This is a genomic window from Draconibacterium sp. IB214405 (assembly GCF_033963885.1).
GTDB lineage: Bacteria > Bacteroidota > Bacteroidia > Bacteroidales > Prolixibacteraceae > Draconibacterium.
The window spans coordinates 403,700-461,370 of the sequence record NZ_JAXBMA010000001.1 but is presented as its reverse complement, the minus strand read 5'-3'; the positions used below and the strand labels follow the sequence as shown (position 1 = coordinate 461,370).

50 protein-coding genes and 1 tRNA gene (2 of these 51 running past the window's edge) are annotated in these 57,671 nt (G+C 39.8%); 25 read left to right on the top strand and 26 right to left on the bottom strand.

Going from position 1 to position 57,671, the window contains the following annotated elements:
• The 3 genes from SLH46_RS01515 to SLH46_RS01505 all read left to right on the top strand — a co-directional run.
• Nucleotides 1–208 carry the end of a hypothetical protein gene (locus SLH46_RS01515; protein ID WP_320279371.1) on the top strand. 839 nt of this gene lie to the left of the window's left edge, so only the last 208 of its 1,047 coding nucleotides appear in the window; its start codon lies off the left edge, out of view; the stop codon is at nucleotides 206–208.
• A 595-nt stretch (nucleotides 209–803) separates the two neighbouring features.
• Entirely contained in the window at nucleotides 804–1,748 is a 945-nt protein-coding gene (locus tag SLH46_RS01510; protein WP_320279370.1) for an outer membrane beta-barrel protein, read from the top strand.
• 247 nt (nucleotides 1,749–1,995) lie between these two features.
• Nucleotides 1,996–2,433: a methyltransferase family protein gene (locus SLH46_RS01505; RefSeq protein WP_320279369.1), complete on the top strand. Its 438-nt coding sequence runs from the start codon at nucleotides 1,996–1,998 to the stop codon at nucleotides 2,431–2,433.
• Here SLH46_RS01505 and SLH46_RS01500 read toward each other — a convergent pair.
• Both SLH46_RS01500 and SLH46_RS01495 read right to left on the bottom strand, forming a co-directional pair.
• Nucleotides 2,424–3,533, bottom strand: a complete 1,110-nt coding sequence (locus tag SLH46_RS01500; RefSeq protein WP_320279368.1) for an ATP-binding protein — start codon at nucleotides 3,531–3,533, stop codon at nucleotides 2,424–2,426. The two genes, SLH46_RS01505 and SLH46_RS01500, sit on opposite strands and share 10 nt — an antisense overlap.
• A 563-nt stretch (nucleotides 3,534–4,096) precedes the next feature.
• Nucleotides 4,097–5,731 carry an amidohydrolase gene (locus SLH46_RS01495; protein WP_320279367.1) on the bottom strand — a complete coding sequence of 545 codons (1,635 nt, stop codon included), beginning with the start codon at nucleotides 5,729–5,731 and terminating at the stop codon, nucleotides 4,097–4,099.
• A 126-nt stretch (nucleotides 5,732–5,857) separates the two neighbouring features.
• Here SLH46_RS01495 and SLH46_RS01490 point away from each other — a divergent pair, with 126 nt between their 5' ends.
• From SLH46_RS01490 to SLH46_RS01470, 5 genes are all read left to right on the top strand, one after another.
• Nucleotides 5,858–6,193 carry a hypothetical protein gene (locus SLH46_RS01490; RefSeq protein WP_320279366.1) on the top strand — a complete coding sequence of 112 codons (336 nt, stop codon included), beginning with the start codon at nucleotides 5,858–5,860 and terminating at the stop codon, nucleotides 6,191–6,193.
• A gap of 133 nt (nucleotides 6,194–6,326) precedes the next feature.
• Nucleotides 6,327–7,703, top strand: coding sequence for an oxygen-independent coproporphyrinogen III oxidase (gene hemN / locus SLH46_RS01485; RefSeq protein ID WP_320279365.1), 1,377 nt, complete (start codon nucleotides 6,327–6,329; stop codon nucleotides 7,701–7,703).
• Nucleotides 7,704–7,708: 5 nt separating this feature from the next.
• Nucleotides 7,709–9,067, top strand: coding sequence for a protoporphyrinogen oxidase (gene hemG, locus SLH46_RS01480; RefSeq protein WP_320279364.1), 1,359 nt, complete (start codon nucleotides 7,709–7,711; stop codon nucleotides 9,065–9,067).
• A complete protein-coding gene (hemH, locus tag SLH46_RS01475; protein WP_320279363.1) occupies nucleotides 9,064–10,080 on the top strand; it encodes a ferrochelatase in 1,017 nt (338 codons plus the stop codon). Before hemG ends, hemH begins: the two co-directional genes overlap by 4 nt.
• Nucleotides 10,081–10,091: 11 nt before the next feature.
• On the top strand, nucleotides 10,092–10,370 hold the full coding sequence (locus SLH46_RS01470) for a hypothetical protein (RefSeq protein WP_320279362.1): 279 nt from the start codon (nucleotides 10,092–10,094) through the stop codon (nucleotides 10,368–10,370).
• Nucleotides 10,371–10,372: 2 nt separating this feature from the next.
• On the opposite strand, the gene SLH46_RS01465 is transcribed toward SLH46_RS01470, so the two are convergent.
• The 3 genes from SLH46_RS01465 to SLH46_RS01455 form a co-directional block, all read right to left on the bottom strand.
• Nucleotides 10,373–12,844: a glycoside hydrolase family 2 TIM barrel-domain containing protein gene (locus tag SLH46_RS01465; protein ID WP_320279361.1), complete on the bottom strand. Its 2,472-nt coding sequence runs from the start codon at nucleotides 12,842–12,844 to the stop codon at nucleotides 10,373–10,375.
• A 17-nt stretch (nucleotides 12,845–12,861) separates the two neighbouring features.
• A complete protein-coding gene (locus SLH46_RS01460) occupies nucleotides 12,862–14,226 on the bottom strand; it encodes an NAD-dependent succinate-semialdehyde dehydrogenase (protein WP_320279360.1) in 1,365 nt (454 codons plus the stop codon).
• Nucleotides 14,227–14,310: 84 nt separating this feature from the next.
• Entirely contained in the window at nucleotides 14,311–14,727 is a 417-nt protein-coding gene (locus SLH46_RS01455) for an OsmC family protein (RefSeq protein WP_320279359.1), read from the bottom strand.
• Between the two features lie 161 nt (nucleotides 14,728–14,888).
• On the opposite strand from SLH46_RS01455, the gene SLH46_RS01450 reads away from it, so the two are divergent.
• Both SLH46_RS01450 and SLH46_RS01445 read left to right on the top strand, forming a co-directional pair.
• Nucleotides 14,889–15,590: a Crp/Fnr family transcriptional regulator gene (locus SLH46_RS01450; RefSeq protein ID WP_320279358.1), complete on the top strand. Its 702-nt coding sequence runs from the start codon at nucleotides 14,889–14,891 to the stop codon at nucleotides 15,588–15,590.
• Nucleotides 15,591–15,680: 90 nt separating this feature from the next.
• Nucleotides 15,681–16,028 carry a hypothetical protein gene (locus SLH46_RS01445; protein ID WP_320279357.1) on the top strand — a complete coding sequence of 116 codons (348 nt, stop codon included), beginning with the start codon at nucleotides 15,681–15,683 and terminating at the stop codon, nucleotides 16,026–16,028.
• A gap of 108 nt (nucleotides 16,029–16,136) precedes the next feature.
• On the opposite strand, the gene SLH46_RS01440 is transcribed toward SLH46_RS01445, so the two are convergent.
• The 5 genes from SLH46_RS01440 to hemW all read right to left on the bottom strand — a co-directional run bounded on the left by SLH46_RS01440 (nucleotide 16,137) and on the right by hemW (nucleotide 21,947).
• Nucleotides 16,137–17,339 (bottom strand): murein hydrolase activator EnvC family protein, encoded by a 1,203-nt coding sequence (locus SLH46_RS01440; RefSeq protein ID WP_320279356.1) that lies wholly within the window; start codon nucleotides 17,337–17,339, stop codon nucleotides 16,137–16,139.
• A gap of 293 nt (nucleotides 17,340–17,632) precedes the next feature.
• Nucleotides 17,633–18,508 (bottom strand): DUF4292 domain-containing protein, encoded by an 876-nt coding sequence (locus tag SLH46_RS01435; RefSeq protein ID WP_320279355.1) that lies wholly within the window; start codon nucleotides 18,506–18,508, stop codon nucleotides 17,633–17,635.
• Between the two features lie 2 nt (nucleotides 18,509–18,510).
• Nucleotides 18,511–20,274, bottom strand: a complete 1,764-nt coding sequence (locus SLH46_RS01430) for a tetratricopeptide repeat protein (protein ID WP_320279354.1) — start codon at nucleotides 20,272–20,274, stop codon at nucleotides 18,511–18,513.
• Between the two features lies 1 nt (nucleotide 20,275).
• Nucleotides 20,276–20,710 carry a dUTP diphosphatase gene (gene dut, locus SLH46_RS01425; RefSeq protein WP_320279353.1) on the bottom strand — a complete coding sequence of 145 codons (435 nt, stop codon included), beginning with the start codon at nucleotides 20,708–20,710 and terminating at the stop codon, nucleotides 20,276–20,278.
• Nucleotides 20,711–20,819: 109 nt separating this feature from the next.
• Nucleotides 20,820–21,947 carry a radical SAM family heme chaperone HemW gene (gene hemW, locus SLH46_RS01420; protein ID WP_320279352.1) on the bottom strand — a complete coding sequence of 376 codons (1,128 nt, stop codon included), beginning with the start codon at nucleotides 21,945–21,947 and terminating at the stop codon, nucleotides 20,820–20,822.
• Between the two features lie 101 nt (nucleotides 21,948–22,048).
• On the opposite strand from hemW, the gene SLH46_RS01415 reads away from it, so the two are divergent.
• Nucleotides 22,049–22,426, top strand: a complete 378-nt coding sequence (locus SLH46_RS01415) for a VanZ family protein (protein ID WP_320279351.1) — start codon at nucleotides 22,049–22,051, stop codon at nucleotides 22,424–22,426.
• Between the two features lie 37 nt (nucleotides 22,427–22,463).
• On the opposite strand, the gene SLH46_RS01410 is transcribed toward SLH46_RS01415, so the two are convergent.
• The 4 genes from SLH46_RS01410 to SLH46_RS01395 all read right to left on the bottom strand — a co-directional run bounded on the left by SLH46_RS01410 (nucleotide 22,464) and on the right by SLH46_RS01395 (nucleotide 26,330).
• Nucleotides 22,464–22,907: an RrF2 family transcriptional regulator gene (locus tag SLH46_RS01410; RefSeq protein WP_320279350.1), complete on the bottom strand. Its 444-nt coding sequence runs from the start codon at nucleotides 22,905–22,907 to the stop codon at nucleotides 22,464–22,466.
• A 5-nt stretch (nucleotides 22,908–22,912) separates the two neighbouring features.
• Nucleotides 22,913–24,280, bottom strand: coding sequence for a lactate utilization protein B (locus SLH46_RS01405; RefSeq protein WP_320279349.1), 1,368 nt, complete (start codon nucleotides 24,278–24,280; stop codon nucleotides 22,913–22,915).
• A gap of 3 nt (nucleotides 24,281–24,283) precedes the next feature.
• Entirely contained in the window at nucleotides 24,284–24,733 is a 450-nt protein-coding gene (gene rpiB, locus SLH46_RS01400; RefSeq protein ID WP_320279348.1) for a ribose 5-phosphate isomerase B, read from the bottom strand.
• Nucleotides 24,734–24,845: 112 nt separating this feature from the next.
• Nucleotides 24,846–26,330 carry an oligosaccharide flippase family protein gene (locus SLH46_RS01395; protein ID WP_320279347.1) on the bottom strand — a complete coding sequence of 495 codons (1,485 nt, stop codon included), beginning with the start codon at nucleotides 26,328–26,330 and terminating at the stop codon, nucleotides 24,846–24,848.
• 102 nt (nucleotides 26,331–26,432) lie between these two features.
• On the opposite strand from SLH46_RS01395, the gene SLH46_RS01390 reads away from it, so the two are divergent.
• Complete coding sequence (locus SLH46_RS01390) at nucleotides 26,433–27,506, top strand: glutaminyl-peptide cyclotransferase (protein ID WP_320279346.1); 1,074 nt, start codon at nucleotides 26,433–26,435, stop codon at nucleotides 27,504–27,506.
• A 117-nt stretch (nucleotides 27,507–27,623) separates the two neighbouring features.
• Here the strand turns inward: SLH46_RS01390 and ruvB are convergent, their stop codons facing one another.
• Together ruvB and SLH46_RS01380 are read right to left on the bottom strand one after the other, a co-directional pair.
• A complete protein-coding gene (ruvB, locus tag SLH46_RS01385) occupies nucleotides 27,624–28,646 on the bottom strand; it encodes a Holliday junction branch migration DNA helicase RuvB (protein WP_320279345.1) in 1,023 nt (340 codons plus the stop codon).
• A 9-nt stretch (nucleotides 28,647–28,655) separates the two neighbouring features.
• Complete coding sequence (locus tag SLH46_RS01380) at nucleotides 28,656–29,030, bottom strand: response regulator (protein ID WP_320279344.1); 375 nt, start codon at nucleotides 29,028–29,030, stop codon at nucleotides 28,656–28,658.
• Nucleotides 29,031–29,468: 438 nt separating this feature from the next.
• On the opposite strand from SLH46_RS01380, the gene SLH46_RS01375 reads away from it, so the two are divergent.
• The 7 genes from SLH46_RS01375 (at nucleotide 29,469) to mnmA (ending at nucleotide 38,973) form a co-directional block, all read left to right on the top strand.
• Nucleotides 29,469–32,756: a DUF4175 family protein gene (locus SLH46_RS01375; protein ID WP_320279343.1), complete on the top strand. Its 3,288-nt coding sequence runs from the start codon at nucleotides 29,469–29,471 to the stop codon at nucleotides 32,754–32,756.
• Nucleotides 32,757–32,775: 19 nt separating this feature from the next.
• Entirely contained in the window at nucleotides 32,776–33,156 is a 381-nt protein-coding gene (locus tag SLH46_RS01370) for an ATP-binding protein (protein WP_320279342.1), read from the top strand.
• Nucleotides 33,153–33,590, top strand: coding sequence for an rRNA maturation RNase YbeY (gene ybeY / locus SLH46_RS01365; RefSeq protein WP_320279341.1), 438 nt, complete (start codon nucleotides 33,153–33,155; stop codon nucleotides 33,588–33,590). Before SLH46_RS01370 ends, ybeY begins: the two co-directional genes overlap by 4 nt.
• Nucleotides 33,587–35,467 (top strand): tRNA uridine-5-carboxymethylaminomethyl(34) synthesis enzyme MnmG, encoded by a 1,881-nt coding sequence (gene mnmG, locus SLH46_RS01360; RefSeq protein ID WP_320279340.1) that lies wholly within the window; start codon nucleotides 33,587–33,589, stop codon nucleotides 35,465–35,467. Before ybeY ends, mnmG begins: the two co-directional genes overlap by 4 nt.
• Nucleotides 35,468–35,494: 27 nt before the next feature.
• Nucleotides 35,495–36,016 carry an adenine phosphoribosyltransferase gene (locus tag SLH46_RS01355; RefSeq protein WP_320279339.1) on the top strand — a complete coding sequence of 174 codons (522 nt, stop codon included), beginning with the start codon at nucleotides 35,495–35,497 and terminating at the stop codon, nucleotides 36,014–36,016.
• Nucleotides 36,017–37,852: an excinuclease ABC subunit UvrC gene (uvrC, locus tag SLH46_RS01350; RefSeq protein ID WP_320279338.1), complete on the top strand. Its 1,836-nt coding sequence runs from the start codon at nucleotides 36,017–36,019 to the stop codon at nucleotides 37,850–37,852.
• Nucleotides 37,853–37,923: 71 nt separating this feature from the next.
• Nucleotides 37,924–38,973, top strand: a complete 1,050-nt coding sequence (gene mnmA / locus SLH46_RS01345) for a tRNA 2-thiouridine(34) synthase MnmA (protein WP_320279337.1) — start codon at nucleotides 37,924–37,926, stop codon at nucleotides 38,971–38,973.
• A gap of 139 nt (nucleotides 38,974–39,112) precedes the next feature.
• Here the strand turns inward: mnmA and rsgA are convergent, their stop codons facing one another.
• From rsgA to SLH46_RS01305, 8 genes are all read right to left on the bottom strand, one after another.
• A complete protein-coding gene (gene rsgA, locus SLH46_RS01340) occupies nucleotides 39,113–40,063 on the bottom strand; it encodes a ribosome small subunit-dependent GTPase A (protein WP_320279336.1) in 951 nt (316 codons plus the stop codon).
• A gap of 147 nt (nucleotides 40,064–40,210) precedes the next feature.
• Complete coding sequence (tdh, locus tag SLH46_RS01335; RefSeq protein ID WP_320279335.1) at nucleotides 40,211–41,239, bottom strand: L-threonine 3-dehydrogenase; 1,029 nt, start codon at nucleotides 41,237–41,239, stop codon at nucleotides 40,211–40,213.
• A gap of 91 nt (nucleotides 41,240–41,330) precedes the next feature.
• On the bottom strand, nucleotides 41,331–42,563 hold the full coding sequence (locus SLH46_RS01330; protein ID WP_320279334.1) for an ABC transporter permease: 1,233 nt from the start codon (nucleotides 42,561–42,563) through the stop codon (nucleotides 41,331–41,333).
• A gap of 38 nt (nucleotides 42,564–42,601) precedes the next feature.
• Nucleotides 42,602–42,946 (bottom strand): 30S ribosome-binding factor RbfA, encoded by a 345-nt coding sequence (rbfA, locus tag SLH46_RS01325; RefSeq protein ID WP_320279333.1) that lies wholly within the window; start codon nucleotides 42,944–42,946, stop codon nucleotides 42,602–42,604.
• 55 nt (nucleotides 42,947–43,001) lie between these two features.
• Nucleotides 43,002–44,522, bottom strand: a complete 1,521-nt coding sequence (locus tag SLH46_RS01320; RefSeq protein WP_320279332.1) for an STN and carboxypeptidase regulatory-like domain-containing protein — start codon at nucleotides 44,520–44,522, stop codon at nucleotides 43,002–43,004.
• Nucleotides 44,522–46,090 carry an aspartyl protease family protein gene (locus SLH46_RS01315; RefSeq protein WP_320279331.1) on the bottom strand — a complete coding sequence of 523 codons (1,569 nt, stop codon included), beginning with the start codon at nucleotides 46,088–46,090 and terminating at the stop codon, nucleotides 44,522–44,524. Before SLH46_RS01315 ends, SLH46_RS01320 begins: the two co-directional genes overlap by 1 nt.
• Before the next feature lie 12 nt (nucleotides 46,091–46,102).
• The gene (locus tag SLH46_RS01310) at nucleotides 46,103–47,146 is read right to left on the bottom strand and encodes a FecR family protein (RefSeq protein ID WP_320279330.1); all 1,044 of its coding nucleotides are present in this window, start codon (nucleotides 47,144–47,146) and stop codon (nucleotides 46,103–46,105) included.
• A 43-nt stretch (nucleotides 47,147–47,189) separates the two neighbouring features.
• On the bottom strand, nucleotides 47,190–47,771 hold the full coding sequence (locus tag SLH46_RS01305) for an RNA polymerase sigma-70 factor (protein ID WP_320279329.1): 582 nt from the start codon (nucleotides 47,769–47,771) through the stop codon (nucleotides 47,190–47,192).
• Nucleotides 47,772–47,915: 144 nt separating this feature from the next.
• Between SLH46_RS01305 and SLH46_RS01300 the strand changes: the two genes are divergently transcribed.
• Nucleotides 47,916–49,295 (top strand): MFS transporter, encoded by a 1,380-nt coding sequence (locus tag SLH46_RS01300; protein ID WP_320279328.1) that lies wholly within the window; start codon nucleotides 47,916–47,918, stop codon nucleotides 49,293–49,295.
• A 61-nt stretch (nucleotides 49,296–49,356) separates the two neighbouring features.
• Nucleotides 49,357–49,440 (top strand) — tRNA-Leu (locus SLH46_RS01295).
• 63 nt (nucleotides 49,441–49,503) lie between these two features.
• Here the strand turns inward: SLH46_RS01295 and SLH46_RS01290 are convergent.
• Nucleotides 49,504–50,343 (bottom strand): alpha/beta hydrolase, encoded by an 840-nt coding sequence (locus SLH46_RS01290; protein ID WP_320279327.1) that lies wholly within the window; start codon nucleotides 50,341–50,343, stop codon nucleotides 49,504–49,506.
• 219 nt (nucleotides 50,344–50,562) lie between these two features.
• Between SLH46_RS01290 and SLH46_RS01285 the strand changes: the two genes are divergently transcribed.
• Together SLH46_RS01285 and SLH46_RS01280 are read left to right on the top strand one after the other, a co-directional pair.
• Nucleotides 50,563–51,321: a hypothetical protein gene (locus SLH46_RS01285; protein WP_320279326.1), complete on the top strand. Its 759-nt coding sequence runs from the start codon at nucleotides 50,563–50,565 to the stop codon at nucleotides 51,319–51,321.
• 221 nt (nucleotides 51,322–51,542) lie between these two features.
• Nucleotides 51,543–52,907, top strand: coding sequence for an outer membrane protein assembly factor BamB family protein (locus SLH46_RS01280; RefSeq protein WP_320279325.1), 1,365 nt, complete (start codon nucleotides 51,543–51,545; stop codon nucleotides 52,905–52,907).
• On the opposite strand, the gene SLH46_RS01275 is transcribed toward SLH46_RS01280, so the two are convergent.
• On the bottom strand, nucleotides 52,908–55,058 hold the full coding sequence (locus SLH46_RS01275) for a carbohydrate binding family 9 domain-containing protein (protein ID WP_320279324.1): 2,151 nt from the start codon (nucleotides 55,056–55,058) through the stop codon (nucleotides 52,908–52,910).
• Between the two features lie 331 nt (nucleotides 55,059–55,389).
• On the opposite strand from SLH46_RS01275, the gene SLH46_RS01270 reads away from it, so the two are divergent.
• Complete coding sequence (locus tag SLH46_RS01270; RefSeq protein ID WP_320279323.1) at nucleotides 55,390–55,845, top strand: (2Fe-2S)-binding protein; 456 nt, start codon at nucleotides 55,390–55,392, stop codon at nucleotides 55,843–55,845.
• A 59-nt stretch (nucleotides 55,846–55,904) separates the two neighbouring features.
• Nucleotides 55,905–57,671: the 5' portion of a xanthine dehydrogenase family protein molybdopterin-binding subunit gene (locus SLH46_RS01265; protein ID WP_320279322.1), read on the top strand. It continues 453 nt past the right edge of the window; only the first 1,767 of its 2,220 coding nucleotides appear in the window; the start codon lies at nucleotides 55,905–55,907; its stop codon lies beyond the right edge, outside the window.

Below are 57,671 nucleotides of genomic sequence, written 5' to 3'. Positions count from 1 at the left end.
GTATGATGATGAAATACTTTTGGCCGACCGCGTGAAAGAAAAAATCAATTTACGTAAGATCACTCAGGCCGGTCTCGACTTAATTGCAAACATCTCCGACGATCGTTTCGAATACGAAACCAACACTCAGGGAAAAGTGGTTAATTACACCTACGAATCGCGTTTGCTGGCCTTTTCTATTCCCGGAAGAAGTGAGGCTGGTGAATAAATTGTCCTTTCGGACAGAAAATACTTTTTCCTCTAGCTGAAAAAGTATTCAAAAAAGCCACCGCTGACGATAAAAAGCTAAAAATAAATTCCTTTCACTAAAATCAAGAAACTCCTTCTTTTAGCTCTTCGTTCCTCAGAGCTAACGAGCGTCAAACAGACTTGATTTCTATACGTTCACTTCATTTATTTTCTGAACGCTTTTTCTCGAAGGCGGCCTAAAAGGCAAACCTTGTGCGGGCTCGTCAAAAATCCCTGCCTACCGGCAGGCAGGCGTCAGTCGGGCTAATTAGTTACATTGAAAAAACGAAAAGGTTATTTTTTGACAACGTCCGAGATGCCCTCGGAATAGTTCCTTTTGATCGAATGCAAAAGGAACTGCCCGTCTGGCATGAAGACAAAAGTGACATAAATGAACTCGACCTTTCCGTTAAAGAAGAAACTGTCTTTCGTCAATTATAGGTATCCAAATATTCTCATCAAAAGCGGACTGAATAAATTCAAAAGAAAATTTTCCGTGAAATTAAATTAAATTTTAGTGTAACTTTTAAATCCATCAGTCCGTCACAGCATCAGAAACATTTAAACGAAGAAAGATGAAACAATTATTGACACTAATTTTATGTTGCGCACTAACTACAAATCTATTCGCACAAAAAGATACCACCGAGGTTAACGTATTAAAAAAGAACGTAGTAACTGTTATTGAAGACGACGACAAAGTACAGGTTGTTGTTGGCGATGGCGTTGAAGTAATTACCGACGACTGGGGCGACACCACTCATGTACGTATTGGCCGACGTACTTTTAAAGTTATTGAAGGCAACAGCGGAACTTACGTAAGAGTTGAGAAAGATGTAAATCGCCAGAAATGGTCGGGTCGTTTTAACCCGCACTGGGCAGGTCTCGAAGTTGGAATCAACATAATGACCGGAAGCGATTATTCCATCTACGATGATAATCCTGAATTTGCGGATTACGATGGTGATTTTCTTGATCTGAATCCCGGAAAATCATTGTCATGGAACCTGAATTTTGCAGAGTTCGCTTTTAAAAACGAACGCAAAACCTTTGGAGTAGTAACCGGTTTGGGACTGAGTTTTAACGACTACACCTTTAACGATGCGGTAACCATTGAAAAATATAATGGCGACGGAATGATTGTTCCTGTACCGCTTTTTCCAGACAACGACGGAAACAACATCAAAAAATCGAAATTACATGTGAATTACCTCACAGCGCCTTTAATGCTCGAGGTTAAAACCCCACTTCGTATGGGCAGTTCGCGCCTTTATCTGGCTGGCGGTGTTATTGGTAGCTTATACCTGGGTTCACACACCAAATACAAGTACTATAAGGGAGACAAAGAAAAATCGAAAAGCGGTTATCATATCAACCAATGGAAATACGAACTCACCGGACGGATTGGTTTTGGCGATTTCTGCGTATTTGCCAACTACAGCATGACATCTTTATTTAAAGATGGCAGAGGCCCCGAAGCTTATCCACTTATGATCGGCGTTTCGTTCCCGAATATTTAGTATTCAGACAAAAGATAGATCTTATGTCCCCGGTAATTTTTACCGGGGATTTTTTTGCTTTACGAATTCGTTCTCTTACTTTTAATTTGTGGAAATTATAAGATTAATACCGCTCATTGGCTTTCTGCTTTTCTGCTTTCAGATTGGCTTTCAGGCTTTTGTTTTGCTACGACGAGGGACAAAACTGTCCAACAGAAAAAGGAGCTTCAAGACCACAGTTTCTTCTGCTTTTTTAATCGTCTTCTTTGTGATCTTTTTAAATGAACTCGTTTATAAAGCCGGACTCATACAATTTTCAATCCTTCCTGATGTGTTACAGCATTTGTTGGTTGGCAAGAAGGTACTCGCAATCTGTGGAATTGTGCTTCTTCTGCTTGCGAATCTGAGCATGCTTCTTAGCTTAAGCGCATTAAACCAATCGCTTCGTTTTGGATTAAATGAAGGCAATCTGGGTAAGCTGGTAATTTCCGGGATTTATGCCCGTTCACGGAATCCGTTTTTTTTGGCTATTAACTGTTTAATTGTTGGAATTGCCCTGGTATTTCCCACTCCCTTTTTTATTGCGATCAGTATTCTTGCGCTTGTTTCCATCCACCTTTTTATTTTAAAAGAGGAGCGTTTTATGCGTCAAAATTACGGGGAAGAATACAACAGCTACGCCAAAACGGTGAGACGCTATTTCTGAGTTGCAAACTCATAAAAAGGAACCACTTGAATGGTTTTATCATCACGAATAAAGGTGTCCGTTTGGCTTAAGGTAACTAGCGTCCCTTCATCAAAATCGAAGAATTCCATAGCTTCCAGCAAACCATTTATTTCTCGTTCCAGGTTATCCTGTTCAAGGGTAACACAAACCTGAACGGCAACTTTAGCCTGATCTTTCCCAAAACCAATAAAATCGCAGTACGCATCTTCTGAAAAGTAATAAAGCTCCGTGTATTTCGATTGCAAATACAAAAACACCAGGTTTTCAAGCAGTTGACCCGCCTTTTCGGCGATATTAAAAGTTGCCGCGCTGACAAAACCCGTATCGGCCACATACACTTTACGCGGATTTACCAGCTGTTTACGCAGCGAATAACTGAATTTCGGAACATAGTACATCAATAAACCGGACTCCAGATAGTTCAAATAATCCACTGCTGTAGTAGTGGTTTTTATGCCTAGTGTATTCTTTATCTGGTTTGCGGTGATCATTTCCCCAACGTGGCGCAATAAGTGCAAACTAAGCCTTTTAAACGCCCTTAAATCACGAATACCATTTGTTAATCCAATCTCGCGCACTACAATATCGTCAAATAACTGACCTAAAAATTCGTCACGGTTGGTTTCGGGAACAAAAAAACCGCCTTTTGCTATGTAATCCTTTACCGAATTTTCATCCCGTGCCAGCGAATGATATGTGCAAAATTCATCGTACGACAGCGGCGTAATCACTCTGCTGATATACCTTCCGGTTAAACTTCTGCCCTTTTCATTGTTCAGCACCGCTGCATTGGAAGTAGTGAAAATTACCTTAAAACCTTCATCCAGTTTCTGGCGAATATAATCCTGCCAACCGTCCATGGACGTTATACTTTCAAACAGCAATATTTTGGCCCCAGAAGATGCAATGATTTCATCGAGCTTAAAAAAATCGTTCTGGTCAAAACCATAAAATCCGGGATGCCTGAAATTAACATAGAACGCAGCATCTGAGTATCGGTTTTTAAGCTGAAAAAGGACAGATTTTTTCCCGGTTCGTTTTAAACCAGTAATAACAATTAACTCATTATTTTCATTCATTATTTGATTAACAAACTCTCTAGTTATATAAGAGTTAATTTGATCATCTGATATTATTTGTGAATCAATTAGTAATTTTAAATCTGATTTTAAAATCATTACATTCTATTTATTACAAATATAGTTCTTTTAATTTTATTAATATATATTCTTATTTATTTATAATAGATACTTTGATATTATCTCAAAAATGAAGCTAAAACTACTTCGCAGATTTACCAAGTGATGATTTTGAAATACGATTCATTTACTGTTTCCCTAAAGGGTATAAATTGATGACAATTTTTCCTTTAATGTAGGGTGTAGTAGAGAATGAATTTAGAGCTTAACTACTCTTAAACAAGAATTGCAACAGCGGATTAAAATGTGCGGATTAATAACATGATCTATAAGAAAAACGAAACATGTGAATACTTAAAAGCGGATGGTACTGCAGAGGAAACAAATAATAAATTCCAAACAGAAGCGAAATACTTTAAACAATAATTGACAATTCAAAGTCAACAAAAAAGGGATAAAAGCCAAACGGCTCCTACCCCTTTTCCTGAGTATTATTGTAATTTCTATAACTCAAATACTTTTTCCCCGGCACTCCAGGTACTTAATATTTTTGTATCCAAAACTTCATTTGGTTCGGCTGTCATTAAATCGGTATCAAGAATGATAAAATCAGCAATTTTACCGGCTTCCAGGCTACCCTTTTCATTTTCTTCGAACGAAGATTTTGCCGCCCAGCTTGTCATCGCACGCAGCGTTTGTTCGCGTGTTAATCCCTCGGCTTTGTGCCAGCCACCCTCCGGCCAACCTTTATGATCGGTACGGAATACGGCCGAATAAAAAGTATACAGCGGATAAATGTCTTCTACAGGGAAATCAGTTCCTGCAGGTACCCATCCCAACTGATTTAGCAAAGTCTGGTATGCATAAGCTCCCTGAATCCGTTCGGCTCCTACCCGGTCTTCAGCCCATGGCATATCGCTGGTACAGTGCGTTGGCTGAATAGAAGGCACAACAGAAAATTCGGCAAACTTTGCAAAATCGTCTGCATTTATAATCTGCGAATGTTCGATTCGCCAGCGACGATCGTTCTTCCCTTTCAGATATTTTCCGTAGGTATCAAGCATTAAACGGTTTCCGCCGTCGCCAATGGCATGCGTTGCCACCGCAAAATTATTGTCGTAAGCCAACTGGCAAATCATATCGTAATATTCCTGCGTTTCAATTTGCAAACCGCTATTTCCCGGATCATCCGAATAATCAGTCATCATCAAGGCTCCTCTTGATCCCAAAGCCCCATCGGCATAAATTTTAATGGTATTCACCAACAAACGATCAGTTTTATAAGCTTCTCCCTTTTTCACAAAATAATCGAAGTTTTCCTGAGTCGGATTTAGCATCGCATTCACACGCATTTTTAATTCGCCTGCATTTTGCATTTTATCCATTAACAGAATCGTTTCTTTATCGAGTCCGCAGTCGGTAACGGATGTTAAACCGGCAGCAAAACAATTTCTTTGTGCTTCAAGCAGGCCTTTTTCCAATTGCTCGGATGTAACCTCCGGAATAAATTTCACAACAAATCCCATGGCATTATCAATCAGAATTCCGCTAGGTTCTCCATTTTTCAGTAGCACGTCTCCTCCATTTACTTTCGATTTAGCCGTAACTCCTGCCAACTCCAAAGCTTTTGAGTTGCACCAACCTGCGTGTCCGTCAACACGAACCAGGTAAACAGGAATGTCGGGGAATAACTCATCTAAACGGTTTTTATCCGGAAAATCTTTTACGGCCCAGTCGTTCTGGTCCCAGCTTCTTCCTAAAATCCAATCTCCTCCAAACTTATCATGATGTTGTTTTAACAACCCATAAATCTCCTCAGGACTTTCTGTTCCGCGTAAATCGGCATATTGCAGCAGGTTTACCGCGTAGCCGTTAAAATGGCAATGTGCATCGTTAAAACCCGGATAGACATATTTTCCATCCGCATCAAGCACTTGTTCCGCATCGTATTTATCGAGTATATCTTTTGTAGATCCTATTGCCAAAATCTTTCCATCTTTTACAGCAAACGATTCTGCTTTCGAAAATTCATTATCAACAGTATAAACTGAATCTCCCGAAACAATCAGGTCAACTTTTTCTTTTTGTGTGCACGAAGTCATTACGAACAATACAATTAGTGTCTTAAATAATTTCATATTTTAATTATTGGTTAGACACAAATGTAGCTTTTTCGGGCATATTTTAAAACAGCTTTAACTATCGGCGTTTCCGTGGAGATATTATTATATTTGCCCGACTTACAGGTACTAACAAAGCAAAGAATGTTTACAGTCGGCATATTCACAACTCATTTCCCCTACGTGGTGTTTATTGTGTTTTATGCGTACTTTTTGCTTTTTGGTGTCGAGCAGGCGCACGATGGAAAAATACAGGTTGCCGAAAAATCGGTTCAGATTGAATACCATGTAAATCATGCACATGCCAATGCCGAAACTTCACAAACTTTCAACTATCAGTCGGCTTTAAATTATTCGTTTAATGAAAGTTGCGACGAAATCAACCGTATTAAAAAGTGGATCATTCGTGAGGCGCTTTACCATTCTCAGGATACTTTTTTAGAGACCCCATTTTCCCGGCCTCCTCCTTCGTACGTGTAACCCAGACAATTTCATTACTTTCGTTTGTTGAAGCAGTATCTGCCCGCCGTTATTAGTGAAATTTCAACCGAAAAAAAATCTTTTTACCACAAGGATGAACAATAAACCCACTTAGATTATTTAATTTACTACCATGAATATATCACAGAAATTAATAGAGAAATACAACACCCCGGTGCCACGATACACCAGTTATCCGCCGGCCAACTTTTTTTCGCCGGAGTTTACTCCTGAAGAATACGTTAAGGTGTTGGAACAATCCAATTCAGAAAATCCGCAGAATATATCCATTTATATCCACATTCCTTTCTGCCCGAAAATCTGCTACTTTTGCGGCTGTAACACGCACCTGACGCGCGATAAAAACAAAATGGAAGTTTATGTTGATGCGCTGAAAAAAGAGATCCGAATGGTGAAAAAGTTGCTCAACGATGACCGCAAGGTGTCGCAGGTGCACTGGGGAGGCGGTACACCAAACTCTTTGTCTATCGGACTGATCGAAGATATTATGAACCTGATTCATGAGCTATTCGATTTTATTCCAAATCCGGAAATTGCTATGGAATGTCACCCAGCAATGTTGGATAAAGATTACATCGATCGTTTGGTAGCGCTGAAATTTAACCGTTTTAGTCTGGGTATTCAGGATTTCGACACGAAGGTTCTGGAAAACGTAAACCGCGATCCGTCTATACTTCCCGAAGAAGATTTGGTTGCTATGATCCGCAGTCACGAGGGTACCAGTGTGAATTTCGACTTTATCTATGGGCTTCCTTTTCAGGATGAAGTATCGTTCGCAAAAACCATCGAACGCGCCATTAGTTTGTCGCCCGATCGTTTGGTTACTTTCTCATACGCACACGTGCCTTGGGTGAAAAAAGCTCAAAAAATATTGGATGCACGCGGTCTGCCATCGGCAACGAAGAAGCTGGCCATGTTCGAAGTTGGTTACCGTTTGTTAACTGAAAATGGTTACGACGCCATTGGTCTCGACCATTTTGCCCGCCCTGATGATGAGCTGAATCTGGCCTTTAAAAACAAAACCTTACACCGTAATTTCCAGGGATATTGCACCCGCGAAACCACCGGACAGGTTTATGCTTTTGGCTCTACAGGAATCAGTCAGCTGGAAAATGCTTACGCGCAAAATGCCAAAGACACAAACACTTACGTCGACCAGATCAACAAAGGAAAATTCACTATTGAAAAAGGTTATCAGTTGAATGCCACTGAAAAGATCATTCGCCACGTGATTAACGAAGTGATGTGCAACTATTATATTTCGTGGGAAGAAGCCGCACAAATGCTGCAAACTTCTACCGACGTAATAAAACAGAGCGTTCTTTACGATGAATCGTTCCTTACCGGTTTTGTTGAAGAAGGGCTTTTATCGCTGTCGAAAGACGAATTGCATGTAAGTGAACAAGGACGCTTTTTTGTACGAAACATCGCTGCCAGCCTTGACCCAAACATGCGGAATGCAACCTTAAAATTCTCAAAAGCACTATAAAAACCATGCAAAAAAACCAACTAAACATTGCCGTTATTGGGGCAGGACTAACCGGACTTACAACAGCTTATTACCTTAAAAAATTTGGTTTTAAGGTGCAGGTTTTTGAAAAAAGTGACCACGCCGGTGGTGTGATTCAAACGCACCGGAAAAATGGTTTTGTTTTTGAATCGGGGCCAAATACCGGCTCAATGGGACAGGAAGAAGCTGCCGAACTTTTTGAAGACCTGGCAAATGACTGTACCATTGAATATGCCAACAAAAGCGCCGAAGCCCGCTGGATTTGGATGGGCGGCAAGTGGCACGAAATGGAGATGGGCGGCTTAAAAGCCATCACCACTCCCCTTTTTACCTGGCACGATAAATTTCGTATTCTGGGCGAACCGTTTCGTAAACCGGGTACCGATCCTAATGAAACCATCGCCGATATGGTACGCCGCCGTATGGGAAAAAGCTTTTTAAGAAATGCCGTAGATCCTTTCCTTTCGGGCGTTTATGCCGGTGACCCGGAAAAACTGGTAACACGTTATGCTTTGCCAAAACTTTTCTGGTTGGAGCAAAATTATGGCAGTTTTATTGGTGGAAGTATCAAACAAAAGAAAGCGCGTAAAAAAGAACCACCTCGAAAAGCTAATCGTCAGGTATTTTCGGTTGAAAACGGACTGGACAACCTGATAAAAGCTTTGGTTAAAAATATTGGAGAAGAAAATATTAAGCTGGGATGCAAAAATCTGGAAGTTAAAAACGAGGGAGAACTGAAGTATTCGCTTAATGGCGAAAGTTTTACCCATGTAATTTCAGCGGCCGGATCGCATGCTCTGGAAAATCTATTTCCATTTTTCCCAAAAGAGAAACTTCAGCCGATCGAAAAAATGAATTACGCCAAAGTTACCCAGGTGGTGCTTGGGTTTAACAACTGGAAAGGGATTCCGATCAAATCGTTTGGAGGACTTGTTCCTTCGGCTGAAAAACGTGATGTATTGGGCATTCTGTTGCCGGGTTCTTTCCTGAAAAACCGGGCACCGGAAAACGGAGCTTTACTTTCTGTCTTCTTGGGAGGTATTAAAAAACCGGAATTATTCGATTATTCCGACGATGAAATAAAAGAAATTGCAGAGCGCGAAGTCCGCGAAATGATGGGGCTCGACACTTTTGAACCCGATCTATTGGAGATTTTCCGCTACAAACATGCCATTCCACAATACAGTTTCGAGAGCGAAGAAAAACTTCAGGCGATTACCGATCTGGAAACCGAATACAAAGGCCTGACACTGGCCGGAAACATGCGCGACGGAATTGGAATGGCCGACCGAATTAAACAAGGAAGAACAATTGCGAACCAATTTGCGACAGATTATTTATGAGTGCGAAAACAGCTGTTTTATTGATGAATGTTGGTAGCCCCGACAAACCGACCGTTCCTGCGGTTCGAAAATATTTGACTGAGTTTTTGAATGATGAACGTGTGATCGATTTGCCATATCTGCTTCGGAAATTTTTGGTAAATGTGATCATTATTCCTGCCAGGGCTAAAAACTCAACCAAGTTATACCGACAGTTGTGGACTAAAAAAGGATCGCCATTGATTTATATTTCAGATGAGTTGAAACATAAACTTCAGGATGAAATGGGCGACGATTACGAAGTTTTTATGGGAATGCGCTATGGAAATCCGGGCTACAAAGCAGCTTTAGCAGATATAAAAAAGAAAGGTTTTGATAAGATTATTTTACTGCCGTTGTTTCCGCATCATGCCATGTCGACCACTGAAACGTCGCTGGTTGCAGCCCAAAAAGAAATAAAAAAGCTGGGAATAAAATCAGAGGTGTTTGAGGTTGGTCAATTTTACCACGATCCTAAATTTATTGATGCTTTTGCCGAACGGATTCAACAATACAAGCTACAGGATTTCGACCACATTATATTTTCGTATCATGGTCTACCAAACCGCCATTTGGAAAAATGCCACCCGGGAATTAAAGTGGAAAATTGCAGCTGCCATAAAACAATGCCGGAACATGGAAACTTGTGTTACCGTGCTACGGTTTACGAAACTTCGCGTTTGCTGGCTGCTCAATTAAACCTGCAACCGGAGCAGTATTCAGTAGGTTTTCAGTCGCGATTATCAAAAAACTGGCTAACACCTTTTACCGATGAATTACTGGGAGAATTGCTCGAAAAAGGCAAAAAGAAAATACTGATAGCCGCACCTTCGTTTGTTACCGATTGCCTGGAAACCACATTGGAATTAGGCGTGGAATATGGCGAAGAATTCCTGGAAAAAGGCGGAGAAAAATTACAGTTGGTCGACAGTTTAAACACCGAAAAAAGCTGGGTAGAAACACTTGCTTGCCTGGTTCGCAAAAGCATTTCATAAAATCAAGAACAATGCACACTTACGAATGGCATCTATTTTATACCTGCCTGGCTACTTTTGTTGTTAACCTGCCCTTTGGCTACCTGCGCGGTGGTTTCCGCAAGCTATCGTTTTGGTGGTTTGTTGCCATTCATGCACCGGTACCATTGATCATTTTAATCCGTAAATTTTTCGACATACAACTCAGCTGGAGTCTCGCTCCCTTTCTTTTCGGAAGCTTTTTCCTGGGCCAGTTTGTTGGCCGGAAAATCTACGGATTAAAACCCTGGCGAAAAAAATCAACCAATTAAAATCACCTGACTTCAACGGTTGAATAACCACTTTCTAATCCTTCAGAAGCAGCAGTAATCGAAATTTCGGCACCATCCTCTCCCGGACGAACGATCAACTGACATTTGCCTCTAAACGTAGAAACATGTGGCTGCTGAAAGCTTTTCATATCCTTTGGATTTCCGTTGGCAACGGCTTGCAGGCTGCCATTTCCTTCAATCGTAAATTCAACAGGCAATTCGGCATTTGGAACTAAATTTCCATCCGAGTCTACCACTTCAATGTTGAAATAAGCCAGATCGTTTCCACCTGTTTTTACAGTCTCGGTTTCAGCAACAACTTTTAGTGCTGCAGGTTTTCCTGCTGTTTTTAAGGATTGGCGAACCATTTCATTTCCATCTTTTAATCCGATGGCAACCAGTTCACCGGCCTGGTAGGGAACATCAAAATAAGCAGCCAAAGCTTCTATTGGGCGCGACTCAGAAGGAATATCCATTTGTTGGGCTCCGCTGTTTTTCTGAGCCACATTTTTTGTACCGATCACTTCTCCGTTCAATTCCAACCTCACATCATCGCAACGTGTGTATATAGCCACCTGCAACGGTGTTCCTTCATTTCCTTCCCAGTTCCAGCTTTTCCACTCTTCGGGCCACCCCCACATACTTACAAGTTCTTTTCTGCCGTCGGGAATCGGCTCATGAACCAGCATTTCGAGCTCGCTGTTGCGCCAAACCACATCGCGGTAATACATCTGTGGTTTTTTGTAGCCAAGTATGCTTATATCGCCGCAATAGGCATTGTACCATGGCCAGTCCGGCAAAAAGCCAACATTTTCATTATCGAGGTTATTGTGTCCAATTCCGCTCTCACCCAAATAATCCATTCCGGTCCACACAAAATCACCGATTACATACGGAAACTTTTCTACCAAATCCCAGTTATCAAACGCTTCTTTTGGAAACGATTCCGTCCCTACGATAATTCGTTCAGGGTGTTTTTCATGGTCAGGTTCGTAGTTTTTCCATTGGTAGTTGTAGCCGTGAATATCCATTTGTGCAAAAGCCGGAATTGTGCGGTCCCAGTCCCATCCGGGATGATCCCAGAAGTGACAAATGGCCTGTGTTACCGGACGCGTATCATCCATGGACAATACTTTTTCGCGGAGAAATTTGAATATTTCCAAACCTGATGAATCGGCACGCTCGCTGATTTCGTTACCCACACTCCAAATTACAATCGACGGATGATTTCGGTCGCGCAGAACCATTGATTCCAGGTCACGCTCCCACCAGTCGTCAAAATACAGGTGATAATCCTGATCGTTTTTACCACGTTGCCAGTGATCGAATGATTCATCCATTACCAGAATTCCCAACTCGTCACAGGCATCAAGAAAATGTTGTGAAGGCGGATTATGGGCAGTTCTTATGGCATTAAATCCATTTTCCTTCATCACTTTTACTCGTCGATATTCGGCTGCTTTAAACGCTGCCGACCCCAACGGACCGTTATCGTGATGCAAACAACCACCTTTAAGTAAAACACTTTCGCCGTTCAACAAAAATCCCTTTTCGGGAGAAAAATCGATGGAACGGATTCCAAATTTTTCATCGTATTGATCAATAACAACATCGCCGTCAAGAAGCTGCAGTTTCGCGGTATATAAAGCCGGATTGTCAGGCGACCACAAAGATGGATAATCCAACTCGGTTTGTAAAACAGTTGGCGCCTGTTTTACATCAACAGGTAAATTCCATTTTGCCACAACCTGTCCGTCAGCGTTTTGCAACTCACCTTTTAATCTCAAGCCTTCAGCAGATTCAGCAGCAACTAGTTGTGTTTCAATTTTAACGGTGGCTTTTTCCTTCGAAACTTCTGGAGTGGTAACATAAACTCCCCATAAATCAATATGAACCGGATTCAATTTAAGTAAACTTACATTTCTGTAAATTCCTGACCCGCTGTACCATCGCGAATTTTTGCCTTCGTTTTTCACCTGAACAGCCAAAACATTTTCCTGTCCGGCCGGATTTAAATAACCGGTTAAATCGTATACAAAAGCAGTGTATCCGTACGGATGATTGCCAAGATGATGTCCGTTGATCCAGAAATCGGCATTCATATAAACGCCATCAAAAAGCACTTTTATGGTTTTGCCTTCATCCTGTTTATCGATAGTGAAATGTTTGCGGTACCAGGCAGTGCCACCAACAACATGACCGGTGGAAGCCGCACCTGCACTTTCTTCAGAAAAAGGCCCGATTTGTTTTATACCTTCCTTTTCAGGCAGGTCTTCAATACTGTAATCGTGTGGCAAATTAAGTGTTCTCCAATCAGAATCGTCGAAATTAATGTTCTGACCATCCTGAACATCGGCTCTGATAAATTTCCAGTCTTTATCAAATGATTCCTCACAATTAATGGTTGTTTCCTTTTGACTACAGGAAACCAATAAAAGCAGAGCGATTACTCCACCATACAAGATTTTTAGCATAAGTTTAGGTTTAAATTTTACCGTACAAATACGGTTTTTATATTCATAAATTCCTTGATTCCGTGCACAGAAAGCTCGCGGCCAAATCCGCTGGTTTTTATTCCACCAAATGGAAGTCGCGGATCAGATTTTACAAAATCATTTACAAAACAAGCGCCGGCTTCCAGCTCTATTTCGGCAATGTGTTCGCCCTTTTTCAGGTTATTTGTAAACACGGCAGCTCCCAATCCAAAATCGGTATCATTTGCCACACGAATGGCTTCTTGTTCATCTTCAACTTTTATTACCGACGCCACCGGGCCAAACAATTCTTCGTCGTAAGCCGGCATTCCCGGTTTGATATTTTCAAGAATGGTTGGCGGATAAAACGCACCTTTCCGATGTGGAACCTCGCCGCCTAAAATAACTTCTGCACCTTTCTTTACCGAATCAACAACCTGCTGGTGTAACTCATCGCGCAGATCTTCGCGTGCCATTGGCCCCATTGTGCTTTCTTCGTCGAACGGATCGCCAAAGTGTGCCGCATTCATCTCGTGTGTGAACAGCTCGAGAAAATGCGCATAAACCGGTTCTTCCACGATAAAACGTTTGGCTCCGATACAACTTTGCCCGGCATTTAAAAGGCGACCTGCAGCACATGTTTTTGCTGCAAGTTCCAGGTCGGCATCTTTTAAAATCAGGTATGGATCGCTACCGCCAAGTTCGAGCACACATTTTTTCAATTCGGCACCGGCAATCGCTGCAACACTTTTTCCGGCCGGTGTACTTCCGGTAAGACTCACGCCCTGTATTGCTTTATGTTTTATCACCTTTTCAACCATCGGGCTGCCAATCAACAGCGAACGAAATACGTTTTCAGGAAATCCGGCTTCACGGAAAATCTCTTCGATGGCCACCGCACAACCCGGAACATTACTGGCATGTTTTAGTACTGCGGTATTTCCGGCCATAAGTGTTGGTGCCGCGAAACGAAAGACCTGCCAGAAAGGGAAATTCCATGGCATAACCGCCAAAATGGTTCCAATCGGCTGGTAAGAAACATACGACTTACTGGCTTGAGTGGCTATGATTTCGTTTTCGAGAAAAGCTTCGGCATTGGCAGCGTAATACTCGCAAACCCAGGCGCATTTTTCAATCTCGGCAATTCCTTCGCTTTTAACTTTACCCATTTCCAGCGCCATCAGCAATGCCAGTTCCTTCTTCTTGCTTCGAAGAATACTGGCTACATTTTGCATCAACTGCCCACGATGATGAAAAGACGTACTCCGCCAGTGATGCCAGATTTTATCGACTGAATTAATGATTTTTTCAACGCCGTCTTCAGAGTGTTTTTGATAGGCTTTTACGATTTCGTTCGTTACCGGATTAATCGATTGTAGCATAGTGAGATTCTTTATGAACCATAAAATTATAAAAAAAGCAACCTTGTAAAAAGATTGCTTTCAACTATTTTATCGATCAAAAATTTATTCCACTATCCTGATCTCTGTTTTCATTTCCATTGCCTGGCGATACACGGCACTTACACCACAATATTTTTCTTCCGACAGTTTAACGGCTTTCTCCAGTTTTGCCATCGGAAGGTCTTTTCCTTTAAACTGATAAACAATGGTCATTTTATTGTAGTATTTTGGATGTTCTTCGGTGAGTTCGCCTTCAACAATAACGTTAAAAGCTTCCAATTCCACCTTCATTTTTTTCAAAATCATCACCACATCAATACCGGTACAACCGGCCAGTGCAGTCAGCATTAATTTCTTCGGACGTGGTCCTAAATCGCTTCCGCCAACTTCTTCCGTGGCATCAATTATTACCTCGTGTCCATCCATATCGGCTTTAAACGCCAGCTTGTCGGTCCAGGCCATATCTACAACATGCTTCATAACATCCTTGTTTTAAATTACTTTACTTTAAATTTGTACCCAAATATACAATATCTAACTATCTATATAAATAGTTTTTCGAATAATGCAGATAATTGTATTTTTAAGGCAAAAATAAAGATAGGTTATTCCAGTATTAAACGTATAATCAAAAACAGGAAATGAGAAGTGCAATTAAAAGGCCATCGGATGAAGAAACAAATTTGAGCGGTTTTCAACTGTTTAAAAAACTTACCGAGGAAGAGTTTACCCGCCTTAATTACGAAAAAACATGTTCTCTTTATAAAAAGGGAACCATCATCTATCGCGAGGGTAGCCGCTTAACCGGTTTCTTTTGCGTTACCCGGGGGATTGTAAAAATTTTTAAAACCGGTATCGATGGAAAAGAACAGATTATTCGTTTTGCTAAAAAGGGCGAGATCATTGCTTATCGTTCGTTGTTAAGCCAGGAACTGGCATGTACTACCGCCAAAGTAATCGACGACGCCGCTTTGTGCCATATTCCCTATCAAACATTATTGTACCTGATTCAGAGTAACTGGCAGTTTTCGCACCACATGCTGCAAATTGTTTGTCTTGAGTTGCGCGAAGCAAATGATTACATTACCGATATTGCACAAAAAACTGTTCGCGAGCGACTGGCCGAAGTGTTGTTACTTTTAAAAGAAAATTTTGAACTGGATAACCAAAACACGCTTCAAATTTCGTTAACACGCGAAGAACTTGCCAATATGGTAGGTACCGCAACCGAGTCGGTAATTCGTTTATTATCAGAGTTTAAAAACGACAAACTGATTGAGTTGCAAGGCAGGAAAATCAAGTTTTTAGATATCCCCACCCTAACAAGAGTCGCAAATTTATAAGTTTACTACATAACTTTTAAAACCGGCCTCGAGCCGGTTTTTTTATACCAATAATTCTGTATTTTCAACAAAAATTAATACTTCAACACTATGAAACTCTTTGGTATTCATTTAAACCGACGCACATTTATCCGCTGGAAAATTTATATCGACCGCGCACGGATGTATATTGGTTACATTAGTTTTGTTATGATCGCTTTTATGTTTTTAAACGATTTTAAAGACGAGACCATTCGCCATTTTTTGGACGAAAATAAACTGATTACCTACCCGGTAATGATGGTTGTGTTTATGCTTTTCTCGTTGATTCTCGGCCGTCTCGATACAAAACTTGGCCTGCGAAAAGAAGAAATGCGCAACGCCGCAACCGAAAACCCGGTTACAATGGAAATTCTGGAAAATATTAAAGAGATAAAGGAAAAGCTGAATAAAGAATGATGAATGTCGATTAACGATTTTAGATTTAATATTTGCTACAGATGACGAAGTTTGTTTGGACATACTTCGCAAATCAAAATTCGTTAATCATCATTCGAAATTCACTTTTTAGCGTCCAATCCAGTCTTCCGGATCCAACTTGGTGCTTTCTTTCCAAATCTGAAATTTAAGAATTGATTTGTTGCCTTCCTTTACATCGGTAAAAACCGTTCCTATGGTTTGTTTGGTTGTTACTTTATCGCCCTTTTTTACAACCACTTCACGCAGGTTTGAATACACACTCAAAAACGTTCCGTGACGGATAATAACGGCCGTATTTCCACCCGAAATACCAAACACCCGGCTTACTTCGCCATTAAAAACAGCACGTACCTGTGCGCCAATATCGGTGGCAATGTTAATACCGTTATTCTGCACCTGTACATTAGTTAAAACCGGATGACGGTGCACCCCAAAATGTTCGACAATCACTCCTCTTTCAACCGGCCAGGGCAAACGGCTTCTATTTTGTTCAAAATTATCGCCAATAAGTTTTTGTTCGGGTGTTAAGGCAAAACCCGAGCCACCGGCTGCCTGGTTTTTACGCGCTTCTTCCTCTATTATTTGGGTAATTTCGCGTTCCAACTGCTGTTCTACTTTACGTTGTTCTTGTAATTTTTTCTGCAAATTACTTCGTTGACTTTTTAACTTTTGCAGCTCAACATTTTGCTCCTGCTGTTCGCTGGCGAGCTGAATTGTTTCGGCCTCCGTTTTTTCGATTAGCTTTTGTTTTTCCAGTGTTTGTTGCTCCAATTTTTTAATGCTTTCCGCCAGTACTACCTGAACTTCATTAATTGTCGTTGCCTGGTTTTCGCGGTAGTTTTTATAGCGCCTGAAATACAAAAAACGGCGGTATGCCTGGTTAAAATTTTGAGCCGAAAGTAAAAACAAAGTCTCGTCCAACCCATTCAGATTTTTATAGGCAGAACGAATCATTTCGGCATATTCATCTTTTAGCTCCTGAACATCGTTTTTAAGCATTTCTACGGCCAAAACATTATTGGCTACACATTGCTCATAAATTTCAATTTCCTGGTTTATATTCGAAATTAGGGTGTTTCTGGAGCTGATCTTGGTGGTAATTAGCCGAAGCTTGCTTAATGATGATCGTTCATTTTTTTGTGCTTCGTTAAGTAAACGTGTGGTATATTCTATTTCCTTTTCGGCCTCCGCCTTTTTAGTTCTCAGGTCTTCAATGGATTGAGCATACGAAGAAAAACACAACACTGCCAAAGCAAAGGCAGGCAATAGTATTTTTATTCGTAAATTCATGTTTACGAATGTATTGATTTCGGATTTAACCTAAGTTCAACTTTAAAATATTTTCACAGAAAGTTATAGTTGCGTCAGATTTATATTTTAAATTTTGTAGGAATAACGGGTTATTTCAAAGAATTTAAAAAATGAAGATGGCGTGAGAAGAACTTTCCTTAAAGGCTTTGCTCTTTTTGCCATAAACTTCCTCCAATTTTCTCTAATTATCCCGATAGTTCTTCGAAAACCGGTGAAAGTTTCTGACTAAAATAGCTAAAGCTGTGAGCTATTTTAAAGCTGAAATCAGGTTATTAGTTTACACGAATCTCCTCGTATTTTTCCGGAATTTTTATGCTGAACGATGAGATTTTTTCGGTTGAAAATCCACTCATTTTAATCTTCATCGTAATTTCCTCTTCGGGCGAATCAAAATTCATTTCAATGCTACCCGGGTATTCTTTGTTTTCCACCTTGGTGTACTCGTCGAAAACCAGGTTCATATCACGGTTATTTGATTTATCGCTGATCAACAAGCGGTTCAACGCAAAATTTCGGGGGTTAAAAAACATTTTCTGTACAATCAGCGCCTGATCATCCAGTCGTTTTAACCGACGTTCGGCTTTATTTTCTTTCTCCTCGAGTTTACTGAGCTTTCTAGTCTTTTCAGATTGTAACACGTACTGATTGTCTTCGATAAACGAATCAAACGTTTTAAAATCCTTGTCGCGCGGATCGTTTCGGTACGAAAAAGCGTTATTTGAAATTATACTTTGTATGGTGGCAAAATCAAGGTCGATGTGCAGAAAACTACTTAGATATGAATAATCGTCGATGAAATAATTATGGTCGATATAGTTCACGTATTTTACACTGTCGGGCGTCAGTAAAACGCGGCCAACGGGAATATTTAATTTACTGATCGACACCAGTATTTTCTCATCCTTTTTGGCTTTAAGATTGATCCTGAAAGTGGCTTTTGACTGGCTGCTTACAAAGTTACAATTGATACGTTTAACGGTGAGGTACTCGTAATCGAAAGCATTTTGCTCAATTCGTTTCAGCAGTTTGTTTGTACTTATGGCGCGTGCTTCAACATACGACAATTCGGAAGGTGCTTTACACGACGATACAACAATGAGGGAGGCGAATGCAAATAGCAATACTTTGAAATATTTTCGAAAACTCATCGCTACTCTTCAATGTAAGTTTGTTCCTTAATTTTGCGGTCTAAAACCTGCGATTCGCTGCCGCTTTCTTTTGCCTTTTTCCAGTATTCTACAGCCTGTTCCTTTTTTCCTGTTTTGTACAGAATATCGCCGTAATGTTCCAGCAAAGTATCGCTTTCGTCGTCGCTGTTTTTAATGGCCGAATCCATGTAAAATTTAGCAAGGGTATATTCACCCTTTTTAAACAGTACCCAGGCATGTGTATCGAGGTAAGTTGCGTTATCAGGAAAACGTTCAACAACCTTTCCGCTCATACGCTCGGCTTTATCCAAATCAATCCCGTCCAAGGATAAATAATAGGCGTAATTGTTTAGCGTGAGGTAGTTTTCCGGATCAATTTCAACGGCCTTGTCAAATATTTTGAATGCTTCAGTTTTGTTGCCGTTTTTATAAATGGCCTCCCCTTTTAGCATTAGGAAATTTGCCTTAAGCTGTGGATTGTCGATAACGTAATCGGCTCCCTCGTCGCTTAACTCGATGGTTTCGTCGAATTTTTCCAATTGAACACAGGCAATTGCTTTGAAAAAATAACCCTGTGGCTGGTTCGGAAACAATTCAATGATTCTCCCGGTATGTTCGTACAATTTATCCCACTGTTGCAGGTCGTTATCAATGTACATTACCCGCTCCCAAACCATGTAGTCGTTTGGATTAATATCGAGTGCTTTTAACAACGCTTCGCGACCTTCGGGAAGTTTGTTTTGTTTTAACAGTTCTTCAGCCTGAATGGTATGCACCAGCGATTCATCAGGGTGTTTTTCCAGCAAAACGTCAATCAATTCCCCGCGTTGTTTTTCGTTTAATGTCGATTGCGCCGGGTTGGCTGTTAACATCATGTACAGCTGCATTTTTGTTTGAATGTCAACCGCATCGCTTGCAAAACCTTCTTTTGTTTCTTCGAACGATTTTTCCGTATCGCCATTTTCGAGGTAGTAGTTGGCCAGCGAAAAATGCACAAATCCATTCTCCGGATCCATTTCCTGTATCTTCTGATAGTTTTTCAGTGCATTTTCAGAATCGCCCTGACTTTGATACAAATCGGCCAATAAACCGTAATATTTGGCTTCGTCCGGATTGTTTTCAATCAGTTTATTGATCTCGGCAAAAGCTTTGTCAATTTCACCGGTAGAAATATAAATCTGCTGTTTGGCCACCGAAATCTGTTCATTAATTCCGGTTTCCTTCTCCATTCGATTGTAGGCCGAAATGGCTTCATCAAAACGTTGTGCAGTAGCCAACAAGGCTGCATTCATGTATATGTACTCCAGGTTTTCGGGTTCCTTTTCCAAAAGCCCGGCATAAATATCAGCAGCTTCCGAATATTTTCGAGTTTGCTGATAAACCTGTGCCAATAACAATTTATACCACTTATTTTCGGGATTTAAACTGATGGCTTTCTCCAGCAACAAAGAAGCGCTGGTAAAATCGTTGTTTGCCGCATGAATATTGGCCAGTTCGAACATGGCTGCCGATGAATTCGGATCGATCTCCAAACAGCTCGAAAGCAAACGAATCGCTTCCTGAGCATTGCCAAACATTTTTTGTTTTAATGCTTCAACAAAATAGTATTCAAATTCAGCCTGTTTCTGTTCAACCAGTTCGTTGGTGGGTGTATTTACTGCAGCTTTTGCCACTTCCTGCTCGGTAACCTGTTTTGGACCTGAGCATGCAAAAGCAACAGATGAAAAAGCCGCAATACCAATTCCTTTTATAAAAATTCTCTTCATCTTAATGTTTTCCGGTGTGGCCAAAGCCACCTGCTCCTCTTTCTGATTCTTCCAACACCTCTACCAAATCCCATTCCACAGTTGCGTGTGCGGCAACAACCATTTGGCAAATGCGTTCTCCATTTTCTATAACAAAATCTTCGCTCGACAGGTTGATGAGAATAACACCAATTTCGCCACGATAATCGGCATCAATGGTTCCGGGAGTGTTCAAAACTGTAATTCCCTTTTTTAAGGCCAAACCGCTTCTCGGACGAACCTGAGCTTCGTAACCCTGTGGCAATTCAATAAACAAACCGGTTGGTATCAGTTTCCGCTCCAGCGGCTTTAAAACAACCGGTTCATCAAGGTTTGCACGTAAGTCCATTCCGGCCGAAAACAAGGTGCTGTAAGCCGGTAGTTCGTTCTTCGATTTATTAACAATTTTAACCTGCATCAATCTGTATTTTTTAAAGAACCGCTAAGATAGTAAATAATGTGTCCGTTCAGTAGGATTAACAATATTTATGGTTCTGAGCTATTGAATTCAACTGTTTGTATAACAATTAAATAATAATCAAATCGGCCATAATCTCGTCGGAAATAAAAAGTCCTTTCCGGGTTAATGTAATAGCCCGATCGTTTATTTGAAGCACACCCGCTTCTTTATATTTTGATAATTGTTCGGAAAAATATTGTGCGTTTTTAACACCGAACCGTTCTTCAATCTCCTCTTCCGAAACTCCCCACTTGGTACGAATACGGGTTAAAATGTACTCGTTATACTTGTCTTTTTCGCTGAGTACTTCTTCCTCGAAATACGAATTTTTGCCTGCAATTGCTTTAATATAGGCTTCAACAGATGAGATGTTCCAGCTCCGCGAGTTCCCATCGAACGAATGTGCCGATGGTCCCAGACCCAGGTATTTTGTGCCCATCCAATACGCAGTGTTGTGTTTCGAGTAAAGCTGATCTTTTGCCAGGTTCGAAATCTCGTACTGCTCGTAACCGTTCGCCACTGCCCGGTCGATAAGCGTATTAAACTGATCGACACTATCAGTTTCCTTCAATTCTTTTAGTGTTCCCTTTTTCAGCCAGGTGTAAAACGGCGTTCCTTCGTGGTAAGTTAAGTGATAGGCAGAAAGGTGTTTTACAGGAAGGCTGAACATCGTATCCAGGCTCTCCTCCCATTCCTTTTGAGTGAGATCGGGCAATCCATAAATTAAATCGGCACTTAAGTTTGAAAAACCCAGGGTGGCAGCATTTTCAATAGCTTCAATTGCCTGGGCAGAATCGTGCCTACGATTCATCTTTTCGAGATGCCGGTTTTGAAACGACTGAATCCCGATACTTAAACGATTAATTCCGGCTTGTTTTATGCCTTTTAGATAGTCTGTTGTAAGGTCGTCGGGATTGGCTTCGAGTGTAATTTCGGCGTTCGGGTTAACGATAAATTCATTGTTTATTACCGCCAGTATTTCTGCTACTTGCAAGGCTGTTAATACCGATGGAGTTCCTCCGCCAAAATATATGGTTTCGATGCTTTCGTTGTTCAGGTAGTTTTTACGTAAGTTTACCTCGCTTTTTAAAGCTTTGATAAAATCGAGCTGCAGGGATGTGTTTACTGTCTTGTAAAAGTCGCAGTAATAACATTTCTGACGACAAAACGGAATATGAATGTAAATACCAGCCATGATTTTAAAGCAGTACAGTTTTTTGGTAATCAGACAATAATAACCACAGAAACAGGTTATTGTTTTTTGTTGGCACCAAACAAAACATTAAAAAATTACGCATGAAAATTACACCTTACTGGAGACTTGCAATTTGGTTACTTATAATGATTTATTTGCTTTTTGTTCCTGCCAATCAGCTACCTTCAAAACCATTTATACAAATTCCGAATTTTGATAAAATGGTTCATTTCGGAATGTTTTTCATTCTTTGTCTGTTATCATTCAGACCAGTGAAACAATTTACACCTAATTTTTATTTCTGGACTCCCCTGCTTGTGCTTGTTGCAGCAATCGCACTGGAATCAGTTCAGCATAAAATTTCGCCAACCCGCCACAGCGATATTTACGACCTTTGGGCCAATGTTGCAGGTTTATCGGCCGCAACTATGTTTTATGCCCTGTTTGTAAATAAAAAGTGGCTGGAACGCATTTTTTAAGTGCATTTCAGTCAGTAATCAGGTATTTTTCCCTGCACTAAAGTTTTACGAGGTCTTCGTATTTTTCGATGTCTTTACCAACAGTTTCCAGCGATGTTTGCTTGTAAAATCCTGAAATATCCTGGCGCAATCGTTCATACTGAGCATGTACAGGACAAAGTGGTTTCGATGGATCGTGCGTTTTACAAGGCTCCAGACTGATTAAACAGTTGGTGAAAAATTCTTCGCCGTCAACCTTGGTTACAATATCCCACAACGAAATATCAGAAGCATCGCGCGAAAGCGAAAAACCACCGTTTGGCCCTTTTGTTGAAACAAGCAATTTCTGTTTTACCAGGTTTTGCAGAATTTTTCCTAAAAATGGCGACGATAATCCAAGATCTTCAGAAATCTGTTTAATACCAATTCGTTTGTCTTCTTTCGAAAACTTCCCAAGATAAATCAGTGCTCTAAGCGCATATTTGCAAGTATTTGATAACATGACTACTACTTTAAATTTAAAATTGTTTTACTGTATGATTTTTCTGCAACAGCAGGAAATTTCTTTTGTTTACCCAACACATTTCGGTTGGCTTTCAGCAACGTATTTTTCACTTTACCATTAACCTTGTCAAGGTTTTTACGCTTTTTAAAAGCCCATTCATAGGCTTTCATTCCTTTGTTCCAGTATAAATTTTCGTGATTCTCCTCCACCGAAATTTTTCGATTCAGCAATAACAAATCGTGTAAAGGAATTTTTACCGGACAAACATCGGTGCAGGCACCACAAACCGTGCAGGCAAAACTTAAATGATTGTATTTATCAAATCCCTTCATAAACGGCGTGATTACCGATCCGATCGGCCCGCTGTACGTTGTATTGTAGGTGTAACCACCCACGTTTTTATAAATCGGACAGGCATTTAAACAAGCCCCGCAGCGGATACATTTTAGTGCATCGACATGTTTGGGTTCGGCGGCAATTTTTGTGCGGTTATTGTCGAGCAAAACAACCACCATTTTTTCCGGCCCGTTTGTTTCATTTTCACGTTTTGGTCCGGTAATCAATGAGTTATAAACCGTAACCTGTTGTCCCGTTCCCAGCGCCGACAATAATGGGAACATTAATTGCAAATCGTTAACCGATGGAATCAGTTTTTCAATTCCGGCAATAACAATGTGCACTTTCGGAAACGAGATGGACATAAATCCGTTACCTTCGTTTTCGGTAAGTGCCACTCCCCCAACATCGGCAACCAAAAAATTGGCACCTGTTACACCAACCTCGGCAGAGGTAAATTTTTCCCGCAGCACTTTCCGCACAAACAGGGTTAATTCAGTTGGTGTTGCGTTTTCAGGCGTATCAAATTTTTTATGAAAAAGTTCGGCAACATCTTCTTTCGATTTGTGCATTGCCGGTGTTAAAATGTGGTATGGTTTTTCGCCTGCCACCTGAACAATAAACTCTCCCAAGTCGGTTTCAACAGGTTCAAAACCTGCCTTTTCGAGGTTTTCATTCAGTTCAATTTCTTCCGAGATCATCGACTTACTTTTAACCAAAAGTTTAGCCTCGTTCTCTTTTAAAATTGAAACAATTTCGGCTACAGCTTCTTTTCCGTCGCGTGCCCAAACCACATCAATACCGTTCTTTTTTGCGTTAGTCTCAAATGTTTCGAGATATGCGCCCAGGTTGGAAACAACCTTTTTCTTGAGATACGATGCACGTTGTTTGGCTAAATCCATATTTCTGTAGCGAAGTTTGCCTTTAGCCACCGCCTCGTCGTATTTCGAAATGTTGAAATTCAACGTTTGCCGGTGTTTGGTATCGAAGGCAATTTTTGAATCCTTCAGAAATATTTTTTTAGTCGTAGTCATCTATTATTTTACCGGAATTAGATCAACCCTGCGGGCATGACGTCCTCCTTCAAAATCGGTAGTTAAAAAAGTAGTTACGATAGCAATCGCCTCTTCATCGCTTACAAAACGACCTGGTACAGCACAAATGTTTGCGTTGTTGTGCTGACGTGCCAAAGCTGCAATTTCGGGGCTCCAGCACACTGCCGAACGCACTCCCTGATGTTTATTTGCCGCAATGCTTATTCCCTGTCCGCTTCCACAAAAACTAATGCCAATCTCGTATTTTCCACTTTCGATGGCATCGCCAATTTTGTGTGCAAAAACCGGGTAATCAACACTTTCATCGGTGTAAGATCCCAAATCGTCGAAAGCGATGTTGTTATCGCTCAAGAATTTTTTGATTACCTGCTTTTTTGCGAAACCTGCATGATCGCTTGCAAGTGCTATTACTTTTCCCTCTAAATTCTTCATTTGCACAAAATTAATACTTTTTGATATTTATTTCATTTATTCTTAATAATTGTTGAATACAACTATTACCCATCAAAAAAACGACTCTCGGTAACAACTGAATATCTGAAACTTATCCTTTATTTATAAAAGGTATAAATCGTTTAAGTTCATTTTTTTCGAGTTTAAAAACCACTAAAATGAAAGCGAAAACTAAAACAGCATTCAGTAAATATTTAAAGATTGGTGATAATTCGAGTGTAAATTGTGCCGCAATTACAAGTACAGTAGCGGCCAAAAAGTAGCTGCCAATTCTTTTCAAATCGTAGGGTACCGGATAATGTTTCTTTCCGAGCACAAACGACATAATCAGCATCACCAAAAAACAGCAGAAAACGGCAATGGCCGATCCCATGTAACCCATTACCGGAACAAAGGCAAGGTTTAAAAGAATTGTAATTGCGGCTCCGGTTAGCGCCATATAAGCTCCAAAACGTGTTTTATCGGTTAATTTATACCACAACGACAGGGTGAAATACATACCGTAAAAAAGATTGGCCATCAGCACAATCGGTACAACTTTTAATCCCTCGTGATAATTACTGTCGACAATTACTTTAACCACATCGATAAAAAGCACCATTCCCAGGAAAATCAACAGCCCGAAAATCACAAAATACTTCATTACCGTAGCGTAAACTTTTGGATCATCTTTTGATCCTTCTCGGGCAAAGAAAAACGGCTCGAAAGCATATCGAAATGCCTGAATAAACATGTTCATTAGAACAGCCAGTTTGTAGTTGGCACCGTAAATTCCCAGCTGAAACATCGGATCCTGATCTTCCGGAACCAAAAATGGTATCAGTACTTTATCGATGTTTTGGTTCACCATTCCTGTTAAACCAACTATAAGGATTGGAAATCCGTAACTCAGCATTTTCTGCAGCAGTTGTTTATCAAAACGGAGCGAAATTTTAAAGATCTCAGGTATCAATAAAACCAGGGTTACTATTGAAGCTAACAAGTTGGAAATAAATACATAACCAACACCAATATCGGCTGAATAAATCATTGAAATTGCCGAATCGGGATTATTAGCTAAAATCCTTGGGCACAGCGAAATAAAGAATATATTGAAACCAATATTAAAAGCAATATTTACCAGTTTTATAAAGGCAAATTTTATGGGACGGTTTTTTAAACGAAGCCGTGCAAACGGAATAGCGGTAAACGCATCGATACCCAAAATAATGGCAAACCACAGAATGTATTCCGGATGATCGGGGTACTGAATAAAACCTGCTATTTGATGCCGGAAAGCAGCAGCCAGCAATACAAACGAAAAAGTGGTAAAAAACAACGAGATCATGGATGTGGAATACACTTTCTCAGGATCGTCGTTTTTTGAGGCAAACCTGAAATACGAGGTTTCCATTCCGTAAGTGAGCAGCACCAGCAAAAAGGCTACATACGCATACATGTTGGTTACCACGCCGTATTCGCCGGGCAAAAACATAAACGAGTAGTAGGGAACAAGCCACCAGTTTAAAAAGCGGCCGACAATACTACTAACACCGTAAATAGCTGTATCGCTTGCTAATTTTTTAAAAGAATTCAATTCCTGAAATTTTAGGCAAAGATAAAATCATTTGCTTTGATGCTTTTCAGCAAAACAACCTTTTACAATATGTTTTATCTTTGAATGCAAAAATAACGTAGAATGAAGCGAAATCTTTTCCCGATAGTAGTAATTTTTTGTTTGCTGGTAAGTTTTTTTTCGTGCTCAAATAAGTCGAACAAACGACCAAGAAAACCGGTAAGCACAATCAATATAAAACCCGCTAAACAACAATACACATTTGGTAATGAAGTAACATTAAATGTTAAAACCAAGTTACGCGACGGTGAACTAAAAACCGTAAAAGTTTATTATGAAAATGAGCTCTTAAAAGAATCGGATAAACTTGAATTTGAAATTGAGGGTGTTGAGTTAAACCAGGTAGGAAACACGAGTTTTAGAGTTGATGCCGAAAAAACAGATGGTCTAAAAAATTCAAGAACAAAAACGCTGAATGTATTGTCTGATATTGCTCCAAAACAAATGAGTTACCAGGTTATTGAGAAGTATCCGCATTTAAAAACATCGTACACACAGGGACTCGAATATTACAACGGCGTTTTGTATGAAGGAACCGGTGAAAAAGAGCACTCTAAATTACTTAAAGTTGACATCAAAACCGGTAAACCACTTCAGTCGTTCGATATGGAAGACAAGTATTTTGGAGAAGGAATTACCATATTGAATAACAAAATATATCAGCTCACTTACCGCGCCAACAAAGGTTTTGTGTACGATCTGGAAACTTTTGCTGTTATCGACAGTTTTACCTTTAAATCGGAGCAGGGATGGGGTTTAACTAACGACGGTACCAACTTGATAATGAGCGATGGAACCAATGTTTTAACCTGGTTAAATCCGGATGATTTTTCGATTGTTAAAAAAGTTCAGGTAGCCAATAACCGTGGAAATATGAATGTTTTGAATGAGCTGGAATACATTGATGGAATTATTTACGCCAACATTTATACCTTCAACTACATTGTTAAAATTGATGCAACAAGCGGTAAAGTTTTGGAAGAAATAAACATGGAAGGTTTAATCGATATGTATCATCGGGAAAGTGACCGAATTGACGTACTAAACGGTATTGCCTACGATGCCGAAAACGACCGCATGTTTGTTACCGGAAAACTCTGGCCGATGTTGTTTGAAGTAAAGTTTGTTGAGAAGTAGAGAATTTAGAATGTAGATTAACGAATGAAGATTTTAGAAGTATATTTCAACAGAAATTGTGTACTTATTTTCCGATCATCAATCGAAAATAGTTAATCGAAATTCATCATTCAAATCCTAAAACAGGCTGGGGGAATCGCCGTATTTAACACGCCCTAAATGTTTATAAGCCAATTCGGTAACTTCTCTACCACGTGGTGTTCGTTTTATAAAACCTTCTTTTATCAGAAATGGTTCGTAAACTTCTTCGATAGTTCCGGCATCTTCGCCAACAGCTGTTGCAATAGTTGTAATTCCTACCGGACCACCTTTAAATTTATCGATAATCGACACTAAAATCCGGTTGTCCATTATATCAAGTCCGTGTTTATCAATATTTAAGGCCTCCAAAGCATGGCGTGTAATCTCCATATTAATAGTACCATCGCCTTTAACCTGTGCAAAATCGCGCACACGACGCAGTAATGAATTTACGATACGCGGAGTTCCACGGCTTCTGAAAGCTATCTCAGAAGCCGCCTCGTCGCTTATCTCCACATTCAGAATACCAGCCGACCTTTTTACTATTCGCGTTAAAATATCGGCATCATAATACTCCAGATGAGAATTGATACCAAAACGCGCACGAAGCGGTGAAGTTAATAAGCCGGATCGGGTAGTAGCTCCGATCAATGTAAACGGATTTAATTCGATTTGAACAGAACGTGCACTCGGACCTTTATCAATCATAATATCGATGCGAAAATCTTCCATGGCCGAATACAAATATTCCTCAACAATAGGGGATAAACGATGAATCTCATCTATAAAAAGTACATCGTTTTCTTCCAGGTTGGTTAATAAACCGGCCAAATCGCCTGGTTTATCCAAAACCGGTCCCGATGTAATTTTTATTCCTACTCCAAGTTCGTTGGCTATAATATTCGATAAGGTAGTTTTTCCTAGTCCCGGAGGTCCGTGTAATAAAACATGATCGAGTGCTTCGCCCCGGAGTAATGCAGCTTTTACAAATATCTCCAGGTTTTCAACAATTTGTTTTTGCCCGCTAAAATCATCGAATTGCAGTGGACGTAAACGTTTATCCAGTTCTCTCTCGGTTTCTGAATATGAATTTCCCCTAATATCTAATCCCTCTTCCATCAATAAATCTTATTCGGGAATAAAGATGCGTATTTTTTCGATAAGCTGAATAGCGGTAAAGGGTTTTGATAAGTATTCGTTCATACCAACTTTAAAACAACGCTCGCGATCGTTATCAAGTGTATTGGCTGTAATGGCAATAATAGGTACAGGGTTTTCTATGCCATTTTCACTTTCGTACTTGCGAATTGCTTCAGTAATTTCATAACCGTCCATTTCGGGCAGCATGATGTCCATTAATATTAAATCAAATTGCTTTTGTTTTACCGTTTCTACAGCGTCGGGGCCGTTGGTAACAGCAGTTACATTGTAGTTGTATTTCTTTAAATTAAATATGACTACTTTTTGATTTAATAGATTGTCTTCAACTAGTAAGATGTCCAAACTTCTAATTATTATTATTTATAATTCTAACAAATATAAAAACTAATACTAGTTATTATATCCTGTTGACAACTGTTAATTTCTATTTGCCATTTTTTTTAAAGATAAAACAAACAGCGTTGTGAGTTATTTTTTAACAACTATTTCTGCTTTTAAATTGTTCTGATGTAAGTATATAAAAAATGTTTTTAACAACTGTTAATAGTGGAAACAGAAGTTTGATTGACGTTTTAAACAGGTGAATTTCCTGTGAATAATATGGCATGAAAAAGTAGTTAAATAAACGCTGGTTTTTGAAAGCCGTATTTATATGATGAAAAATTTGAATAATGCAAAAATTACTATAAAAGTTTACTTTTGTTTTTTTACCGGTTTATCCACAGTAATTAACAATTGTGGTTAAGAATAAACGTTTGGAAAATAAGAACTTTAGCCAGAATGACAGAAAATTTCAACATACTTGTTAATAAACTAAATGTTTTTAGGTTTAAATATGGATTGTATCGTTTAACACGCGGTTTAATTCTGGTATTAGTTCTGTTAATTACTTTATACACAGTATTTTCAATTGTTGAATACTACGTTTATCTATCGGCTTCAGCCCGTAAAATTGTATTCTTTGGCTTCCTTATTTTTAGTATTTTACTGAGTATTCAGTTTTTATTACTACCACTTTTTCGTTTGCTGCATTTGTTTAAACCGATCGATTTAAAATCCTCGACTGTTTTAATACAAAAGCATTTTTCCGAGATAAAAGACAAGCTTTTAAATATTATAGAATTAGCAGATACACACGAGGCTCAATATTCAAACGATTTAATTTTAGCCAGTATCGATCAGAAAATAGATGAGCTAAAAGTTTTTAATTTTAATGAAGCCATTGAATATAAAAACATTAGAATAATTTCTATCTATTTGATAATTAGTTTTTTAGTCAGTGTTGGTATTCTTGTTTCCAATAAAAATATATTTACTGAATCAACAAACCGATTAGTGCATTATAATCAGGAATTTGTTAAACCCGCTCCATTTGTATTTAGTTTACAAAACAAAGTGTTAAAAGCTAAAAAGGGAGATCCGTTTGTTATTCAGGTTGAGGCCGAAGGAGAGGAGATTCCTCAAATAGTATACATCAATATAGATGGAAACAATTACCTGATGAAAACTACAACTACAGGAAATTACGAGTTTGAAATGGCTTCGGTAATTAATCCGGTAAGTTTTTATTTCACCGACTTGACCTATAAATCAGATAGTTATAATTTACAATTATTGCCAAAACCAGGTATTAATTCATTTCAGGTTACTACTGATCCACCGGCTTACACTTTGACTGATAAGCAGTTTTTAGATAATATCGGCGATCTGCAGGTTCCATGTGGAACACTAGTAAAATGGAACTTCGAAGGAATCGACGTGGACTCTTTATATCTGCTGTTTAGCGATTCGGTTAGAATTGATGCAAAAAGTACTGAAACCGGTTTTGAGATCGAAAAACGCCTACTTGAATCTGCCGGTTACAATGTTTATATAAGAAATAAAATAACCGAACCTGAACTGGCTTTATCGTACCGCATTGACGTAGTTCCCGATATTTACCCGGATATTGAAGTACTTCGAATTGAAGATTCAACTCGTTTAACTCGCTTCTTTTTTAAGGGGATAATTGGAGATGATTATGGATTTTCGTCCCTTAAATTTCATTACAATATTAACAACGAAGACACTACTATTGCACTCCCTGTTTCGAAAAACTTAAGCGATCAGGAATTTTATTACAGTTTCGATTTTAATGATATTGAAGACCGTGGAGCTGTTTCGTACTACTTTTCAGTATCCGATAACGATATAATAAACGGTTATAAAACAACAACTTCTAACAGTTATAGTTTTACTTTCCCCGACAAACAAGAACTGCTTGCCAATGAAAAGGAACAGTTCGAAAACATTGAAAAAATGGTCGCCGAAAGTCAGCAATTGGCCAAGGAAATCCAGAAAGATCTGCAGAATCTTCAGATTAAAAATATGGATACCAATACTTCGGATTGGGAAAAGTCGCAAATGGTAAACGATATTGTTCAGAAACAAAATCAACTCGAAAAGTTATACGACCAGATAAAACAGAATAATGAGCAACTAAATAACTACCTCAATTCGTACCAGAACAATTCGCAGGAGTTGGTTGAGAAACAAAAACAAATAGAAGAGCTACTTGAGGAAGTTTTTACGGACGAGTTACGTGAATTAATGGAAGAATTCAATAAGCTGGCTGAGGAATTCGACAGTAAAAAGTTGAATGAATTATCGCGCGATATGAATGTAACGATGGACGATCTTAAGAAACAGCTCGACAGAAATCTTGAAATGCTAAAGAAGTTTAAAGTTGAGCAAAAGTTACAGGAAGTTACCGACGAAATGCAGGAGATGGCCATTGAAGAGGAGAAAATGACGCAGGAGGTAAACGAAAACAAAAACTACGAAGAAATAAAGGAAAAAGTTCAGGAACATCAGGAGAACTTAAAAGACCTTGAACAGCGCTTAAAAGAGGCTTTAGAGATGAATGAAGAATTAGAGGAACCTGTTGGTTTCGACGATTTTGACGAGGAGTTTAAGGAAATGGATAAAAGCACCGAAGAGAGTAAAGAATATCTGGATAAAAAGAATCGTAAAAGGTCAAGTGAAAGTATTCAGAAAACTTCGGAACAAATGAAAAATGCTGCCTTTGCCATGCAACAAATGCTGGATATGAACAGCATGCAGCAAAACCAGGAAAACATTCAAAATTTACGACAAATCTTAAGTAATCTCATTCTGCTATCGTTTAACCAGGAAGATATTTTAACCGGACTTGGAGGTATTAGTGCAAAAGATCCGAGATTGATTGAATTAAATAAACAACAGAAAAAAATAGAAGACCAGAGTAAAATAGTTCGCGACTCATTATATGCACTGGCTATGCGAACTCCACAGATTTCGAGTATGATTAATAACGAATTGGTGGATATGGAAATTAACCTTACAAAAGCAGGTCAGGAGCTTGAAGAAGCACTATTTCCGCAAGCCAGAAGCAGTCAGCAATTTGTTGTAACGGCAACTAATAATCTGGCTTTAATGTTAAACGAATCGCTAGAACAATTAGAAAAACAGCAGGCAAATGCACAACCCGGCGACCAGCAATGTGAAAATCCCGGAGGTATGGGCAGTGGTATGCAGGATCTGAAGGAATCATCAGAAAGTATAAAACAACAGCTTCAAAAGATGATTGAACAAATGAAAAACGGTAATTCGCAGGGTATGAGCCAGCAAATGGGGCAGAGTTTAATGCAGCACGAAATGATGCAGCAAATGCTTCGCGATTTAATGAATAATGGCACTGTTGGCAGCGAAGCGAAGGAAACTTTCAAAAAAATTGATGAGATGTTGGAGCAAAACCGTAAGGAGCTGATGAATAAATCGATAAATGCTGAAACAATTGCTCGTCAGAATCTAATAACCACACGTTTACTGGAAGCTGAAAACGCAGAAAAGGAGCGCGAATTTGAAGATAAGCGCGAATCGGAAAGTGCTGATGATTTCTATAGTAACCCTGTTAAGTTTTTTGAGTATAAGGAAAAAGAAAACTTTTCGATAGAGTATTTGAACAGAAATTCGAATACATTAAGTAACTTTTACAACAAAAAATACAAAAACTATTTGAACAAAATACAAAACCAGAGTGAAGAGTAAACCACCTAACATATTGATCTTGAATTCTGTAAGTAGTGAGCTAAACAGAGTTGAATCGTTTATTAAGGAATTATTCGACTTTCATAATTTTTCTCAAAAATGTTTTAATACTGTATTTTTGTGCATTTCCGAGGCAGTAACCAATTCAATTGTACACGGAAATAAGGAAGATCATCAGAAGAAAGTGGAATTAAATGTGGATTGTAAACGGCATTTAATTATGGTGCAGATTACTGATGAAGGAGAAGGATTTGACATTGAAAATATTCCTGATCCCACCCATAAGGATAATATTCTGAAGGAAACGGGACGAGGAATACATATTATAAAAAGTATAGCGCAAAATGTAAGCTTTAATAATAAAGGAAACAGCTTACGATTTGAAATTGTCTGTGAATGAGTAATATAGAGTTTTTTTTCGAAGATATCGAACCGATATCAATTTACCAGGATTTTTTAGTTACACAAATAAATGGACTCATTTCTAATGAGAAATTTGAAACCGGCGAGATTAATGTCATCTTCTGCTCAGATGATTATTTGCTGGAAATGAATAAACAATATCTAGATCATGATTATTATACTGATATAATCACATTTGATTACGTTGATAATGACGTAATTTCGGGTGATTTATTTATAAGTGTCGATCGGATAAATGAAAATGCAGATTCTTTTAAAACTTTGCAAATAAAAGAGTTATATAGAGTAGTTTTGCACGGTGTTCTGCATTTGGTAGGATACAAAGATAAAACCGATGAAGATCAGGAAGAAATGACAAAAATGGAAGAGTTTTATCTGGCAAAGATTGATTTTAAAGAACTGAAGGTATGATGGAGAAATATGATGTAATAGTTGTTGGGGGAGGACATGCCGGATGCGAAGCAGCAACAGCTGCAGCAAACCTTGGATCGAAAACCTTGCTGATTACAATGGACATGACAAAGTATGGTCAAATGTCGTGTAATCCTGCTATGGGAGGTATTGCCAAGGGACAAATTGTACGCGAAATTGATGCTTTAGGTGGTTATTCAGGAATTATTGCTGATAAAACTACTATTCAGTTTCGTATGCTCAATAAATCGAAAGGACCAGCAATGTGGAGTCCGCGGGCTCAAAACGATCGTTTTCGTTTTGTAGAAGAATGGCGAAATATCCTTGAAAATACAGATAATCTCGATTTGTGGCAAGATGCTGTTGTAGGATTATTAATAGAAGATAAGAAAGTAAAAGGCGTTAAAACGCGAATAGGTATTGAATTTGAGTCGAACACGGTTATTTTGACAAATGGTACCTTTTTAAACGGTTTGATGCATATAGGGCAGGAAAAGATGGCTGGAGGCCGTATTGGAGAGGCTGCTTCGTACAACATTTCTGAACAGTTATTGGGTGCAGGTTTTAAAACCGGTAGAATGAAAACCGGTACACCTGTTCGTATTGATGGTAGAACAATCGATTTTTCAAAGCTTACTGAACAGAAAGGTGATACTGAACACTATAAATTTTCCTATTTACCGGGAACGGAAACTAAATTGAAACAACGTTCCTGCTGGATTACACATACCAGCTCGGAAGTACATAGTGAACTTCAACAGGGATTTGAAGACTCACCAATGTTCGATGGAACTATTCAGAGTACAGGACCAAGGTATTGTCCGAGTATTGAATCAAAATTAGTAACTTTTGCTGAAAAGGAAAAACATCAACTTTTTCTTGAGCCGGAAGGAGAGAATACGATCGAATACTATTTGAATGGTTTTTCATCTTCTCTTCCATGGGATGTTCAGTTAAAAGGTTTACATAAGATTGAAGGTTTAGAAAAGGCAAAAATATTTCGCCCTGGTTACGCAATTGAATACGATTATTTCGATCCGACTCAACTTAATCATACGCTTGAAACAAAGATTATAGAAAATCTCTATTTTGCCGGTCAGATAAATGGAACAACCGGATATGAGGAAGCGGGTGCCCAGGGAATCATGGCCGGTATAAATGCCCACTTAAAAAATGCGGGCAATAAAGAGTCATTTGTCCTAAAACGCAACGAGGCATATATTGGTGTGCTTATCGACGATCTTGTTACAAAAGGCGTAGATGAACCGTACCGAATGTTTACGAGTAGGGCAGAATTCCGAATTTTGTTACGTCAGGACAATGCCGATATCAGATTAACTGAAAAATCGCACAAATTAGGCCTTGCTTCGCTAGAACGTGTTGTATTACTGAAAGAAAAAACAACCTTAATTCAGGAAATTTTAGATTTTACGAAGGCCTTCTCTGTTAAGCCACGCTTTGTAAATCAGTTACTTACAGATAAGGGAACATCTGAGTTAAAGCAAGGAGTTAAGTTATTTGATATTATTTTACGCCCTCAGATTTCGATATTTGATTTGATCGAAGTTATTACCCCGTTTAAAAGCTTTCTGGAGAAGATTCCAGAGGATAGAAAACTGGAAATTATCGAAGGAGCTGAAATCGCAATAAAGTATGAAGGGTATATTAATAGAGAAAAACAACTCGCTGAAAAGTTGGACAAATTTGAAAATATCGCAATTGAAAATAAATTTAATTATAGCGAGTTAAAATCAATATCTACAGAAGCACGTCAAAAGTTGGAAAAAATTAATCCAAAAACAATTGGTCAGGCAAAACGTATTTCAGGCGTTTCTCCAGCCGATATAAACGTGTTGCTGGTTTTGTTAGGACGTTAATGTTTCACGTGGAACAATTTTATAAAAATGGATTTAAAGAAAGAAATACGCGAAATCCCCGATTATCCAAAAGAGGGAATAAGTTTTAAAGATGTAACTACGCTTTTTAAAAATAAGGAAGCGGTAAAATTTGTTACAAGTACTATTGTGGATAATTTTAAAGAGAAGGGAATTACGAAGGTTGTGGGGTTGGAAGCCAGGGGTTTTGTTTTTGGCGGAGCAATTGCAGATCGTCTTGACGCTGGTTTTGTTCCGGTAAGGAAAAAAGGAAAACTGCCTAGTGCTGTTTTAAGTGAATCGTATGAGTTGGAATACGGAGTTGATAGCGTTGAAATGCATAGCGACGCATTGGATAAAAATGATGTGGTTTTGATTCATGATGATTTATTGGCAACAGGTGGAACTGCTGTGGCGGCATTAAACCTTGCTAAAAAATGTGGAGTAGAGAATATTTATTTCAGCTTCATTTGCGATCTTGAATTTATCGACACACCTAATAAAGCTTTGTTGAAAGAATACGAAACACAGGTATTGGTAAAATATCAGTAATTGAAATATAAAACGGTAAATAAAAATATTGATCATTTAAAATCGCTTATTTCGGTCTTGCCAAATAAGCCCGGTATTTATCAGTATTTCGATCAATCGAATACCATCATTTATATCGGAAAAGCAAAGGACCTGCGTAAGCGGGTTTCTTCGTATTTTACAAAGAATCACGATCATCGAAAGACGGCCTTATTGGTGCGGAATATTGTAGATATAAAGCACATGGTTGTAGAAAGCGAACAGGATGCTTTGTTGTTGGAAAACAATCTGATCAAAAAATACCAGCCACGCTATAATATCCGCTTAAAAGACGATAAGAGCTATCCGTGGATTTGTATAAAAAATGAGCCGTTTCCGCGTGTGTTTAAAACCAGAAATCTGGTACGCGACGGTTCTAAATATTTCGGTCCGTACACCTCTATTTATACCGTCAGAACTTTGCTCGATTTGTTTAAATCGGAGTACAAATTGCGTACCTGTAATTATAATTTGACTCCGGAAAATATTGCTTCAGGAAAGTATAAAGTTTGTTTGGAATACCATATTGGTAACTGTAAAGGACCATGCGAGGGACATATTTCAGCAGAGAACTATGATCAGGGAATTGCGGATATTTCGGATATATTAAAAGGAAATATCTCCGGAGTAATAAAACATTTGGAGGGAATGATGGCAGAAATGTCTGCAAATCTAAACTTCGAAGAAGCACTTGCTATTAAGGAGAATTACGATTCGTTAAAGCGTTATCAAAGCAGGTCTACTGTGGTTTCGCCGGTGATTACAGATGTTGATGTTTATTCGATAGAAGAGGACGAAAATTTTGCCTTTATTAATTACCTGAAAATTATAAAAGGAGCCATTATTCAAACCTTTACTTTAGAGATTAAAAAGGGTCTGGATGAAACAAGTGAAGAGCTTTTACTGGCCGGAATTGTAGAGATCAGGCAGAAGATATTTAGTAATGCGCGTGAAATTTTGGTCCCAATTAAACTCGAAAATTTCATCGAAAATGTGACTTTCAGGGTGCCGCAAAGAGGGGAGAAGAAAGAGCTTTTAGATCTGTCTAAACGAAACGCTAAGTATTTCCGCCTTGAAAAGGACAAGCAGGCAGTACTTAAAAATCCTGCTATACGAACTGATCGAATACTAAATACCATTAAAAAGGATCTCCAGTTAAAGGGATTACCGGAACGTATTGAGTGTTTTGATAACAGTAACCTGCAGGGAACAAATCCTGTGGCTGCTTGTGTGGTGTTTAAAGACGCAAAACCAGCTAAAAAAGAATACCGGCATTTTAATGTAAAAACGGTTGAAGGTCCAAATGATTTTGCCTCGATGGAGGAGATCGTTTATCGTCGGTATAGGCGACTTTTAGATGAAAAGAAACCATTGCCGCAATTGATTGTTGTTGATGGAGGAAAGGGTCAGTTGTCGGCAACAATGAAGTCGATTGATAAGCTGGAATTACGCGGTAAAATAACTGTTATTGGTATTGCAAAACGACTCGAAGAGATCTATTTTCCCGGAGATTCTGTACCTATTTATATTAATAAAAATTCTGAAACGCTTAAAGTAATTCAGCATTTAAGAGATGAAGCACACCGCTTCGGAATTACTTTTCACAGAGATAAAAGATCGAAGGCTTTTATTACTTCTGAGCTGGGGAATATTAATGGAGTAGGGGAGAAGACTACCGAGAAATTATTAAAGGATTTCAAATCGGTGAAGCAGATAAAACAACAGAAAATTGAAGCGCTGGAGGGGTCAATCGGAAAGGCCAAAGCACGTATTGTATTCGATTATTTCCAAAAGCAAAGTGATGAAAAGAATGACTAGTGTTTAATTCACTTCTCAAAATCTTAAGAACGTGCCACAATTATTACTACTAAATAGTAAATAACATTACAATGAATAAACGGGTTTTACTCGGAATGAGCGGAGGAATTGATAGTTCTGTTTCGGCTATGTTGTTAAAGGAGCAGGGGTATAAAGTAATCGGTATTACATTTCTTTTTAGTGGATCGGATGAACAAAATCATCACTTTTTAAAGGATGCAGTGGCGTTGGCAGACTCCTTAAATATTCAACACCTCACAGTTGATTTACGAAAAGAATTTGAGGAATATGTAATCAAATATTTTATTGACGAATACCAAAATGGTCGGACTCCATTTCCCTGTGCATATTGTAATCCAAACCTGAAGTTTAACTACCTAAATAAATATGCTATTGCAAATAATTGCGATTCTATTGCTACAGGTCATTACGTAAAAACAGGTTTGTATAACGGTAAGAAATACTTGTTTCAAGGTGATGATCCGGAGAAAGATCAGTCGTTTTTTCTATGGGGTTTGCCGCGCGAAATTGTAGATAAGTTAATTTTTCCTCTAGGGAATTTCGAAAAAACCGAGATAAGAAACCTGGCCAATGAAAGAGGTTATGTTACACTTGCAAAGAAAAAAGATAGCCTGGGAATATGTTTTATCGAGGGAAATGATTACCGACATTTTTTAAAAAAGAGAGGTATAAAATCGGAACCCGGAAATTTTGTCGATGAAAATGGGAACATTTTGGGTGAACATAGTGGAATATTCAATTATACTATCGGACAACGTCGAGGATTGGGGCTAAATCTGAATTTTCCCCTTTTTGTGTCCGAATTTCGTCTAGATGACAATGAAATAGTGTTGACCAAATACGACGATTTGTACCGTTCAAAACTACGTATTGAAAATTATTATATAATTGATAATGAGATTGTTGATAGTGGTGTTCAACTGATTGTTAAGGTGCGTTACAGGCTTCAGGAAACCCTCTGTAGTTTGCATATTTTAAACGATACTGAGGCTGAGGTCGAATTATTACAGCCTGAGGCGATGATTGCACCCGGACAAACGGCCGTTTTTTATCACAATGACAGATTAGTGGGTGGAGGATTTATAAAATCAGCAGAATAGAAATAATCTATAAAATTCTCAATTTTGATATAATTCTTCTCATAGAACTTATTTCAAAAAAATATTAATGATGTTCTGAAGAGAATAGTAAAAAATCAATCTGCGATAATTCGCGAAATCTGCGAGAACTTTTTAAAAATTAAAATGCCGGACGATGTTTGTCATCGGGTTCCAATAATCCAAGATAACTTCTGAATCGGGAAGGGGAGATCTGGTATTTTTCAACTGCCTCTTTCACTGCACAACCAGGTTCGTGGGTGTGCGAACAATTGTTGTATTGACAGTTCTCCGAAAATTTAAATATCTCAACAAAATAATGAGAGATCTCCCAGGGTTCCATTTCCAAAACGCCAAAAGCTTTTATCCCAGGAGTATCAATGATGTATCCGCCAAAGTTAAGTTTAAACAATTGAGAATATGTAGTGGTGTGTTTTCCGGTTTTGTGCGAATCGGAAATCTCCATTGTTTTCAGATTCAATCCTGGTTGAATAAGGTTGATGAGTGTTGATTTTCCAACGCCGCTATGGCCGTTTATAACGTTGGTTTTGTCTTTTAACGCTGCTTTTAGTTCATCAATACCAATACCCTCCTTTGCAGACGTTTTAAGGCATTTATAGCCGATATTTTGATAGATCTGAGTCAGCAGGTCCATTTCCTCAGTTTCGTCCTCATTATAGCGGTCAATCTTGTTAAAAACGATTAGAACCGGTATACGGTAGGCCTCGGCTGATGCCAGGTAGCGATCGATAAAAGTTGTTGTAGTGACCGGGTATTGCATGGTAACAACCAGCACAGCCTGGTCGATGTTGGCGGCAATAATATGCGCCTGTTTTGAAAGATTGATAGAACGGCGAATGATGTAGTTTTTGCGCTCGTTTATCTTCGTAATCAAACCAACCTGCGCTATATTTTCATCAGCAGACACATTTTGAAGCGTAAATCCCACCCGATCGCCTACGGTAACCGGGTTTGTATTCTTAATTCCTTTTATGCGGAATTTGCCCTTTATTTTGCATTCGTAGGTATTTCCGTTTTCATCCTCCACGGTATACCAGCTGCCGGTCGATTTTATTACTAATCCTTCTTTCAAGTTCTATTATTTTCTGCAAAGGTAGTTTTTCTACTGTTTATCAGGAAATTTACCGAGGCGCCAAACATTTTTTTCACGTGGAACAAATAAAAAAGCACCAAATCCCGGTAACGAAATTTGATGCTTTCTTTTTTTATGTAGTGGTTTTTATTCCCAGTCTAATATGATCTTTCCACATTCACCAGACTCCATAATTTCAAAAGCTTTTTGGTATTCATCGGCTTTAAAACGATGGGTGATTATTGGCGAAATATCAAGGCCTGTGGTAAGCATCATTTCCATGTGGTACCAGGTTTCGTACATTTCGCGGCCATAAATTCCTTTAAGTGTTAACCCTTTAAAAATAAGCTTACTCCAGTTTATCTGGGTACGTTCAGGCAACAATCCGAGCAGACTTATTTTTCCGCCGTTGTACATGTGGTTTACCATGTCGTTAAAAGCAACCGGCGATCCGGAGCATTCTAAACCAATATCAAAACCGCTAACCATGTGATGCACTTCCATGGCTTCTTTAATGCTTTCTTTTGTAGGATCGATAACACGTGTAGCGCCCATTTTTCGGGCCAGATCGCGGCGGTATTTACTTAAATCGGTACCAATAATATTACGTGCTCCGGCGAATTTACAGATGGCTGCAGCCATAGCTCCAATCGGTCCGCCAATTCCGGTAATTAACACATCTTCGCCCAACAACGGGAAAGATAAAGCGGTGTGAGTTGCATTTCCAAGTGGATCCATAATCGCCATCATTTCGTCCGAAATTCGGGGATCGATGTGCAAAACGTTTTTGGCAGGTACAGAAATATATTCCGCAAAACCACCGTCGCGGTTTACACCAATTCCAACAGTGTTGTCGCAAATGTGCTGACGACCGCGTCTGCAGTTGCGGCAGAATCCACAAGAAATATGGCCTTCAACGGTAACACGCTCACCAACTTTTACGCTGTCAACTTCCGATCCCACTTCAACAACGGTACCCATATATTCGTGCCCGATAGTAACCGGGGTTTTAATGGTTTGCTGCGCCCATTCATCCCATTTGTAAATGTGTAAATCGGTGCCGCAAATTGCAGCTTTTTTTACTTTTAATAAAATATCATTAGGTCTGACGGTTGGCATTGGCACGTCTTCCATCCAAATGCCTTTTTCAGGTTTACTTTTTACAATTGCTTTCATTTACATTCAACTTGTTAGATATTATCTGGTGCAAGTTAAAACAAAAATATGGCTGAAAATCTAAGTAAAGTCAGTTTTGAAAATTCATCAATTAAGCGATGTTCGAAGAAGATAAGTGTTTGTTGGACATGAATTTAACGGGATACCATGAGGCAATAAACCCGATAATTAAAACAGCAGTGAATGCCAAAACAATGTCGGTAAATATGATGTGAACCGGGTAGGCTGAAATGACAAAAGAACCACCCGCTCCGGGCAATTTTATTAACTCGAAAGTAATTTGAAGCCAGCAAACAAATACGCCCAAAATGGTACCAATAATGCCTCCTACCAACGAGATCAACCAACCTTCGAAAACAAAAATACGGTTGATTTGTTTTATCGGAAGACCCATACTATCGAGAATTGAAATGTCCTCTTTTTTATCGATATAAAGCATGGTAAGGTTGCCGATCATATTTCCGGAAGCCAGCAAAAGAATAAAAACGAGGATAAAATAAACGGCCCATTTTTCCGATTTCATGGTTTTAAAAACCAGGTCGTGTTGCTGTTCTTTATTTTTCACGTGGAACGTATCGCCAACAATTTCTTCCAGTTTATCCTGGATCACGTCGATATTTGCCCCATCAGCAATGTCTAGTTCAATGGCTGAAATGGTGTTTCCGCTGTCGAAAAGCTGGGTGGCAAATTCTTTCGATACCAGCATATATTTGCTGTCAACATCCTCAAGAACAGCAAATACTGCCGAAGGAAAAAGGTAATCGTGGTTAAACACCCGAGACGGATTTAACGAAACCTGTTTACCTTTTTTAGGCACATAAACATGCAGCGGATCGAGAAATGAAATGCCCACGCCAAGATTATTGGCAATACCGCGACCAACCACAGCATAATCAATGCCGTCTTTATTGAGGTAATATTCGCCTTCAATCAACAATTTATCAATATTGGTATAATCCGGATAGTTTTCAGGAACACCTTTAATTGTTGCCGCATACTGACGTTTTCCGTAGCGCAATAAGGCTACTTCTTCCACTACTTCGGCATACGAAACCACATCGGGCATTGATTTTATTTGCTCAATATCAATGCTTTCCGGATTAAACATCTTTCCTTCAACCGATACTATTTTAATGTCGGGATCAAAATCGCTGTAAAACATCCCGATCAGATCGGTAAAACCATTTAACACCGAAACAATAATAATAATGGCCATTGTACCTACGACAATTCCGGCCATCGAAATCCACGATATTATGTTAATAATATTTTGTTTCTTTTTCGAGAACAGGTATCGTTTCGCTATGAAAAATGGTAAGTTCAAACGTTGTTGTTTTGTTTGAAAACGAAAAGTTTTGGAAACTATTTTTTCAGCAACTGATCGATATTGTCGATATAATCGAGGCTGTCATCCAGGTAGAATTCCAGATCAGGAATTACACGCAGGCTTTTTCCTGTTTTTCGGCCCAGTTCGCCACGCAGTTGTTTGCTATGAAGTTTGATTTCTTCTAAAATGCTGGTCGCGAATTCCGACGGGAAAATACTAAGGTGAATACGTGCGATCCCAAGGTCTTTGGTTACACGAACCACAGTAACGCTAACCAGTTTACCCGGAAAACGTTCTTTGTTTAATTTTAAAAGGATATCGGCCATTTCGCGCTGAATGAGCCTGGAAATTTTATTCTGTCTTGTGCTGTATTGTTCCATTGTTACTGATTATAAGCCACAAAATTACGCAAAAACCTTGGAATAGTAGCAGAAATCAATTAAACAGCGATTTTTTAAAGGCGTTTCGCAGGCTTTCGTTGGGTTTTATTATGTTGTAGTTTTCCCAGAAATGTTCGTCGTAGCTTCCCAGTACCTCCACAAAAATATCATTCCGGTCAAAACGTTCGTCTTTGTCAAAACGTTTTAATTCGGTTGGTTCAATATTGGTTATCAAGAGGTCGGAAACGCTGTGAAACTCTGAATTTATGCGGTCTCTTTTGCTGCGAACTTTAAACTTTACCGATGCCTGTGCCGATGCCAGGTGCCACTTTCCCTGGTACTGCCGGTAACTCACCTGGTAATGTACATAAGTTGGCCGGGCAATTACTTTTTTAGGTTTCTTTTTAATCATAATCTCCTCGGCCTGTTTTAATCCCGCCTTATTTAAATGATAATTGGCATGAACGAGTGCGAATGTTTCACGGTGAACATACATTTCTCCTTCAAACGGAGGATAAAACTCACCGGCCTGCGGTTCGAATTTAACCACATAAACAGGCTCGTTTTCATACCAAATTACATCGCTTATCTGGTACGAATACAGCTTTTCGTATTCAGGATTAATAAAGGTTTCAACGGTTTTAACGGCATCCAGTTCGGTAATGGTGAACGGACCCCCCATGAGTTTAAAATTCAGCCATTTAAAAGGTTGAACATCGCGGCTCTTTCGTCCTTTTAACAAGCGAACCAAATCGCTGCGTATTGTACGAATATATGGCGCTTTTAAAATTTCCATTACGGCCTCCGAAACACTTATATAATTATTATCCTGTTTAACAGTTTCACGATAAAAAGCCGTCATTAATTTGATGGAAGGAGTATAATTTTTTTCGTAATTCGCCCGCATATTCATCAAAAGTTTTTCGGGAGTAATTGCGGTAACTTTTACTTCTTTTATGCGGATTGAAGTCGTTTCGAGAATAAAAAGATCTTCATCGAGCAACTGAAAAGCGGGCATTCGTTTTTGCTCGTAACCCATACAGGAAATTACAACAGTGTCGCGGATGGCTGCCGGGTGGACTTTTAGCAGAAATTCGCCATCGGAGTTGCTAATCGTGCCCACAGGTTTATTCAATATTGAAACCGAGGCATACTGAATGGCTTTACCTTTACGCTCCTCAATTAATCTGCCCGACAGAAAAAAGAATTTTACAGGAATGGTATCACGTGCTGAAACCAGGTTTTGTTCCGCTGATTTTTGGGTAATTATTACCTGGTTCTGCCGTTCGCTGAAACGATAGCTTGTTGTATCGAGCAGTTCATTAAGAACGGTATAAAGGGACTTGTTTTGCGCCGAAATAGTGGCTTTTTCTTCCGGATCGATAATGGTGGCATCGTATGAAAAAAAAACGTTGGCCTGCCAACTGATCTGTTCTAAAATTAACTCAAGCGTTTGATCGGTTTGGTGGATACTTATGCGACGCTCGAAAACAGAGCCATCCTGTTGCTGGCCCTTTGTAACAAAAGAAAGCAACAGGATGGTTAATAATATGATCAGTTGTTTAACTTGTTTCATTAAAACATCTTTTTCAGCTCAAAAGAAGTTTTAAACTCTTCTCCGTTTCGTAATACTTTTAGTTTAATTTTTTTGTTTTCCTTGCTCTGAAGCAACAGGTTTATATCGTTTAATTCTAAAGAGGTGTGGTTACTGCTGTTTATGGTTAAAATCTGATCGTTTGTTTGCAGACCGGCCAAAGCAGCAGGTGAGTTTTCGCGAATATTAGCGATGGTAAAAATAGGCAATCCTGGCATTGGGTTGGTAATTTCCATACCACTCATGTTGTAATTAAAGTCCTCTTTAATTTTATGGTTCGGGCGCAGGGTTAGCCTACTGTTTCTGTAATCAATGGTAACATAAAAGCGGCGCAGTATTTCGGCGCCAATTGTTCCGTTTCTGTCGTTTTGCGAAATAAGACTATCGATGTGATCGGAATCAGGAAAGGCCACAATTGGTTTGGTTAATAACAGTGGTCCTACCCAAATGGCATCGATACGTCCTTTTGTTCCGTAAAGGTCGCCGTTTAAACCGCGGCCAAGGAATGTTTCAACATGGTCTTGAGGCAAATTAATACGCTCGTCTGATTTTTCTGATAACCAAAGTGCATCGCTGGCACCGGTGTCAACCAACAATTTTACAGGAACCTCTTTCATTTCGTCGGTAACAATTGTTGTGCGAACAAACGGTTTATTTCCATCGAAATGTAAAGGCATAATAATGTCTTTGCTTTTGTCGCGATATTTGAAATATTCAGGCTTATACAAGGTCAGTTTCTCATCCAGGTAATCAACTTTCACCACGTAGTCTTTAAATAGGTTAAAACCGATTAATCCGTGAACAGGAATACCCAGCATATGCGAAATCTGGAAGTTTTCGTCGATAATCATCTGCACTTCCTGGTTACGTGCTGTTAACCCGTCGATTTGCATCATGTTGTTTCCCGAACGATAAGCCGTCAGCGATTCTCCTTCGCCCAGTCCTTTAACCTTAACCGGCATCATGTAGTTCAAATTCAGCTTGTTAATAAACGGAAGCTCGGTAATAATAGGGTAACGAACGCCTGTGTCGAGAATAAAATTCAGCGTGTCGGAACCATTTATAGTAACCGGAATAATAATTAAGTTACTTGCCGATTTAAATTTTATGGTGATGTGTTTACTCCGCGGATCATCAAACAAAAAACCTCGGTTGGTACTTGCAAATTGCTGCGTAGCGTTTTCGTATTCCATACTTTTTTCGATGGGTACGTAATCGCGCACTACCAGCAGGTCGTCTTCAATTTCAAATAGCAGATAGAAGTCCTTCATCAGTTTATCGAGCACATATTTCAAAGGTTTGTTCGAAATATTTAAACTGACTTTTTTATCGGCAACCATTTCTGCGTTGTACGAGTAGTCGATATCCAGGTATTTACAGATTTTTTCAATTACATCTGTAAGCGACTCATCTTCAGCATAAATACTGATGTTTTGATCGAGCGCCTGGCTTTTTTTATCCTGGGCAAAACCGGTGTTAGGTACCACTAACAAAGCCAGCAATGCCATTAGGACGATAAGTTTTATTTTATTCCATTTTATTGGTTTCATGACTTTAAAGCTTTACTGTTTGTTTGTACGGCTCGTTAAAGTGTAATGTTTTCCGTCAACCGATAATTCCAAATCAAATGTGAGCCGAATTACATCTAAAACAAAATCTACCGGTTTCTGATCGAAATGACCTTCGTATAAAAGGTCGTTAAGTTCTGGTTCCATCACGTCAATATCAATGTGGTAAGCTTTTTCAAGGCATTCAACCACTTGGTTTAACGGAACAGTGTTAAAAACGAGGTCGTGTGTTTTCCACGAAAGGAAATTCGGATCGCTGTTCATGGTTTTTGTGATGTGGCTGTTAGAAACAACCAGCGTTCCTTTTTCTCCCGGTGTTAAAAATACTTCCTCATTTCCTTTTTCAGTAGTAGCGTTATTGTTGATAACCTGTACTTTACCGGTTTTAACAATAACTTCAACGGTTTCTGCTCCCGGGTATGCACTCACGTTAAAAGAGGTACCTAAAACTTTAACCTGTGCAGAGCCGGCATTTATTACAAACGGTTTTTCAGGATTACGCTGAACATCGAAAAATGCTTCGCCAATGATGGTAACTTCGCGGGTGTCGCCTTTAAACTTTTTCGGAAACAGCAGTTTCGAATTGTTGTTTAAAGTAACCACCGACCCATCGGGTAAAACATATTCGTTCAGCACCTGATTTTCGGCCGAAATAACTTCGCTGTAATATGCCCTGTCCGGATTGCGGAAACCAAGGTAGTATGTAACTGAACCCAATAAAAGTGCGATGATAACTATTGCAGCATATTTGTAGAATTGTGCAATAACCTCCTTTCTTGTTTTTTGAAGCTGAATAGATCGAACTTTAGCAGGGTTTAATTGTGCATGAACATAATTCCAGGCTGCTTCGTTATCGAATTTTTTAGCCTGGTAAAACGAATCTACTTTATTGAGCATTTTTTTGTATTGCTCAAACTCTTCCCGGTTTTTGTCGGCTTGACTCAACCAGGTCTCCACCTCTTCATTTTCCTGCGAATTGGTTTCCTTGTTCAAATACTTGGTAACCAGTTCCCAATCAAATTTTTCTATGTTCTCCATTTTTCCCATCTCGTTTTAATGACAATGCACAACTAATTTACCCTTAAGCTTTTTTTGTCCTGCTAACAAAAAAGAAGAATAAATAGGTATTATATTTTTTTAATTTATCTCGTAAGAATTTGATTGCCAGCCCCATTTGAGCTTCAACTGTTTTGACGGAAATATTTAATTTTTCAGCAATTTCGCGGTATTTTAATCCTTCCTCGCGGCTCAATCTGAAAATTTCGCGACGTTTTTCGGGCAGTTCTTCTATGCTTTTGGCAATGTCGGCGGCAAGATCAACTTCAACAAAATGATCATTAAAGTTATTTTCCTCCGATTCGGCAATCACCGTTTGAGCGTGTTGTAATTTTATATTATTATGTTTAATGTAATTCAGGCAAAGGTTTTTTACCGAACGGAACAGGTAGTTTTTTAACGACGTTTCAATTGATATATCTGCTTTACGTTCCCAAAATTTCACAAAAAAGTCTTGTACAATCTCTTCGGCCGCAACATCGTCTTCAATAATTTTTGTAGCGAAATTACACAGGTAACCGTAATACATTTTAAAGAGCTTTTCAAATGCTTTGGTATCGCCTTGCTGAATATTTTCGTAAAGTTTGTTTTCTTCGAATGAGTTCATGTACAATCAGTTCTAACGGTAGATGCTAAGGTATGAAAAAGAATCTCATTGCAAAAGATGTACATTATGTTTACGAAATTTATGTCATTTTGTGCTTTCGATTAAGCTGTTATTTTTGCTGACAATAATTATCATATAACAAGCATGGAAAAGAAAGTAAAAGCGAAGTTCCCGAAGGCATTTTGGGTAGCTAATGCGGTTGAGTTATTAGAGCGGGCTGCATATTATGGAGTGTTTATTGTCATCACACTTTATTTGTCGCGAATTTTAGGATTTAATGATTTTCAGGCAGCAATGCTGGCCGGATCGTTTTCGGCAGGACTCTACTTTTTGCCAACATTTGCCGGTGCAGTGGCCGATAAAATTGGCTTTAAAAAATCATTGCTGATCGCTTTTTCATTACTTTCCATCGGCTACTTTTCGATGGGTGTATTACCAACAATGCTTGAATCATCGGGGCTGGTAGAATACACCAAAACTACCCAGTTTAACGGGCTTCGTGAAAGTAATTTAAAGTGGATTATCGTACCGATTATGATTGTGATTATGATTGGCGGATCGTTCATTAAATCGTGTATTACCGGAACCGTAGCCCGCGAAACAACCAAAGAAACGCGTGCACAGGGCTATTCCATTTTTTATATGATGGTAAACATTGGTGCTTTCTCGGGAAAAACCATTGTAAAACCTCTTCGTGATGCTATGGGTAACGAAGGATTGGTGACACTTAACTACTTCGCCGGAGGAATCACACTTTTGGCTGTGATTTTAGTGGCTTTGTTTTATAAGGCAAGTCGTTCACACGAAGAATCAAAAAGCTTTAAACAGATTTTTGATGCATTGATAAAAGTGCTTTCAAACGCGCGATTAATTATACTTATTCTAATTATTACCGGCTTTTGGATGGTGCAACACCAGTTGTATGCAACCATGCCAAAATATGTATTGCGACTTGCAGGCGAGGGCAGTGCTATTTCGTGGTTTGCCAACGTAAATCCGCTGGTAGTTTTCCTAACGGTTGGTTTTGTTACACAAATGATGCGCAATAAAACATCGCTGTTTTCAATGACCGTTGGTATGTTTATTATGCCGGTTTCAGCACTTTGTATGGCTTCCGGGCATTTAATGGGCAGCGATCCTATTCTGGGTCTTCATCCCGTTGCTTTTATGATGATTGTGGGTATTGTTTTCCAGGGATTGGCCGAGACTTTTATTTCGCCACGTTACCTGGAGTATTTCTCGCTGCAGGCACCAAAAGGTGAAGAGGGTCTGTATCTTGGCTTTAGCCATTTGCATTCGTTCCTGTCTTCGATACTTGGTTTTGGTCTTTCGGGATGGTTGCTTACCAAATATTGTCCCGATCCGCTACTGTTTGATACACACGCCGAGTGGGAAGCTGCTTCGGTAAATGCACATTATATCTGGTTTTATTTTGTAGGAATTGCCTCTGTATCAGCTATTTCTTTGATAGTTTACGGAAAAGTAGTGAAATACATCGACCAGAAAAAAGAAATTTTGAACTAATATTTTGCTGATTCGGGTTAAATAATTAGTTTTGCACACCAATTTTCCACAAAGGAAGTTTGCCCGGGTGGCGGAATTGGTAGACGCGCTGGATTCAAAATCCAGTTCTGGCAACGGAGTGCGGGTTCGATTCCCGCCCCGGGTACAACAAAAGCCTGATATTCGATAAGAGTATCAGGCTTTTTTAATTCTTTTTCGGAATCAGATATTACTCTCCCTTAACTTTTTCAAAAAAGTGATGAAAGAATACACTTTGAAAAGCAATTGAGTTTTCCCAGTATTCCCAGGTGTGCCCACCGGGTCTGGTGGTAAAATCGTGTGGAATATTTCGCTCAAGGAGTTTTTCGTGCAGGTCGCAGTTAACCCCGTAAAAGAAGTCGCTAACACCACAATCAATGGTTATTTTAAGCGATCCGGGTGTAAGCTGATAAACAAGATTAATTACAGTGTTTTCTTCCCAATTTTCCTTGTTTTCCGCGTAAGTGCCCAATCTTTTCGAAATGTCCCAGTTGTTGGGGAACGGACGAATATCAACTCCGCCGCTCATACTTCCTGCTGCGCCATAAACATCCTGGTTTCTGAAAGCAAGATACAAAGCGCCGTGTCCTCCCATACTTAATCCGGTAATGGCACGTCCTTCGCGCGATGAAATTGTGCTAAACGAGTCGTCTACCCTGTTAACCAATTCATGTGCCACATAGGTTTCATATTTTATGCTGTTATCGATCGGGCTATCGAAATACCAGCTCGAAAAAGCGCCGTCGGGACAAACAATAATAAACTGATACAAATCGGCATAATCTTTAATTTCAGGCACGCCGTTTATCCAGTCGTTTTGATTACCACTATACCCGTGGAGCAGGTACAGAACCGGATACGAATTGTTTTCAGAATAACCTTCCGGAGTAATTACAACTGCTTCAATGTCTTTATCCATCGATTGACTATGTGTTGTCAGGTGTTGAACCCTGGCTGCTTCAGTTTGAGAAACTAAGCCGGTAATCACAATCAATAGGCTAATAGTTTTCAGAAAAAGTGTTTGTTTCATCTGTTCATAATTTTTAAGAAGGTCATAAATTTAGCTACAAATTACTTTTGTCAGGCACTATTTATGATTAAATGCTTTCATTCAAAATTTACTGAATTTTAAACATTCTCTTTCATTGTGTCGAAATAACACTAGCTTTTGGTTTTTTGGCTATCTTTCGCCACTTATTTGGATTGACTGGTTGATAAATTATAGAACGAATAGACTTAAACTAAGCAAATGAAGCGAATACTTATGTTTGTAGCATTTATGGCTGTGATGCAGTTTGTAATAGCGCAAAACGATGAAAATACTTCCACTACAAAACATTTTAACGGTTCGATTTGGGCTACAAACAATGGTATTTCTTTAATCCCGTCCTTTAACCTCGGGAAACCTGCAGTAATGTTTAACTTTTCGTTGGGTGGCGAAAAATTAAGTTTCGATCCGCAGTTTCGGTTTTCAATGGAAGGCAAACCGTGGTCGTTTATTTTGTGGTGGCGATACCAGTTCGTTAATAACGAAAAATTTCGGTTTAAGATTGGAGCACATCCTGCTTTTTCGTTTAAAGAGATCGATGTAATAAAAGATGGAGCCGAAATGGAGATTATTCGCGTTAGGCGTTATTTGGCCGGGGAACTTTCTCCAACGTTTAAATTCTCCGAAAAAATCTCGCTCACTCCGTATTGGCTTTATGCGCATGGAGTAGAGGATGATATCACCCAACACACGAATTACATTGCCTTGCAGAGTAGTTTTTCAAAACTCGCGTTATCCGATAAGTGTAACCTGAGTCTCACACCACAGGTATATTACCTGCGCATGGACGGATTGCAGGGAGTTTATGCGGCTTCGAGTTTTACCTTGGCAAAAAATGATTTTCCACTTTCAGCGTCTTTAATGATCAATCAGAAAATTGACAGCGAAATTGCCGGTGATGATTTTATCTGGAGCGCAAGCCTGATTTATTCCTTTAATAATAAGTACGATAAAAGGTAACACGCTTACGTCGCGGATGATTTTTAAGGAACTTTATTTCTGCAATTTGAAATAAAATCTTTGTTTCCTTCTTCTGAAAGATTTCTTCTCCCAATCCTGCAGTAGAATCGTTTAATGGTATAAATTCATTTATCCCGTTTTAGTCGATATTCGTCGCATATTGTTGTAAGTTTGATGAATAACTCTTAACTCGACTAAAAATAAACCATAAATAACTTACCATGAAAAAACTAATCTTTCTCATCTTAATTCTAACAGCAGGAAGTTTCTGTGTGGTTGCACAGGATTGGCCACAGTTTATGGGTCCCGATCGTAATAGCATCGTGACGGAGCAGAATTTACTTCGTACATGGCCCGAAAGTGGTCCCGAAGTGCTTTGGAGAGTTGATGTGGGTATCGGTTATGGCGGTCCGGTTGTAAAAGACGGCAAAGCTTATTTACTCGATCGCGACGATAAAACAGGTGATTTGATGCGTTGTTTTGATCTGAATTCAGGCGAAGAATTGTGGAAATTTGAATACGAATCAGCCGGTGAAGTAATGTTCCCCGGATCGCGCAGTGTTCCGATTGTTGATGATAAACATGTGTATTCCTGCGGACCATACGGACATACCTATTGCATTGATTTGGAAACCCACCAGCCGGTTTGGAGCGCTAACGTTTGGACCGATTTTAGCGGAACATTGCCTGAAGGCGGTGGCCCCGGATTTGGTGGCGGCGCCGGAAGTTTTCCAACCTGGGCAATTTCGCAGTGTCCGTTAATTTATGGCGATTTGTTAATTCTTGCTGCTCAGGCTCCTGAAGCCGGAGTGGTTGCTTACGATAAAAACTCGGGAGAGCTGAAATGGAAAACACCATCGCTGGGATTAACCGGTTATGTAAGCCCGATAATTGTAAAAATTGATGGTAACGACCATTTGGTAATGATAACAGCATCGGGAGGTGGCCGCGGCGGTGAGCCTGTGGTTCCCGGTAGCGTGGTTGGAATGGATCCGCTTTCCGGAGAAGTGATCTGGGAATTTAAAGATTGGGTATGCCGTATTCCGGTACCGAGTGCCGTTGATGCCGGCGATAACAAATTGTTGATTGCAGGAGGTTACGAGCTTGGTGCACTAATGATTCAGGTGGAAAAACAAGCCGACGGAACTTACGGTACAACAGAGCTTTTCCGTACCGAAGAATTTGGCGATCAAACTAAAACACCGCTTTTCTACGACGGGTATTTTTACGCAGAGTTCGGTACAAACAGTACGCGCGACGGCCTTACTTGTATGAATATGGACGGCGAAATTATGTGGAAAACAAAACGTGATCCGGATTTTAACAAAGGAAGTATGATTATTGCCGACGGCTTAATTCTTGCTACCGATGGAACAAATACCCTGTACTTAATCGAACCAAGTCCTGAAGCGTTTAAACCAATTGCCAAAGCTGAGATTTTGGGTAGCAATGCCGATGCCGACGAAAACGCAATGTCAACACGATTTGGTGGAAAAACCCAAAACTGGGCACCTATTGCACTCGCCGACGGAAAATTATTGATACGCGATCAAAAACAGATGTTATGTGTTCAGGTTGGTGAATAATTACGACCGGATGAGGTACGACAGCTTAATAAAAAAGCCCCGTTGTTGTTGTGTTGGCCCGTGGTTTTCGTCGAAGAAATTCAGGTCGGCATCGGTTTGCTGATACAAAGCGCCGTAACCAATGTGGCCCACTGTTCCGGGAATGTAGGTAAACGACAGCAACATATCGCCAACAAACTGTTTACTGAAGCCGTTGTATTCGCCCACACCGCGCAAAAACAGGTACTTGTTAAACTGGTAGGTTACTTTCAGGCGTTCGATGGGGTAGTTGTAGAGTTTCTCGTGGCTGTTGTCGGCCACAAAATCGTACCACGAAAGACTGGCCACCGCATTTAATTTTGGCAGTGGCTGAAAGCTGAATGTCGACGTGATTTTATTGTATTTACCCTGCTCGGGATCGGTAGAATAGTAGATTCCGTTCATACGGCGGTAAACAACATGACCTTCGAACCAGTTTCCGGCAGCACCGCCAAGCAGCACATTTACACCGCCGGTATTAAACCGTTCGCCCATAAAAATTTCGTTACTCAGCAGGTATTTTATTTTAAAAATTCCGCGCCCCTGTGTGCGCACCTGCGCCGACACAAAATTGTAGGTTTCGTTCATGCTGTAAATACGGTCGCGGGTGTAGGTGGTAAACAGCTCGAAATCGAGGCGGTTAAACACTTTGTTACCGGGGTAAATTTTAGGATTGAGTAAACCGGCCAGCTGATAAATTCCGGTTCGGGTTAAATAACCGGTTTCCACATGAAAATCGTCGTCGACGCCTTTTGCCGAAAGTTTGTAGGTCAGGTTACGGGTATCGTGCGTTAACACGAGTCCGAAACTGTTGCCGGGCGATTTTTCATCTGCGGCGATTGTCTGGCTGTGAAAGCCGTTAAACTCGAACATCGTCGATTTATTTAGGCGAACTTGCCCGTCGACTCCCAAAACACGGTTGTTGAACTCAGGCGCTTCACGACCGGTATATAAAAAGCCCAGAAAGCTTTCGTCTTTCAGGTTTCGTTTGTAGCGAAACAGCGGAAAATGGGCATATTCGTTCTTGCCATCAGCCGTTTCGGTACCCAACTCATCGGCCGAATACAAAATGTTCACTTCATCTTTTTTACCGATTTTACCGGTGAGTTTTGCCCCGGTAAGCGGATTTACGATGGTTCGGGTGTGTACCATCATTTGAATAGGATCGATAACCGAAGTTTGTGTACCTGCCACGTTAAAGCGCTCCAGCCCCTCTAAAAAGAACGGTCGTTTTTCGGGATACAACAACTGGTAGCGCAGGTTTACATCAATTTGCCCGGCATCGGCTTCCACCTGGCTAAAGTCGGGATTTAGTGTCCCGTCGAAAACAAGGTCGGAAGTAATACCATATTTTACGGTCAGGCTCGCTTCTGGTTTGCGCTGGTCTTTCACCATTTCGCCATCCTGGTTAATATCGGTGTGTTTGTACGTCACTGCAGGAAGTATTTCCCAAAGCCGGTGATAGTTAATTCCGGCATAGTTCACTCCCATAAACTGGGTTAAAAAGGCATATCCTTTTTCGGGATCCAGCTCGGGCACCGAACCGTGTGTTTTTGTGCGTGCAATGGTTCGTTCGAGGAAAAGCCCCATTTGTACGGTATCGTTTTTCGCAAAACGGATACTTTTCAGCGGGATACTCATTTCAACACTGTAACCGTCATCGTTGAGTTTACCGGCGCTGTACCACACCAAATCGATACTCGGATCTTCGGTTCCGGCAGCAAAACGCGAGTCGCCCTGAATTCCCAGCGGGTTGACATAAAAGGCGTAAAGCGATTGCTGGTCGTTGTGCGAATCGAGATTTACACAAACAAAATCGTCGTCCATTATTTGGTCGCGCGCCGAAACAGTGGCTTTTATTTTTTCGGGTTCGCTATCGTAACATTTAAAGGCGAAATACAGGTTCTCCTCGTCGTAACTTAACCAGGCTTCGGTTTTTTCGGGCATGGGTTTTTCAAAGTCGGGGATGAAAGTTATAAAGCCGGTAAATTTATTGGCACTAGTCCAGGTAGCATCATCAAGCTTTCCGTCGATAACGGGTGGCACAGTGGTTTTAACAACATTAACTTCCTGTTTGGCGGCAAAACAATGAACGGAAATAAAAATAAAAAGGACAAGGTAAATTGACTTCATGCACGATTTGGTTTTTTCAGCAGTAAATATAAGTTTTAGGCTGATTAGTCGCATAATCTGCCGGTTTATTACACTTAAATTTAAAACTGTTTATGATCTGCCAAAATCCGGATCAAATGGATCTCCATAATTCGCGAATAAACACCGCCTGATTCTTCACGAGTTTTTAGTTTAGATTTCAGAGGAAGTTATGTTTGTTTCCATCTGAACATTTAGTATAAAGGTTTGTTGTAAAGGGTGTTAATTCAAAATATGTAAAAATCAATATACTTCAATATATGTGTATTATTGCATACATGAATAGCTGAACAAACTTATAATCTATAAATAAATGGCAGTATTTAATCTAAACATCAACGGAAAGCAGCAACAGGTGGATGTTGATCCATCCACTCCGGTGCTTTGGGTACTCAGAGATCATCTTGATTTGGTTGGAACAAAATTCGGCTGTGGAATGGCACAGTGTGGCGCATGCACCATTCTTTTAGATGGTATGGCAGTGCGCTCGTGTATCACCTTTGTCGATTCGGTGGGCGACAAGGAAATCACCACAATAGAAGGACTTTCGGAAAACGGAGATCACCCGCTACAAAAAGCCTGGATTGAAGAAGATGTTCCGCAATGTGGTTACTGCCAGAGCGGACAAATTATGAATGCCGCCGGGTTGTTAAAGGTAAATCCAAATCCAAGTGATGAGGAAATTGAGGCGGCTATGCACGGTAATATTTGCCGTTGCGGTACTTATACAAGAATTAAAAAGGCGATTAAAACAGCTGCTAATTCTTAGTCTCCGCAATACATCGCGTCTTATTTCCGGATTGAACCATAACATTAAAATTACTTCACATGACAACTGTTAAAACAAAACTAAATAGACGTTCTTTCATCAGAAGTTCAGCGTTGGCCGGTGGTGGATTACTGCTGACATTTAGCTGGCTGGCCCCGGCTTGCACTACCGATTCGCCCAAACAATTAACCATGCCCGATGAATGGTATGAGTTAAATGGTTTCCTGAAAATAGGGAATAACGGGGCGGTTACCATTATGTCGCCCAACCCCGAAATTGGCCAGAATGTAAAGACATCGATGCCGATGATTGTGGCCGATGAACTGGATGTTGACTGGAAATTTGTTCTGGTTGAACAGGCACCGCTGAATACCGATATTTTTACACGCCAGCTGGCAGGAGGTAGCCAGTCTATCAGGCAAGGGTGGAACGGACTTCGAATGGCCGGAGCAACTGCCCGCAGGATGTTACGTGAGGCTGCTGCCCACGAATGGAAAGTTCCGGTTGATGAGATCACTACCGAAGCTGGAGTTTTGTATCATAAAAGCAGTGGAAAAGAAGCCGGTTACGGAGAAATGGCTTCAGCGGCAGCTGAATTGACAGTTCCTGAAGAAGTTGAATTAAAAGATATTAAGGATTTTACCATTATCGGTACGTCCCGGAAAAATGTGGATGGCCAAAAAATAGTTACCGGACAGCGTTTGTTCGGACTCGATTATAAGGCAGAAGGAATGTTGATTGCCATGATCGAACATCCGCCGGCTTTTGGAATGAAGCTAAAATCGTTTGATGCAACCGAAGCGAAAGCCATGCCCGGAATCAAGGATGTTTTTGCCATAAAAACTTTTAACGACGACTACCAGCAACAGTGGTCGGATGTTACCGCTTTTACAGAGTTGGTGGCTGTAGTTGGTAATTCAACCTGGGAAGTAATGACTGCCAAACTAATGTTAAACGTGGAGTGGGAACCGATTTCTGAGAACAATTCACAGGGTGTTCCGGTCGGTTTGGAAAGCACAGCAGATCACTATAAAAAAATGGAGGAAGCAGCTGCCAAATCAGGAAGAGAACAACGCCGCGACGGAAATCCGGAGGAAGCATTTAAAAATGCGGCTAAAATAATTGAAAGAACATATACAGCTCCTTTCCAGGCGCACAATCCAATGGAACCCATGAACTTTTTTGCCGATGTAAAAGAGGACTTTGCATTGCTGGCCGGCCCGACACAAACGCCGGAGTTTATGGAAAAAACCGTTGCTGCCCGGCTGGGATTACCACTCGAAAAAGTGGATGTGCAAATGACCCGGATGGGAGGAGGTTTCGGACGACGCCTGTATGGCCATTTTATGGTGGAAGCAGCCGTTATTTCGCAACAAATGAAAGCTCCTGTAAAGTTGATCTACTCGCGCGAAGATGACATGTCGTACGGAATTTATCGTCCGACTTACCATGCTTTATACCGTGCAGCATTGGATGCCGATAACAACCTGATTGGTTTCCATGTTCGAATGGGCGGTATCCCGGAAAGTCCGTTGCACGCCAATCGTTTTCCGGCAGGAAGCGTGGACAATTACCTTGCCGAAAGCTGGGCTGTAGAAACCAACATCAGTACCGGTGCATTTCGGGCTCCGGGTTCCAATTTTAATGCGGTAGCCGAACAGTCTTTCCTCGATGAGGTAGCCGAAGCAGCAGGAAAGGATCCGATTCAGTTTCGTCTCGATTTATTAAAACGGGCACAGGAAAATCCTGTTGGAGAACGTAACGATTACGATGCAGCCCGATACGCCGGAGTTTTGGAACAGGTTCGTGAAAAATCGGGCTGGGAT

Bases quoted from the DNA above. Each gene is read 5' to 3' on its own strand.
- SLH46_RS01510 (WP_320279370.1), top strand. From the start codon at position 804: ATGAAACAATTATTGACACTAATTTTATGTTGCGCACTAACTACAAAT.
- SLH46_RS01500 (WP_320279368.1), bottom strand. From the start codon at position 3,533: ATGAATGAAAATAATGAGTTAATTGTTATTACTGGTTTAAAACGAACC.
- SLH46_RS01495 (WP_320279367.1), bottom strand. From the start codon at position 5,731: ATGAAATTATTTAAGACACTAATTGTATTGTTCGTAATGACTTCGTGC.
- SLH46_RS01490 (WP_320279366.1), top strand. From the start codon at position 5,858: ATGTTTACAGTCGGCATATTCACAACTCATTTCCCCTACGTGGTGTTT.
- hemN (WP_320279365.1), top strand. From the start codon at position 6,327: ATGAATATATCACAGAAATTAATAGAGAAATACAACACCCCGGTGCCA.
- hemG (WP_320279364.1), top strand. From the start codon at position 7,709: ATGCAAAAAAACCAACTAAACATTGCCGTTATTGGGGCAGGACTAACC.
- hemH (WP_320279363.1), top strand. From the start codon at position 9,064: ATGAGTGCGAAAACAGCTGTTTTATTGATGAATGTTGGTAGCCCCGAC.
- SLH46_RS01470 (WP_320279362.1), top strand. From the start codon at position 10,092: ATGCACACTTACGAATGGCATCTATTTTATACCTGCCTGGCTACTTTT.
- SLH46_RS01465 (WP_320279361.1), bottom strand. From the start codon at position 12,844: ATGCTAAAAATCTTGTATGGTGGAGTAATCGCTCTGCTTTTATTGGTT.
- SLH46_RS01460 (WP_320279360.1), bottom strand. From the start codon at position 14,226: ATGCTACAATCGATTAATCCGGTAACGAACGAAATCGTAAAAGCCTAT.
- SLH46_RS01455 (WP_320279359.1), bottom strand. From the start codon at position 14,727: ATGAAGCATGTTGTAGATATGGCCTGGACCGACAAGCTGGCGTTTAAA.
- SLH46_RS01450 (WP_320279358.1), top strand. From the start codon at position 14,889: ATGAGAAGTGCAATTAAAAGGCCATCGGATGAAGAAACAAATTTGAGC.
- SLH46_RS01445 (WP_320279357.1), top strand. From the start codon at position 15,681: ATGAAACTCTTTGGTATTCATTTAAACCGACGCACATTTATCCGCTGG.
- SLH46_RS01440 (WP_320279356.1), bottom strand. From the start codon at position 17,339: ATGAATTTACGAATAAAAATACTATTGCCTGCCTTTGCTTTGGCAGTG.
- SLH46_RS01435 (WP_320279355.1), bottom strand. From the start codon at position 18,508: ATGAGTTTTCGAAAATATTTCAAAGTATTGCTATTTGCATTCGCCTCC.
- SLH46_RS01430 (WP_320279354.1), bottom strand. From the start codon at position 20,274: ATGAAGAGAATTTTTATAAAAGGAATTGGTATTGCGGCTTTTTCATCT.
- dut (WP_320279353.1), bottom strand. From the start codon at position 20,710: ATGCAGGTTAAAATTGTTAATAAATCGAAGAACGAACTACCGGCTTAC.
- hemW (WP_320279352.1), bottom strand. From the start codon at position 21,947: ATGGCTGGTATTTACATTCATATTCCGTTTTGTCGTCAGAAATGTTAT.
- SLH46_RS01415 (WP_320279351.1), top strand. From the start codon at position 22,049: ATGAAAATTACACCTTACTGGAGACTTGCAATTTGGTTACTTATAATG.
- SLH46_RS01410 (WP_320279350.1), bottom strand. From the start codon at position 22,907: ATGTTATCAAATACTTGCAAATATGCGCTTAGAGCACTGATTTATCTT.
- SLH46_RS01405 (WP_320279349.1), bottom strand. From the start codon at position 24,280: ATGACTACGACTAAAAAAATATTTCTGAAGGATTCAAAAATTGCCTTC.
- rpiB (WP_320279348.1), bottom strand. From the start codon at position 24,733: ATGAAGAATTTAGAGGGAAAAGTAATAGCACTTGCAAGCGATCATGCA.
- SLH46_RS01390 (WP_320279346.1), top strand. From the start codon at position 26,433: ATGAAGCGAAATCTTTTCCCGATAGTAGTAATTTTTTGTTTGCTGGTA.
- ruvB (WP_320279345.1), bottom strand. From the start codon at position 28,646: ATGGAAGAGGGATTAGATATTAGGGGAAATTCATATTCAGAAACCGAG.
- SLH46_RS01375 (WP_320279343.1), top strand. From the start codon at position 29,469: ATGACAGAAAATTTCAACATACTTGTTAATAAACTAAATGTTTTTAGG.
- ybeY (WP_320279341.1), top strand. From the start codon at position 33,153: ATGAGTAATATAGAGTTTTTTTTCGAAGATATCGAACCGATATCAATT.
- mnmG (WP_320279340.1), top strand. From the start codon at position 33,587: ATGATGGAGAAATATGATGTAATAGTTGTTGGGGGAGGACATGCCGGA.
- SLH46_RS01355 (WP_320279339.1), top strand. From the start codon at position 35,495: ATGGATTTAAAGAAAGAAATACGCGAAATCCCCGATTATCCAAAAGAG.
- mnmA (WP_320279337.1), top strand. From the start codon at position 37,924: ATGAATAAACGGGTTTTACTCGGAATGAGCGGAGGAATTGATAGTTCT.
- tdh (WP_320279335.1), bottom strand. From the start codon at position 41,239: ATGAAAGCAATTGTAAAAAGTAAACCTGAAAAAGGCATTTGGATGGAA.
- rbfA (WP_320279333.1), bottom strand. From the start codon at position 42,946: ATGGAACAATACAGCACAAGACAGAATAAAATTTCCAGGCTCATTCAG.
- SLH46_RS01320 (WP_320279332.1), bottom strand. From the start codon at position 44,522: ATGAAACAAGTTAAACAACTGATCATATTATTAACCATCCTGTTGCTT.
- SLH46_RS01315 (WP_320279331.1), bottom strand. From the start codon at position 46,090: ATGAAACCAATAAAATGGAATAAAATAAAACTTATCGTCCTAATGGCA.
- SLH46_RS01310 (WP_320279330.1), bottom strand. From the start codon at position 47,146: ATGGAGAACATAGAAAAATTTGATTGGGAACTGGTTACCAAGTATTTG.
- SLH46_RS01305 (WP_320279329.1), bottom strand. From the start codon at position 47,771: ATGAACTCATTCGAAGAAAACAAACTTTACGAAAATATTCAGCAAGGC.
- SLH46_RS01300 (WP_320279328.1), top strand. From the start codon at position 47,916: ATGGAAAAGAAAGTAAAAGCGAAGTTCCCGAAGGCATTTTGGGTAGCT.
- SLH46_RS01290 (WP_320279327.1), bottom strand. From the start codon at position 50,343: ATGAAACAAACACTTTTTCTGAAAACTATTAGCCTATTGATTGTGATT.
- SLH46_RS01285 (WP_320279326.1), top strand. From the start codon at position 50,563: ATGAAGCGAATACTTATGTTTGTAGCATTTATGGCTGTGATGCAGTTT.
- SLH46_RS01280 (WP_320279325.1), top strand. From the start codon at position 51,543: ATGAAAAAACTAATCTTTCTCATCTTAATTCTAACAGCAGGAAGTTTC.
- SLH46_RS01275 (WP_320279324.1), bottom strand. From the start codon at position 55,058: ATGAAGTCAATTTACCTTGTCCTTTTTATTTTTATTTCCGTTCATTGT.
- SLH46_RS01270 (WP_320279323.1), top strand. From the start codon at position 55,390: ATGGCAGTATTTAATCTAAACATCAACGGAAAGCAGCAACAGGTGGAT.